Source organism: Mesorhizobium sp. J428 (genome assembly GCF_024699925.1).
In the GTDB taxonomy this organism is placed as follows: Bacteria; Pseudomonadota; Alphaproteobacteria; order Rhizobiales; family Rhizobiaceae; genus Mesorhizobium_A.
In genome coordinates, this window is the sequence record NZ_JAJOMX010000001.1 from 5,151,106 (window position 1) to 5,204,791 (window position 53,686).

The following is a 53,686-nucleotide window of genomic DNA, read 5'->3' on the forward strand; positions in this document are numbered from 1 at the left end:
AGCCCGGTGAGACCGGAAAACGCGTTCGCCAGCTCCTGATGCTGGCCTGCCAGTGTGTTGAGCGCGAAGACGCCATTGTCCCAGAACACGGAGTTCGAGACGTTCTCGCGGTTGATGCAGGCGAGGATCGTCGGCGGGTGATCGGAAACCGAGCAGGTCGCGATGATCGTGGTGCCGCGCCGGCCCGCCGGCCCGTCGGTGGTCAGCACATGCACGGCACCCGCGAAGCGGGCCATGGCATCGCGATAGGTCTGCGGATCGATGTCGCTTTTCTTCAGCACGGCGGGATATCCGGTTTCGCCATCAATATAAGCTCGGGACAGCGTCCCACAAGCGGCCAGCACAGCCCCTGCCATGTTGCCTAGTCCCGGCTGTGCCGCTACGAGATTGCGCGTCACGTGCCGGGCAATGCCGCCGCGGCCATAGTCCCGGGAACGATGCGCCCTGCCCTGATCATCGCCGCCAGCCTTGCCGCAACGCTCGCCCAGGCGTCCGCGGCCGAGGTCGTGATCGGCGTGGCCGCGCCGCTGTCCGGCCCGTCTGCCATGCTCGGCGAACAGGTCCGGCAGGGAGCCGAAGCCGCGGCGGGAGCCGCTGGCGTCACACTCGAGATCGCCGACGACGCCTGCACCTCCGAAGGCGGCAAGACGGCGGCGCAGGCGTTCGTGGCGGCCAAGGCCGTCATCGCCACCGGCTTCCTCTGCACGGAGGCGATCGAGGCGGCGCTGCCGATCCTCAAAGAGGCCGGCATCGCCGTCGTCGCCACCGGCGTGCGCACCAACTCGCTGACCGACCGAAGGGCAAAGACCGGCTGGCCCGTCGTGCGCTTTGCACCGCGCGCCGACGACGAGGTCGAGGCGGCCGCCTCCATCCTGGGCCACGCCTGGCGCGGGGAGCTCTTCGCCATCGTCGACGACGGCACCATCTATTCGCGCGAGCTGGCGGAAGGCCTCCGCCTCTCCTTCGAGCAATCCGGCATCAAGGCGGCCTTCATCGACACCTTGCGTCCGCAGCTCGACAACCAGATCGGCCTTGCCGGGCGGCTGCGGAAGTCGGGCGCCACGCATGTTTTCGTGGCGGGTGACCGGCCCGATGTCGCCATCCTCGGCCGCGACGCGGCCCAGATCGGCTATCAGGTCACCATCGCCGGCGGCGAGGTGTTGCGCGCTGCGTCGGAGGGCATCGACCTCGCTCCCGGCACGCTGATGATCGGCCTGCCGGAATGGTCAGAGATCGCCGATCCCGCCGTGGTTGCGCGCCTGCGCGACGGCAAGGTCGAGCCGGACGGCTATGTCCTGCCTGCTTATGCCAGCGTCGAGATCGCGGCTCAGGCGGCAAAAGCCGTGCTTGCAGGCGGCTCGAATATGCTCTCGGCGCTGGAAGGGCAGGAATTCTCGACCATCTTCGGTCCCGTCGGCTTCGACGATCACGGCGACCGGACCGACAATCCCTACCGCCTCTACAGGTATAACGGCGGCGCATTCATCGAAGTGGACCAGCAATGACCTTCCGCACCGGCCCGGCCAATCTCCTCACCGATGTCGCCGGCTTGCGCGTCGGCAATGCCTCCGATGCGAAGCTGAAATCCGGCGTGACGGCGATCATCTGCGACGAGCCCGCCGTCGCCTCGGTCCAGGTGTTGGGCGGCGCGCCCGGCACGCGCGAGACCGACCTGCTGGAACCGCACAATTCGGTCGAGGCGATCAATGCGCTGGTCCTGTCGGGCGGCTCGGCCTTCGGCCTCGACGCGGCGTCCGGCGTGCAGGCAGCACTTCGCGAGCAGGGCATCGGCTTCCAGGTGCGCGACAATCGCATTCCCATCGTTCCCGCCGCCATCCTGTTCGACCTGCAGAACGGCGGCGACAAGCGCTGGGGCCGCTATCCGCCGTATCGTGAGCTCGGCTACGAGGCCGCCATGTCGGCGGCGACCAGCTTCGACCTGGGCACGGCCGGCGCCGGCGCAGGTGCCCTGTCGGCCGGTCTGAAGGGCGGGCTGGGCTCGGCCTCCACGGTGCTGCCGAACGGGGTGACGGTTGCAGCCCTTGTCGGCGCGAACCCCACCGGTTCCGTGACGGTCGGCGAGACGAAGCACTTCTGGGCCGCGCCCTTCGAGATCGGCGACGAGTTCGGCGGGCTCGGCTATCCCCACCCGCTGCCGGTGGACGCCTCCGACATGCGGATCAAGTTCCGCGAGATGGCCAAAGCCGGGGCCAACACCACCATCGCCGTGATCGCGACGGATGCGGTTCTGTCCAAGGCCGCCGCCAAGCGGCTGGCGATCGCCGCGCATGACGGCTTCGCCCGCGCCATCTGGCCGGTGCACACACCGGTCGACGGCGACCTGATCTTTTCGCTGGCAACCGGCCGCAGCAAGGTGCCGCTCGACCATGACGGGGCGATCGACCTCTACGCCGCCGCCGGCGCTACGATGGCGCGCGCGGTCGCCCGCGCCGTCTACCTTGCGACGCCCGCCGAAAACGACCTGCTGCCGACCTGGCGAGACAAGTTCGCGTGATCGGCGCCTTTCGTTGACGCCGGCGCAAGCTGCCCTGCGCTAGCATCGGCCACCTGAAAATCGCCAAGGAGGAGTCCGATGCAGATGATCCGCCCTGTCCTTCTAGCCGTCTCTCTTCTCGCCTCGGCATCGGCCTTCGCGGGCGATACCGCGACGCCGCAGGTCATCGGCTTCTCCGCGGACGGCAAGGTGTTCGCCTTCGAGGAATACGGAATCCAGGACGGTTCGGGCTTCCCCTATGCCAACCGCTTCTACATCGACACCGCGACCGACAGCTTCGTGTCCGGCAGTCCGATCCGCGTCCGGATCGACGACGAGGCGGCCGACGTTTCCACCGCGCGCGCGCAGGCCAGGGAAAAGGGCGAGGCGATCGTGCCCGAATCGACGCTTGCCGCGAATCCGGGCGTCACCGCCGGCTGGAACGCCGTCACCGAGCTGTCCGCCGACCCGTTCCGCATGACCGCCTATCCGCGCCCGATCTTCCCGCCGATCGATTCGCCGGTGGAGTTCCGGCTGGAGGAGATCCCGATGGTCTCCTCTGGAAGTTGCGAAGGATTGGGTGACGTCGCCGGCTTCCGCCTCCTGCGGATCGATCCGATGCCGGGCGGGCAGACGACGCTCGTTCACGAGGACACCTCGCTCCCCGCCAGCCGCAATTGCCCGCAGGGCTACCGCATCGGCGGTATCCAGACCTTCCACCCACAGAGCGGCGATCCCGTCTTCGCGGTGATGATCGCCGTGCGATCGGTCGGCTTCGAAGGTCCGGACCATCGCTGGATCGCCGTGACGGGCCGGCTCTGAGCATGAATTCGACGCGCCAGGCAGGCATCGCGGCCGATCGGACGAGCCTGCTCGGTCGAACCGGCCGGGCGCTGGCGGGCGCGATGCCTGATTGGCGCACGACTCTTGCCGGAAGCGCGGTGTGGGCCGTCGCGATGGGCCTCATGGCGGTCGCCAAGCTCGCCTGGATGCGCTGGTATGAGCCCGAGCGGATCGCCCTTATCGCATCGTTCTTTGCCGCGGGCGGCCTCGTCGCCTTCCTGCCCGGCATCTATCTCGGCCGTCTCCTCTCGCGCGGCCGTCGCGACGCCGGCTTCGCCGCGACCTTTCTGGCGCTGGGCATCGGCACCATCGCGCTAACAGCGTTCTTCATCGGCCTGCAGTACCGCCAGTATTATGCAGCCTGGCACGACCCGTTCTTGTCGGTGCACTGGATCTTTCAGTTCATCTTCACCGTCGGGGCCGCGGTCTACCAGTTCCTTGTGCTCGGCACGCGCGTCTATTTTCCGCTCGGTTTCCTGCTTCTGGTGGCCGCCTGCCTCTGGAACGTGCGCGGTATGCGTTGAGCATCGCGCCTGCCTCTGTTAGGAGCGGCGGTTCCAAGACAGCCAAGGCAAGGCCCGCCGATGATCCCCCGTTATTCGCGACCCGAAATGGTCGCCATCTGGTCGCCCGAGACCCGTTTCCGCATCTGGTTCGAGATCGAGGCGCATGCCTGCGACGCTCTTGCGGAAATCGGCGTCATCCCGAAGGAAGCGGCGAAGAACATCTGGGAGAAGGGCGGGGCAGCGACCTTCGACGTCGCCCGTATCGATGAGATCGAGCGCGTCACCAAGCATGACGTCATTGCCTTCCTCACCCATCTTGCCGAGTTCATCGGTCCGGATTCGCGCTTCGTCCACCAGGGCATGACCTCGTCGGATGTGCTCGACACCTGTCTCGCCGTGCAGCTGAAGCGCGCGGCCGATATCCTCATCGCGGACGTGGACGCACTGCTCGCAGCGCTGAAAACTCGCGCCTTCGAGCACAAGGAAACAGTCACCATCGGCCGCTCGCACGGCATCCACGCCGAGCCGACCACCTTCGGCATCAAGCTCGCGCAGGCTTATGCGGAGTTCTCGCGCTGTCGCGAACGCCTCGTCGCGGCGCGTGAGGAGATCGCGACCTGCGCCATATCAGGCGCCGTCGGCACCTTCGCCAACATCGATCCGCGCGTCGAGGAACATGTAGCCGAGAAGCTCGGCCTCAAGCCGGAGCCGGTCTCGACCCAGGTCATTCCGCGCGACCGCCATGCGATGTTCTTCGCCACCCTCGGCGTCGTTGCTTCTTCGGTCGAACGGCTCGCGACCGAGATTCGCCATCTCCAGCGCACCGAGGTGCTGGAGGCGGAGGAGTATTTCTCGCCCGGCCAGAAGGGTTCGTCGGCGATGCCGCACAAGCGCAATCCGGTGCTGACCGAAAACCTGACCGGCCTCGCCCGGCTCGTGCGCGGCATGGTCACGCCGGCGCTGGAGAATGTCGCGCTCTGGCACGAGCGCGACATCTCGCACTCCTCGGTCGAGCGCATGATCGGCCCCGACGCGACGGTGACGCTCGACTTCGCGCTCGCCAGGCTCACCGGCGTCATCGAGAAGCTGGTCGTCTATCCCGCGAACATGCTGAAGAACCTCAACAAGTTCTCCGGCCTCGTGCACTCGCAGCGCGTGCTGCTCGCCCTCACGCAGGCCGGCGTTTCCCGCGAGGACGCCTACCGCCTTGTGCAGCGCAACGCGATGAGGGTGTGGGAGGACGGTAAGGACTTCCTTACCGAACTGCTCGCCGACGAAGAGGTGATGGCCGCACTTTCCGAGGAGGAACTGCGCGAGAAGTTCGACCTTGGCTATCACACCAAGCACGCCGACACGATCTTCCGCCGCGTATTCGGAACCGCTTGACGGAACCTTCGTCTCCATCCGCCGTTTCCGCCCCGAACAACAGGCAAGGGCATTCGAAATGGCAGATCAAGACTTTATCGTCCGACAGGGCGGCAACTCCATCGGCTGGTTCGCCGCCGGAGCACTCGTGGTGGCCGCGGCGATTGGGCTGTTCCTGTATGCCGACGGCTACTTCGACAAGGACACTGTCCAGATGAAGATCGACTTGCCGAGGGTTACCATCGAAGGCAACTGACCCGCGCTTCCGCTTCCAGTCGAACGCCCCGCGACCTCCCTGCCGCGGGGCTTTCGTTTGTCAGGCCTCCGACCGCAGGATGATCTCAGTCCCCCACGGATCGAAGAGGCTCCGTTCGGCGACCGGCCCCTTGTTCAGGAGCTCGACCCACTGAAGACCGGTGCGGTCCCTGTCGCGCGGACCCGCACCGCGGCTCTGCCAGCTGTTGGCGCCGATATGGTGATGGTAGCCGCCGGTCGACAGGAACACCGCCTGCCCGCCGTAGTTCAGCACCGTGTCGAAGCCGACGTCCTTGTTCCAGAAGCTTTCAGCGGCGCCCGCGTCGCCCACGCGCAGGTGCACGTGGCCGATGATGCTGTTGCCGGGCGCCCCGTCCCAGTCCGGTGCGCCTGCAGCGGTGGCCAGGATTCCCTCGGCATCGAGCGGATCGGTCGCCATGCGGACAGACTTCCCGTCCCAGTTCCAGCTCTCGGCCGGACGATCGGCATATATCTCGATGCCGTTACCTTCCGGATCCGTCAGGTAGATCGCCTCCGAGACGAGATGGTCGGCCACGCCGTCGATCCGGATGCGGTTTTCGATCGCGTGGCGGATCCACCGGCCGAGGTCCGGACGGGAGGGCAGCAGGAAGGCAGTGTGATAAAGGCCGGCCGAACGCGGATCGTCGGGGCGCACAGCGCTCGACTGCTCAATCTCCATCAGTGGACGGTCGCCGGCGCCGAGCGTGATATGCCCGCCGCTGTTCGCGAGCTCCTTCAGGCCGACGACCTGCTGGTAATATTGCGACATCGCAGCCGCGTCGCGCGCGACGATGCCGATGCGCCCGATATGGGTCGGAGCGTCGGCGGCGAAGGGAAGGTCTGACATTGTGGTCTCCGATCGGGCGGCAATCGTCCCGCCCACAAGCGCGGCTCCGGCGCCGCCGAGAACGGTTCTGCGGTTGATGGTCACAACGCGATCCTCCGGCAAGATGCGATATCTGTCTGAAGATCGTATGGCGTATTGTTCACCGCAAGCGCGCAAATCCCGAACACGCTGTTCAATCGCGCAGCCTCATTGCGCCGGCAGCTCCCCTCGCCTACATGCGCCGCCATGAAAGCCAAAGACGCAGACATCATCATCGTTCCCGGCCTGGGCGGCTCGGGGCCCATGCATTGGCAGACCCGCTGGCAAAAGCGCCTGTCGACGGCGAAGCGCGTGCACCAGAAGGACTGGGACGCGCCGGCGCGAGAGGCCTGGGCCAGCAATGTCGCCGATGTGGTCAATGCCGCCGAACGACCTGTCGTGCTGATCGCGCATTCGCTCGGTATTGCAAGCGTGATCAATGCACTAGGCCTGATGACCAGGCGGCCGCACGGCGCCTTCCTGGTCGCCCCTCCCGATCTCGACGATCCGGAGATCGGCTCGCCGCAGCTCCTCGGCTTCGGGCCCTATCCGCGCACGCGCCTTCCGTTCCCGTCGATGCTGATCGGCAGCCGGAACGATCCGTACTGCAAGCCGGAGATCGCTGAAGAGCTGGCAAACGCCTGGGGCTCGCTCTATCTCGACGCCGGCGAGGCCGGACACCTGAACACCGAGGCCGGCTACGGCCCCTGGCCCGAGGGCTCGATGGCCTTCGCGCAGTTCCTGTCGAACCTGCCCGATCAGGCCTAGCCGATCGCCGCCCGCGCGGCGGCGATCAGGTTCTCCGCGCCGACGCGCATGTAGGTCTGCTCGTTGCCCATGGCGATCATCTGATAGCCCATCGAGGCATAGCGGCCGCAGATCGCCGGGTCGGTCGCGAAGATCGCGGCGAACTTGCCGGCCTTCCGCGCGCGCCCGCCGATATCTGCGACCGCACCCATCATGTCTTCCAGATTGGGATTGAGCGCGGCCCCGTTTGTCCAGGCGATCGAGAAGTCGGACGGGCCGACGAAGATGCCGTCTATGCCCGGAACGTCGAGGATCTCGTTGAGCAGCCCGTAGGCGGAGCGCGTCTCGATCATCGCGAACGAGATCGTGCGCGCATTCTGCGTCGCCAACCATTCGGCGTGGTCCTTCACGCCCGAGCGCGGAAAGCCGAAGGTCGGGCCCCAGGAGCGCTCGCCGACCGGCGGATACTTCATCGCTGCGGCAAAGCGGCGGGCATCCGCGACCGAATTGATCATCGGCGCGATCACGGCCTCGGCGCCGAGGTCGAGCGCCCGGCTCGCCATATCGAAGCGGCCGACGGGAATGCGGATGACGGAATGCTTGCCCGGACCAGTGATGGAGGGGATGCAGCGCGCGACGCTGTCTTCGTGATGCGCGCCGTGCTGCATGTCGAGCGTGACAACCTCGAAGCCAAGCCGCGAGACGCTCTCAACCGTCAGCGTATCCGGAACACCCGACCAGGCGGTGAAAGAGACAGTTCCGGAGTTGAGGCGTTCGGCGAGGGTCATGACGGTTCCTTGGCGGCTTCGCGACGCAATCTGCCGCGACTTTCAGAACCGTGCAAAGGAAAACCGCCCGGCGAGCCGGGCGGTCCGTTGGTCCAGCGGAGATCGCAGCGCGATCAGGCGCCAGCGATCTGCTTCGCGGCGGTCTCGAGCAGTTCCGCCATCGCGTGGCGGATCTGGTGGTCGGACACGGCCACGCCGGCCTTGTCGAAGTCGCCCCGCAGCTTGCGGAACACATCCTCGTCGCCCGCCTCCTCGAAGTCGGCCATCACGACCTCCTTGGCGTAGGCTTCCGCATCCGCGCCAGACTTGCCGAGCTTTTCGGCCGCCCAGGCGCCCAGGAGCTTGTTGCGGCGCGCGGTCGCCTTGAACTTCAGCTCCTCGTCATGGGCGAACTTCTTCTCGAAGCCCTCTTCCCGGTCCTTCATGCTGGTCATCGGAATGCTCCCCGAACTAGGCGTCCAACTAGGCTTATGTCGTTGCCTCCATATGGGGCATCGCCCTTCAATTCAACAGGTATCGGCGTCGCAGGCGCCATCCGCGGGCGGCGCTCGCGCCTCAAAGCCGTTGAAGTTACGGATTGTGATTGAGGAAAGCGGTCGAGTAGGCTAGAGCACCCCTGAAATTCACGGGTGCGGCGCGCCCCGCCGCCGATTCGGACACTGCCGATTCCCGCCGGCCGTCCAGAACAGAGACAAGCGCACATGAATCGTCGCCGACGCATCTACGAAGGCAAGGCAAAGATCCTCTATGAAGGACCCGAGCCGGGCACGCTCATCCAGTTCTTCAAGGACGACGCGACCGCCTTCAACAAGAAGAAGCACGAAGTGGTCGACGGCAAGGGTGTGCTCAATAACCGCATCTCCGAGCATATCTTCACCCATCTCAACCGGATGGGCATCCCGACCCACTTCATCCGCCGTCTCAACATGCGCGAGCAGCTGATCAAGGAAGTCGAGATCATCCCGCTCGAAGTCGTGGTCCGCAACATCGCCGCCGGCTCGCTGGCCAAGCGTCTCGGCATCGAGGAAGGCACCGTCCTGCCGCGCTCGATCATCGAGTTCTACTACAAGGCAGACGCCCTCGACGACCCGATGGTGTCGGAAGAGCACATCACCGCTTTCGGCTGGGCCTCCCCGCAGGAGATCGACGACATCATGGCGCTGGCCATCCGCGTCAACGACTTCCTCTCCGGCCTCTTCCTCGGCGTCGGCATCCAGTTGGTCGACTTCAAGATCGAATGCGGTCGCCTCTACGAGGGCGACATGATGCGCATCGTCGTCGCCGACGAGATCTCGCCGGATTCGTGCCGTCTGTGGGACGTCGCCACCCAGGACAAGCTCGACAAGGACCGCTTCCGTCGCGACATGGGCGGTCTGGTCGAAGCCTATCAGGAAGTGGCCCGCCGCCTCGGCATCATGAACGAGAACGAGCCGCCCCGCCCGTCGGGTCCGGTCCTCGTCGCCTCGACCGACACGCCCAAGGGCACCAAGCACTGACGGCGCGCCCGTCAAGCCAGTAACAGCAGACCGGAGCGACATCGGCGTGATCAAGGCCCGCGTGACCGTCACCCTCAAGAACGGCGTGCTCGACCCGCAAGGTAAGGCGATCGAGGGTGCCCTCGGCACCCTCGGCTTCGGCGGTGTCGGCCAGGTCCGGCAGGGCAAGGTCTTCGACATCGAGCTGGACGGCTCGGACAAGGCCAAGGCCGAGGCCGACCTCAAGGCCATGTGCGAGAAGCTGTTGGCGAATACCGTGATTGAGAACTACCAAATTCACGTTATCTGAGATGGCGCCCGGGTTCGAAACGACCGCTTTTGCTGAACACATGAAGCTGGAGTTTCCCAATGACGATTGGCACCCGGCGCTCGAAGATGTTGTTGTCAACCTTCTGCTTGCCGACAGCACGATTGCCGGGTGGGTGATGCAAGCCTTTGTGCAAGATGAGAACGATCGCGATTTCTTTGCGGCATTAGACACTATCGACGAACTGAACAACAAGATCGCATTGGCCGATACCCAGGTGCCGACCGATCAGGCCGCAACTCTTTATCGATACACCGCATCCCTTCTCGCCATAACATTGGAAGCGAGACGGAACCTCGATTTGGCGACAACAATCCCGGTGTCTTTGCAATGAAATCCGCCGTCGTCCTGCTCCCCGGCCTCAACCGTGACCGCGACATGATCGCGGCGCTGACCAAGATCTCCGGCAAGGCGCCTGTCACCGCCTGGCAGACCGACACGGACATCCCCGATGTCGACCTGATCGTCATCCCCGGCGGCTTCTCCTATGGCGATTATCTGCGTTGCGGCGCCATCGCCGCCCGCACGCCGGTGATGCGCGCGGTCGCCGAGAAGGCGGCGAAGGGCGTCATGGTCATGGGCGTCTGCAACGGCTTCCAGATCCTGCTCGAAACTGGTCTCCTGCCCGGCGCACTCATGCGCAACGCCTCGCTCAAATTCGTCTGCCGCGAGGTGAAACTCGAGGTGGCAAATGCCAACACCGCCTTCACCCGCGGCTATAAGCCGGGTCAGGTGATCCGCTGCCCGGTTGCGCACCACGACGGCAACTACTTCGCCGACGCGGAGACGCTCGCCCGCATCGAAGGCAACGGCCAGGTCGTGTTCCGCTATGCCGAAGGCACCAATCCGAACGGCTCGCTCAACGACATCGCCGGCGTGATGAACGAGGCCGGCAACGTGCTCGGCCTCATGCCGCATCCGGAAAACCTGATCGAAGCGGCGCATGGCGGCTCGGACGGCCGGGCCCTGTTCGAAGGCGTGCTCGGGATCGCCGCGTGAGCGCCACGGTCCGCGACACTCCGGTCCTGCGCCGCTCGCTTCTCGTGCTCGCGGCCGCGATCGGCATCGCCGGCTGCCAGTCGAAGCAGCCGGAGGTGATCCTGACGCCGCCGGGCAAGAGCGCGGCGCTGCGCAAGATGGAGCGCGTGGCACTCGCCGCGCACTCCTGCTGGTTCGCCTCGAAGGACCCCGTTTTCAAGGCATACCGCATGTCGAACGAGCTCGGCTCGTTCTCCGGCCGACCGCGTTTCCTCATCGTGCCTGCGAAGAACATGGAATCGCGCCCGCTGCTCGTTGTCCAGTCGGAAGGTGCAGCGGCGCGCGTGGAAGCCTTCGGGCCGCTGCTCGACGGCGAGCACGGCAAGCGCATTTCCGCCGATTTGAACCGCTGGGCGGCCGGCGATCCGTCCTGCGCCGCCAAGGCCTAGGTCCGTGGCCACCACTTCCGCCCGAACACCGAGCTGACATGACCATCCCGAACTCCGTTCCCATCACCCCAGAGCTCGTGGCCTCCCACGGGCTCAAGCCCGACGAATACCAGCGCATCCTTGACCTGATCGGTCGCGAGCCGACCTTCACCGAACTCGGCATCTTCTCGGCGATGTGGAACGAGCACTGCTCCTACAAATCGTCGAAGAAGTGGCTGCGCACCTTGCCCACCAAGGGCCCGCGCGTCATCCAGGGACCGGGCGAGAACGCCGGCGTGGTCGACATTGGCGACGGCGACGTGGTCGTCTTCAAGATGGAGAGCCACAACCACCCCTCCTACATCGAGCCCTACCAGGGCGCGGCGACCGGCGTCGGCGGCATCCTGCGGGACGTCTTCACCATGGGCGCACGGCCGATCGCAGCGATGAATGCGCTGCGTTTCGGTGCGCCGGACCATCCCAAGACGAAACATCTCGTCGGCGGTGTCGTCGCCGGCATCGGCGGCTATGGCAATGCCTTCGGCGTGCCCACTGTCGGCGGCGAGGTCAATTTCGACGAGCGCTACAACGGCAACTGCCTGGTCAACGCCTTTGCGGCAGGTCTCGCCAAGGCCGACGGCATCTTCCTGTCGCAGGCCAAGGGCGTCGGCCTGCCGGTCGTCTATCTCGGCGCCAAGACCGGACGCGACGGCGTTGGCGGCGCGACGATGGCCTCGGCCGAGTTCGACGACAAGATCGAGGAGAAGCGCCCGACTGTGCAGGTCGGCGACCCGTTCACCGAAAAATGCCTGCTCGAAGCCTGCCTCGAACTGATGGCGTCCGGCGCCGTCATCGCCATCCAGGACATGGGCGCCGCAGGCCTCACCTGCTCCGCCGTCGAGATGGGCGCCAAGGGCGACCTCGGCATCCGGCTCGAGCTCGATAAGGTGCCGGTGCGCGAGGAGCGCATGAGCGCCTACGAGATGATGCTCTCCGAAAGCCAGGAGCGCATGCTCATGGTGCTGCGTCCGGAGAAGGAGGAGGAAGCCGAGGCGATCTTCCGCAAGTGGGGCCTCGACTTCGCCATCGTCGGCTGGACGACGGACGACCTCCGCTTCCGCGTCATCCACCAGGGCGAGGAAGTCGCCAACCTTCCCATCAAGGAGCTGGGCGACGAGGCGCCGGAATACGACCGTCCCTGGATCGAGCCGCAGAAACCCGCCCCTCTCGCTAGCACCGACGTGCCGCAGGCCGACATCGCCGACGCACTGCTGAAAATGCTCGGCTCCGCCGACCTGTCCTCCCGCCGCTGGGTGTGGGAGCAGTACGACACGCTGATCCAGGGCAATTCGCTGCAGATCCCCGGCGGCGACGCCGGCGTGGTTCGCGTCGAGGGCCATCCGACCAAGGCGCTCGCCTTTTCCGCCGACGTCACGCCGCGCTATTGCGAGGCCGATCCATTCGAAGGCGGCAAGCAGGCGATCGCTGAATGCTGGCGCAACCTTACGGCGACAGGCGCCCTGCCGCTGGCCGCCACCGACAACCTCAATTTCGGCAATCCTGAGCGGCCGGAGATCATGGGCCAGCTCGTCGGCGCCATCAAAGGCATCGGCGAGGCCTGCCGGGCGCTCGACTTCCCGATCGTCTCCGGCAACGTCTCGCTCTACAACGAGACCAACGGCCGCGGCATCCTGCCGACGCCGGCGATCGGCGGCGTCGGCCTGATCGACGACTGGTCGAGGATGACCCGCATCCGCTTCGCCGCGTCCGGCGAGCGCATCCTGCTCCTCGGCGCGCCTGAAACGCTCGGCATGCATCTCGGCCAGTCGATCTACCTGCGCGACATTCACGGCCGCAAGGACGGCCCGCCGCCGCCGGTCGACCTTGCGATGGAGCGCCTCGTCGGCGACTTCGTGCGCGAGATGATCCGCGACGGCGTCTTCTCGGCCGTGCACGACGTATCCGACGGCGGCCTCGCCGTGGCGCTGGCCGAGATGGCGATCGCCTCCGGCATCGGCGCCGACGTGCAGCTTCCGGCTTGCGCCGACCCGATCCGCGCCTGGTTCGGCGAGGATCAGGGCCGCTATGTCGTCACGATCTCCCATGCTGATCCAGGCCTTGTGCGCGACGTGCAGGACCAGGCGGCCGCCCGCGGCATCCCGGCGCTCTGGATCGGCGAGACCGGGGGAACGGAGCTGAAGCTCGCCGGTGCCCGCGCCGTTCCCGTCGCCGACCTCAAGGCGGCGCACGAAGGCTGGTTCCCGCGCTTCATGGGCGACTGAGGAGTTCCCACCTCTCAAGACAAGTGCGGTTGCCGGCGGATTCGCTCCACCTTACTGGTTGGGGAAGTTCGATTGACCTCCCCTGCCCCGGCGGGCCATTCTGCCCCTCAACGAACAAGGAGAATCCCCGTGGCGATGGATGCGCGCGAGATCGAACGGCTGATCAGGGAGGGCATCCCCGACGCGAAGGTGTCGATCCGCGACCTTGCCGGCGACGGCGACCACTATGCCGCCGAGGTCGTCTCCGCGAGCTTCAAGGGCAAGAGCCGCGTCCAGCAGCACCAGATGGTCTACAAGGCGCTCCAGGGCCACATGGGCGGTACGCTGCACGCGCTGGCGCTCCAGACCAGCGCGCCGGAGTGAGGCTGTGAGCATCGGTGACTTCGTCAAGGGCGTCGTCACCGACGTGCTCGAGGGCATGCTGAAGAAGGCGACGACGTCCAAACGTCGCCGCCGTCGCAAGACCGCTCCCAGCACCGCCAACCAGACCCTCCGTCAGATCGAGAAGCTGCTGAAGCCGGCAAAGCGGCAGACGAGCCGCAAGAAGACAGTGCGGGCAAGGTCGAAGACGCGGCGGGCTTCTTCGCTGTCCTGACAATCGTGATCGTCAGTCAGCGCCGGCTGCCCTGATGACCGACTCCGCCACGCTTCTCGAAAACTCCGGAGTAAGCGGCTCGCGTGAAAACCAGCGTCGGTAGAACAGAGGTCCGGTCAAACACGCGACCATCAGCTCAATATCGACGTCTGACCTGAGTTCTCCCTTCGCGATGGCGCGTTGGATGACATGTTCAAACGGTCGCGTATGGCCGAGCTGAATTCGGCTGTACACCACAGCAATCTCGGGATCGCGTTCGGCAGCGTCGATGATCGAGGGCAGCACCGACGCCCAACGGGCGGTAAGAAGCCGGTCGACGAGATTCTCGACCAATTCCAAAATGTCGCTCCTGAAGCTTCCCTTGTCCGGCGTGATCAAGGGAGTGCTGAACGTCTCGCAGGTGTCTAGCAAGAGATCGGTTCTTGCCGGCCACTGACGGTAGATCGTGGTCTTCGCCACGCCGGACCGGCGCGAGACTTCGTCGACAGTCACCCCCCCCGAGGCCGCGCTCGTTGAGAAGCTGCGCGGCAGCCGAGAGAACGACCGCGCGGGAACGCTGAACCCGCTTGTCCATCCTGTCATCTGTGAGTTTGACCGATTCTGCAGCTGCGCTTTGCGGCATCATCCTCAATCCGGTTGCGTCAAACGATACGATACAGTATCGTATCGTTTCTATCACGTCGAACAGGAAAATATCATGAAATTCGCGTCCACACGCATTATCGCAGCAGACATCAAGGCCATGGTCTCATTTTACGAACTCGTCACGGGCGCGCGAGCGCAATGGCTCGCACCCGTATTCGCGGAGATTGTCACGCCTGGCGCAACCCTCGCGATCGGGAGCGCGGAGACGGTCGCCCTGTGGAAGGAAGGCAGCGCGGAACCAGGCGCCAATCGCAGCGCAACTATTGAACTCCAGGTGGAGGACATCGATGCGGAATTTGAACGTCTTAAGGACAAGGTCACGCTGGTGCACGACATGAAGACAATGCCATGGGGCAACAAGACCTTTCAGTTTAGAGATCCGGAAGGCACGGCAGTGTCGCTCTACATGCCCGAAACAGAGGCGGCGAAGGCGCGCTTCTCATCGCGTTGATGAATACGTGGCTCCCTCACCACGGCGTCGGGTGATTGTCGATCCGCATCTGGAAGATGAAATAGGTCGGCGAGCAGAAGCCCTTGCCCTTGACCTTCGCGATGCCCGGCGTGTCTGGCGGGAAGGCTTGGCACATATAGTCCTCGCGGCAGAACATGTCGGCCGAGCAGGTCGGCCGGTTGCCGCGCACGACGGCGGCGCCGAGGCAGGACTCGAAATCGTTGGTCGCCACGCACAGATCGAAGGCCTTGCCGCCGGCCAGCCCGCAGATCTCGCGCGGCTCGGGCTTTCCGGGTCGGAAGTCGGCAAAGGTCCGGTCGCGGTCGGTGCAGGCGCGGTAGGCGATGCCGGCCGGCACGCCGATCTTCGGCGGGCGGCAATTGTAGGTCTCGCGGTTGATCGCCGCCGCCTTCGCCGTAAACGGCGCGGAGACCGTCATCCGGTCGTTGAAAGGTTGCGTGGCGTTGGTCGCGATCTCGCCGGTCACGCAAGGATGGCCGGAGAACATGTTCGGCGAGTCCGGCGGCAACAGGCACTGGCCAAGCTTCGCTGGCACGCCTGAGGCGCTTGCGAGCGCCGTGCAGGCCAGCCCCGCCTCGCAGTCCCAGCCGGACGCAAACCCGTCCGCCTCCTCGGGCAGCAGGCATGACATGCCGGCCTTGGCCGGCCGGTAGGCGACCGTATCCGCGAGCCATTCCGCAGGCGGCGCGGACGAAAGCTGGCGAAAGCGGTCGGGCGTGTTCCCGGCCGCCACTGCTGCGAGCCATGCTTCGCGGCGCGGCAGTTCCGCTGCGACATGCGGCGAGAGGCCGACCTCGATCCGGTTGAGCGGCGAGGAATCGGCATCGTCCTTGCCGATGAAGTGGAAGCCCGCCGTCGAGCCCGCCTGGTGACAGCCCTGGCAGGAGCCGTTTTCCAGCCGTGCGAGCAGCGCCTGCGGCGTCTTGAGCAGACGCATCCCGTCGAACGCAACATCCGCGAAATCGGCCGGATCGAACAGCGGTTCGAACGGCCGGTTGGCGAGCCGCACGCTGCCGAAGGTCGAGTAGGACACCACCTTCCGCGCCAGGAATTTCTCCGGGATCTCGTAGACGCCGAGATCGACCGCCGCGACATTGTCGCGAACATAGGCGGCAAGCTCGGCCCTCAAAGCGGCATCGGAGGACAGCAGCGCCGCGTCGGGCGTGTTCTCCAGCGGCCTCTCCGTCACGGTGTCGCCGTCGAGGCCGAAGATGCGCATCAGATAAGCCGCCTGCCCGCCGAACTCGGTCTCCTGGCCGGAGGGAAAGCGCACCACCTGCGCGTTGAGCTCAATCTGCTTCAGGCGCAGCCCTGCCTTGTCCAGCGCCCCGCCGGCGAGCCAGCCGGCATCGAGCGCCTCGTCAAGCCCCGGCGTCCAGCGCGCCGCAGCCGCCTCGCACCCGCCGTCCTCATCCGGCAGCACGGAGTAGACGGCGTTGAAGTTGAACGGCATGCGCGAGGCCATCGTCCGCTTCTTCGCCGTGAACCTGTAGGCGAGCCGGTAGATCAGCCGCACCTCGCCGCAGCCCGCCTCGCCGCGCAGATCGGCGAAGTCACGGCGGTCCATCCGGTTGACCAGCCCGACGAGCCGGAAACGCGCCGCGTCCGTCGCAAGCCAGCGCATGTCCATGACCCGGCCGACATTGCCGTCCGTCACCTCGAACAGCACCCGCCCACCGGCCTTCATCTCCGCACGAAGCTCAGCCACGTCCTGCGAGATGATTGAGACGATCGACCGGTATGCCGGCGACGACGCCTGCAGTGCCGAAAGTCCGGTGCCCGCCTCCGCACCGAACACATCCTCGAAGGCGTAGCCCTTGCTCTCCAACTCGGTAAGCAGCGCGCGGTCGTCGACATAGAGGATCGGCGAAGCGCCGGCTGGCAATACCAGGAACAGCGCGACGACGAAAAAGACGAAGCGGATCATCGGGCAGTTACCCCGGCGAACAGCTCCTTCAAAACCCCTGGCACCATCCCGGGCAGATCCTCCGCGATCAGCCCCGGCCCGAAACGGCTTCCGGCCTCGGCATGGATCCAGACCGCCGCGCATGCCGCCTCGAAGGCGTTCATCTGCTGCGCGGCGAGCCCCGCGACAATCCCCGCCAGCACGTCGCCGGAGCCCGCGGTCGCGAGCCATGGCGAGCCGTTCGAATTGATCACGGCGTGCCCGTCGGGATCTGCGACCACCGTGTCCGGCCCCTTGAGCACCACCACCGCATGCGCGCGGACGGCAGCCTTGCGCACCTTCTCGACCTTGGACAGCGTACCGTCGCGCGCGATGTCAGAAAACAGCCGCGCGAACTCGCCCTCGTGCGGCGTGAGCACGAGGCTAGCCTTCGACGCACCGGCGGAGATGAACAGCGAGGCCGGCGCGTCCTTGAAAGCGGAGAACGCGTCGGCGTCGAGAACCAGGGTGAACGGCGCGGTCGCAGTGTCGAGCAGTGCCAGCGCCGTTTCCCTCAGCCTGTCGAAATCGCCGAAGCCCGGCCCGAGCACTGCCGCGCGGACCTTCCGCTCGCCGACGAACTCCGCAACATCGGAGACGCTCTCGACCCTCCGCACCATGACCGAAGTGAGATGCGCGGCGTTCACCTGCAGCGCCGACGGCGGCGACAGGACCGTCACCGCCCCTGCCCCCGCCCGCGCGGCGGCGAGCGCCGAGAGCCGCGCCGCCCCGGTCGCCGTCGGTGGACCCGAAAACGCGGCGACATGGCCGCGCGCATATTTGTGCGTGTCCGTCGACGGCGTGGGCACTGCCGCGGCCCACAGAGCGGGCAGGTTTTCGTTCAGCGCGCGCGGGCCGATGACGCGCTCGGGAATGCCGATGTCGGCAACGACGAGCTCGCCGCAGAGCGTCCGACCGGGTTCGAGCAGATGTCCCGGCTTCTTGCGCGCGAAGGTGATTGTGAGATCCGCCTTCGGGCACGGCCCGTCAGCACGGCCGGTGAGCCCCGAAAGACCGGAAGGAAGGTCGACCGCCACCACGGGCACGCCTGCCTCCCCGATCGCGCGGAACACCGGTTCGAAGGCCCGGCCGAGCGGCCGCGCGAGGCCCGCGCCATAGAGCGCATCGACCACGACGCTGCCCGAATCGGGACGGTAGTCGCCGAAGGGTTTCGCCTCGACCGGACAGTTCGCCGCCGCCTTCGCCGCGTCGCTTCCGGCCCGTGGCATCCCCTGCGCCCACAGCCCGACCACGCACCCCGCTTCCGCCAGGAGCCGCGCCACGACATAGCCGTCGCCGCCATTGTTGCCGGGGCCGGCGAGCACGTCGAAGCGTGCTGCCCCCGCATAGCGCCGCATAAGCTCGGCCGCGATCGCAGCGCCCGCGTTGCGCATCAGCCCGTAGCCGTCGAACGGGCCCGCTTCGATCGCGGCCCGGTCGACCGCGCCCATTTCGTCCGGCGTCAGGATTTCATGCGGCATGGCGGCGCGGAGCATCCCCTTGTGTCCGGCAGGCTACCGTATCGGCCCGCAAACCGGAATCGGTTTCGGAAAGCATGATGCGGCAAAATAATCCTGGAGCGTCCGATAGGCCCCATGGCGCTCTAGCGTGCTTGCGCCGGTTCTGGCAAAGCGGCAATGTGCTTATGTTTTAGGCGTCCTGCATCGTGTTTGACCAACCTGGAGTGAGATGGTCGTGAATCACCCCGGGTGGGAAGCACGGGAGGTGCGACGCCGCCAATCCAAACTGCGGCGCCTGCCCGTGCGGGCGTCGTTTTTGCGCAGTTGCATAGAGCGGGCCGGGACTGGCATGCTTCGTGCTTAACGTCGTCCGGGACGGGCCGATTGCCCGTTTTCCCCATGCGGAGGCTATGTCCAGATGAAGAAGATCGAAGCGATCATAAAGCCGTTCAAGCTCGATGAGGTGAAAGAGGCGCTGCAGGAAGTCGGCCTGCAGGGCATCACCGTCACCGAGGCGAAGGGTTTCGGTCGCCAGAAGGGTCACACCGAACTCTACCGCGGCGCCGAATACGTGGTGGATTTCCTGCCGAAAGTGAAGGTTGAGATCGTTCTCGGCGACGATGCGGTCGAAGCGGCCATTGACGCCATCCGAAAGGCGGCGCAAACGGGTCGCATCGGCGATGGAAAGATCTTCGTGTCGAACATCGAGGAAGTCATCCGCATCCGCACGGGCGAAACCGGCCTCGACGCCGTCTGATCGACACAACGTCGACGTAAATAACAGCCGTCATCCACACTAGGGAAAACGACCTATGACGACAGCCAAAGACATCATGAAGCAGATCAAGGACAACGACGTGAAATTCGTCGACCTCCGCTTCACCGATCCCAAGGGCAAGATGCAGCACGTGACGATGGACGTCGTCGAGGTGGACGAGGACATGTTCGCCGACGGCGTCATGTTCGACGGCTCCTCCATCGCCGGCTGGAAGGCCATCAACGAGTCCGACATGGTGCTCATGCCCGACACGGACACGGTCCACATGGACCCGTTCTTTGCGCAGTCGACCATGGTCGTCATGTGCGACATCCTCGACCCGATCTCCGGCGAGGCCTACAACCGCGATCCGCGCGGCACGGCCAAGAAGGCCGAGGCCTACATGAAGTCGGAAGGCATCGGCGACACGATTTATGTCGGTCCGGAAGCCGAGTTCTTCGTCTTCGACGACGTCAAGTACAAGGCCGACCCCTACAACACCGGCTTCAAGCTGGACTCGACCGAACTGCCGTCGAACGACGACACCGACTACGAGACCGGCAACCTCGGCCATCGCCCGCGCATCAAGGGCGGCTACTTCCCCGTCCCGCCGATCGATTCGCTTCAGGACATGCGTTCCGAGATGCTCACCGTCATGTCCGAGATGGGCGTGCGCACCGAGAAGCACCACCACGAGGTGGCCGCCGCCCAGCATGAGCTTGGCCTGAAGTTCGACACGCTGGTCCGCAACGCCGACAAGATGCAGATCTACAAGTATGTCGTGCACCAGGTGGCCAACGCCTATGGCAAGACGGCCACCTTCATGCCGAAGCCGGTCTTCGGCGACAACGGCTCGGGCATGCACGTCCACATGTCGATCTGGAAGGGCGGCAAGCCGACCTTCGCCGGCAACGAATATGCCGGCCTGTCGGAGAACTGCCTCTTCTTCATCGGCGGCGTCATCAAGCACGCCAAGGCGGTCAACGCCTTCACCAACCCGCTCACCAACTCCTACAAGCGGCTGGTCCCGGGCTATGAGGCGCCGGTTCTGCTCGCCTATTCGGCGCGCAACCGCTCGGCGTCGTGCCGCATCCCCTTCGGCTCGTCGCCGAAGTCGAAGCGCGTCGAGGTCCGCTTCCCCGATCCGGGCGCGAACGCCTATCTCGGCTTCTCGGCGCTGCTGATGGCCGGCCTCGACGGTATCAAGAACAAGATCCATCCCGGCCAGCCGATGGACAAGGATCTCTACGACCTGCCGCCGAAGGAGCTGAAGAAGATCCCGACCGTCTGCGGCTCGTTGCGCGAAGCGCTCCAGTCGCTCGACAAGGACCGCGGCTTCCTCAAGGCCGGCGGCGTCTTCGACGACGACCAGATCGACGCCTATATCGAACTCAAGATGGCGGAGGTCATGCGCTTCGAAATGACCCCGCACCCGGTCGAATTCGACATGTATTACTCGGTCTGACAACGGCTCAGCTTGGCCTGCAAGCCCTTGGCATCAAGAAAGACTTGACCAGCCAAGGGTTTGCAGACTGAGACATTGCCCCGAAGTCATACTCTTGAAAACATAAGCAGTACAGAGTAAACAACTCCTGCGACGGAGTCAGGAACTCCTGTTTCGCTGAAAACGTCGCGATCTCTAGAATTGCAGGTTAGCTAGGCAACTTTCTTGAAGTCCGCGCTCATTAGACGCGCGACGAAGGGGTTCGTCATGCATCTGTTACATATGTGCGTGCGCGCAGCCGCAGTTGTGTGCTGCATGGTCGCGCTTGACTCACCGTGGCACGCAAACGCCGGCGTGCTCGAGACGAACTACCTCCCCCTGTGGATGCCGATGCCGAGGTTCATACCTGGCCCGCCGCTGTGGCTGCCTCCCGTTCCTCCCAAAGGAGGCGGGGAGATTTACGATCCGTCTCCGACGGCCACGTACGAAATGTCCAACATCGGCGGCTACTCGTTCCCTGCCTGTGAACCCAATCCAAGCGGGCTGATGACGAAGACTCAATGGGGTTCCGCGGCATTCCGGCAGGCGGGGCGTATTGTCGTTCACACCTTCGGCAGCGATTTCGACACCGTGCTTGCCGCCTACCGCGGCTCCTCTTGCGGCGCGCTCACCCTTCTCGGCGTCAACGACAACCGGGTCGTTTCCGGAATCAGCACCAGTCAGAGCCTCCTGCAATTCGACGTCGCCGCCAACACGCAGTATCGCCTGCAGATCGGCGGCCGGAGCGGCGCCGAGGGCGATATCTACGCCAACATCTTCCGCCTGCCTGTCGGGGGCGGCCTTTCGGCCTTCCTGGCAAAATATGGCGGCGCGTCCTTCGAGGGGCGGGACTATGTCTGCGAGCTTGGCTACACGCATGCGTCGACCTGCCCTGCCGCGACGTTCGTCGTCCATAACAGCACGAACCGGACACTGAGCGTCACGCCCTCGGCCAGCCTGGGCGGCGCCTTTGTGATCCCCGCCGTGTTTTCGTTGGCGCCTGGTCAGGCCAAGGCTGTCACCTTCAACTATAATGCGGTGTTCAACAGGACGACGCTCCGAACCGTCGTAGGATACTTCACATTCAGCGGGCGCGTTGGAACCACGCTCATCAGTCGCGCTTACTCCCGCGGCCTGGTCAGCGTGAAGTCGCAAACGGGCTATGGTCCGAATGTGCTGCGCGCCGCCGTGGCAAACCAGGTGCGCACGGCCTATGTCAACGAGGGCGTCTACTTCGACGTGAAGGTGTCGAACATCGGAACGCAGGCCGCCACCGGCTGCCATGCACGTTCCAAGGTCTTTTCCCGCCTCAAGACTTACTGGCAGCCATTCACGCCTCCGTCCACAACGGGAACCCCGAGTGTGCCGATCGCGATCCCGGCCAGCGGCTTCAAATGGCTCCGCGTCTGGATGGCGAGCCAGACAGGCCGGGATGGTGACCCTCTCTCGCTGGGCGACGTCATCATCGACTGCGCGAACACGGCCGAGCTTGCTTTCAACGCAGCCAACCGGTTCGACCTGACGTCGTTCGGATCTTTCAGCCTTCGAAACGTCACCGTCGCCGCGGTCTCGCCGACGACTGGCGTACTCAACGTGCCGGCGACTGGCACTGCCAAGTTCCGCGTGTCGGTCAAGAACACGGGCGCGGCTGCCCAGATGCGCGTCAACGGCTTCTACGAAGGGCCCTATGACGATCCGGCGAATTCGCAGTTCACCGTAACGAGCATTTGCGCCGCAAACGCGGCCGGAGCCTGCATCGGCCCCAACAACGCAACCGCCCTCATCTACAGCGCGCCGCAGAACGTTACCAAATATTTCAACGTGTTCGTGCGGGCACCGGCCGTGAATCCGGGTTACGACGCCTCGAAGCGCCGCATATTCCTGAACGTAAAGCAGGATGCACCTGCCAACGTGGCCACGGACTATGTGCTCGTCGGTACACGCGGCATCGCCGTGAGGAAGAATTAGACGATTCGGCCACCCTTCGCAGGCGACCTGCGACTCAGATTCTCCTCCCGATGGCCGCCCCGCCTTCAAACCCTGCCGAGCAGATCGTCCGCCAGCGCTTGCATATCTGCCGCCTTGAGGAAATCCTCATGCGCCCGCAAAAGGTTCATCCGCAGATTGTTGCGGATGTAATCATAGTCGTGCCCGACGAGGCTTTGGTGGATCGGCAGCGCCTTGTGGATCAGCCGAGCCATTGGCTCGGCCATCAGCCGCACCGGCCGTGGCGCATCCGATTGCGTCGCCTGCAGCCGTTCGCGCACCAGTTCGCGTGCCTTCGTCCAGAAATCGTCGGGCTCCCCGGCTGGAAGCGGATGGCGTTCGAATGCCGCCGCAGCGACCGCCTCGATCGCATCGGGCAGCCGGCGCTGACGCAGCCCCGCGGCCGGACGGATCATTCCCTCCAGCATCTCGGCCAGCATCGCGACGGCAGGCGGGTAGCTCTGCCAGCACGACGCCGTCAACTTCTCGCGGAATTCCTCCTCGGAGAACAGCTTCTGCCAATAGACCCCTGCCCTGACGCGGCAGAACTCCACGACGCACTTCTGGGCCACGAACGCCGCCCGCGCGTCGAGGAAGTCGACAAGGCCGCCAGCTGTTGCGATTGGCGGGTCCTTGCGGAACACCGTTGAAACGAGATTGTCGATCAGGCCCATCACGTCTCCACCCGTTGCCCGGACAGCGTATCCGTATCCAATGCGCGGTGCCAGCCTCGCGGCTCCGCACCGCCCCGACCGATTCTAAAGTTGTATGAGCAACGACCTCCCACAAATGTTACCAAATCCGCAACGTCGTACGAATCCGCAGCAGATGGGATTCGCTGCGGGGTGTGCGGGGCGCGGCCTCGCAGGGGTGGAGAATGAGACGGCGGCACCCGATGCCGCGACAAGAGGAGGAGGGAATGCGAAATGGCCATGCCTGATCGCGTAAGCTACTGGAACAGGACCAGGAACCTCATGATCGTCATGATGGTCCTCTGGGTCTTCTTCGGCTACGTCGTCCACATGTTCGTGGGCGCGCTCAACAATATCGTCATCCTTGGCTTCCCGCTCGGCTACTACATGGCCGCGCAAGGGTCGCTGATCGCCTTTGTCATCATGCTCTTCGTCTTCGCTGGCCGGCAGAACGCCATCGATGAAGAGCATGGCGTCGCTGAAGAATAATCGGAGGCGACCATGGCAAACACAACCGTCTCCGGAGGTGACTTCACCTCCAATCTCGGCCGCATCTACGGCATCTACACGGGCGGCTTCATCGCCTTCATCGTGCTCATGGCGATCCTCAACGCCATCGGCGTTCCCAATGCGATCATCGGTTACCTATTCGTGGGCTTCACGATCGCCATCTACGCCGTCATCGGCATCCTGTCCCGCACCATGCAGGTCGGCGAATACTATGTCGCCGGTCGCCGCGTGCCAGCCGTCTACAACGGCATGGCGACAGGCGCAGACTGGATGTCCGGCGCCTCCTTCGTCGGTATGGCCGGCACCCTCTATGCTCTCGGCTATGACGGCCTCGCCTTCGTGCTGGGTTGGACGGGCGGCTACGTTCTGGTTGCGGTCCTGGTGGCACCGTTCCTGCGCAAGTTCGGCGCCTACACGGTTCCGGACTTCCTGTCGGCCCGTTACGGCGGCAATCTTGCCCGCTTTATCGGCGTGATCGTGCTGTTCTCCTGCTCGTTCACCTACGTCGTCGCGCAGATCTATGCGACCGGCATCATCTCGGCCCGCTTCCTTGGCCTCGATTTCAACGTCGCGGTCTATGTGGGTCTGGCCGGCATCCTGGTCTGCTCGATGCTCGGCGGCATGCGCGCCGTCACCTGGACCCAGGTTGCGCAGTATATCGTGCTCATCATCGCCTACCTGATTCCGGCGATCTGGATGTCGACGGTCAAGACCGGCGTGCCGATCCCGCAGCTGATGCAGGGCCAGGCCCTTCAGAGCATCGCCGCGCTGGAACAGGCACAGGGCATCGCGGTCGGCCATGCGACTCCGTTCGCACATGGCGGCTACAATGCCCTGAACTACTTCCTGCTCATCCTCTGCCTGATGGTCGGAACGGCCTCGTTGCCGCACGTTCTGATGCGCTATTTCACGACACCATCGGTGCGTGAGGCGCGCGTCTCGGTCGCCTGGTCGCTGCTGTTCATCTTCATCCTCTACTTCACGGCGCCGGCCTATGCCGCCTTCGCGAAGTGGACGATGCTCGATCTGGTGGCCTCCGGCCTCACGCCGGACAACATCGCGGAGAAGGCAGGCTGGATGTTCCGCTGGGCGGCAGCCGACAACGCGCTGGTGCAGATCTGCGGCAAGGCTGCAATTGACGCGGCAGCCGTCGCGGCGGCGTGCGGAGAGCAGGGCGTGACCAACATTGCCTTCTCCAACATCAACCTGAACGCCGACATGATCGTCCTGGCGACCCCGGAAATGGCAGGCATGCCCTATGTCATCTCCGGTCTCGTCGCCGCCGGTGGTCTCGCCGCCGCTCTGTCCACCGCGGACGGACTGCTGCTGGCCATCGCCAATGCGCTCAGCCACGACATCTACTACAAGATGATCGACCAGAACGCGCCGACCGCGCGCCGTCTCATCGTCTCCCGCATCCTGCTGGTGCTGGTGGCGATCGCGGCAGCCTATGTGGCGTCGACCAAGCCGGCCGACATCCTCGCGATGGTGTCCTGGGCATTTTCGCTCGCGGCGGCGGGCCTCTTCCCGGCGCTGGTGCTCGGCGTCTGGTGGAAGCGCACCAACTCCGCCGGCGCGATCGCGGGCATGATCGCGGGCTTCGGCATCTGCCTCTACTACCTGCTCGGCACCCGCTACGGCGCAGTTTCCTTCTATGAGATGTGGAGCGGGCTCTCGACGGCCTCGGCCGAGGCAGTTGCGAAGTATCAGGAGCTCAAGGCGGCCTATGCCGCGGCGGCCCCTGACGCGCAGGCGGCAGCCTGGGCGGCACTCGACAAGCATGCGCAGACGATCGCCAGCTGGTGGGGCGTCAAGAACCTGTCGGCGGCTGCCTTCGGCCTCCCGGTCGGCTTCGTCGTCATGATCGTCGTCAGCATGCTGACCAAGGCGCCGTCGCAGCAGATGCAGGATTTCATCGAGGAAATCCGCGTCCCGCGCGGCAAGACGCTGATGGAAGAAAAGACGGCCTGATTTCGGCCGTCGCGACGGAGGCGGGGTCCGGCCACGGGCCCCGCCTTCTTGTCGCAGGTTGCTCTCCCCCCCGAATGTCCGCTTCAAGTAGCCGAGCATGAGCGATTTCTGGACTTACTGGTACATCCACATTCCCAACTTCGTGCTGGCGGCGATCGCCTACACGCTGGCCGGACGTTTCCTGCTCGGCCTCTTCGTGCCGCAGGACTGGGACAACTACATTTGGCGCTTCTTTCGCCTGATCACGGATCCGGTCGTGAGAGTGGTGAGGACGATCACGCCGAGCGCCATCGCGGACCCGGCTCTGGTGCCGCTCGCCTTCCTCTGGGTCATGGCCTTGAGGTTCGTCTTCCTCGCCACCCTGATCAGTCTCGGCGTCGCGCCGGCCGCTTCATCGGGAGCATGAGATGGATCGAAACGTGCTCGTGCCGGTGATGGGGCTGTCGATCCTGAACGGCATCTTCTCGCCCTATATGCTGATCGTCTACCTGGCGAACTGGTTCTGGTGCCCCGTCCACGATCCTGCCCGCCTCGCCCCAGATCGTCGTGATGCTGAGCGCGATCATCTTCGCCACGCTGACGCTGATGGTCGCCGGAATCCCCGCCGCGTTCTACGAGCGGGTGAGAGGACCGCAGGGCGGCGCTGTCGCCGGGATCATCTGGATCGCGGCCGCCGCCGTGCTGACCCTGCCTGCCGTTCCGAACGTCCTTCGGGCGCTCGGCGTCTCAGCCTAGCGCCGCGATCAGCCGCGCGGCGGCGAGCATGTCAGCCTTACGGAAGGCACGGCGATGCTCGGCCTCCGCGTCGGTGCCCCACTGCTCGATGTTCCAGTCCTCGTCGACATGGGCGGCCATCCAGGCAGTCTCCACGTCCCAGGCGCCGGCTTCGACCGCCAGCGCCAGCAGCGCCGAGCCGGTCAGCGTCGTCATCACGTGCATCGCCGCGAGCCGGAACGGCTCGGTCCGCGCCGCGACGTGCTGGCGCACCGCCTCGATCGCGTCTTTCGGCTGCTCGACATGCATAACGCCCTCGGCGAGGAAGAACCGCGCGCCCAGTTCCTTGCGGAACCAGTCGAGCACGGGGTCCCACGCGGCCGCCTGCCGCTCGACGAGCGCCTGCGGCGCGGCAGCGCGATAGAACAGCAGGTCCGTGCCGGCATATTTGACGATCTCGTCCGCCACCGGTTGCGGTTCCTTCGCGACGCCGTCCACTGTCGAGTTGGCGATGCGCGTCACCGGCATCGTCACGGGATTGATCTCCTCGCCCTGCGCGGCGAATTCGTGGGCGACGAGCGTCGCCGCCTGCCGTGTCGGCAGGGTTAGGATCGCGCGCCCGGGCGTGCGCACCGGTCTGCCGTCGAGCAGCACAGCAAAGCCGCCGTCGCGCTCGCCGACCGTCACCTCGGCGTAAAAGCGCTTCGGCAGCGGGATCTTCGACTGGATCTGCGCCCGGCGCACCGGATCGGGATCCGAGAAATGCTTCCCCGCTTCGAGGTCTTCGAGAAGGTCGCGCATGAGATACTCTTCCGTCAGGCTGTGGGTGGAAGGGCCTGGCGCGGCCGATTGACGATGAGGAGCCCGGCCGCGATCAGGCCCAGCGACAATAACAACCACCACGACAGGGGTTCGTCCAGAAGGACACCGCCCTGTATCACTCCAAACGCTGGTGTCAGAAATATGAAGCTGGAGAGCGACGACGCCGGATAGCGCCTTATCATCCAGAACCAGGCGATGAAGGCGACCGTGGTGATGAAGCAGGCCTGGAACAGGATTGCGCCGATCGGCAGCAGGCCAGGGTCGCGCAGGATGGGGCCGGCGAAGGGCAGAAGCAGCGCCGAAAACGGGATCGAGACACCGAGCTGGTACGACAGCACCTTTTCAGCGCTGACGTCGGACAGGCTGGACTTCTTGATGACCAGGATGATCGCGGCCCAGATCGCGCTTGCCGCTAGGTTCATTAGATCCCCGATCCACGCGTCCGGGCCTGGCAGGCTCAGACGATCGCCGAAGATCACCGCCACGCCCGCGAATGCCAGGACGAGCCCGAGCACCTTTGTCGTGTCCATGCGTTCGCCAAGCAGATAGTGCGCCCCGATCAACATGAAGAACGGCATCATGTTGGCGAGCAGCACCGCGCGCGCCACGCTGGTGAATTCCAGCCCGACGAACATGAGGACGAACTGGAGGCCGAAGAGCACGCCGACGAGCAGGCCGGCCCTTAATGTGCCGTCGCTGAGGAAGAGCGGGATTTGCCGCCAGCGACACCACAGCAATATGAGAATGATGGCGATCGTCGAGCGCGCTGTCACGACGAAGATCGGGTTGAAGCCCACGTTCGCGACCTTGGTCGCGATGTTGCTGAGGCCGAAGGTGAAGGTAAGCCCCACCATCGTCACGATGGCAAAGGTGTCGAGCGCGTCGCGCCGCTCGAAGGAAAGCGTTGCGGTCATCCTTCGGCGCTTGCCTCGTCGAACCCAAGCAGGTTCCAGGCCTGCACCATATGCGGCGGCATCGGCGCCGTGACATCAATCTTACCGCGTTCCGGATGCGGGATCACGATCCGCCGCGCATGCAGATGCAACCTGTTCTGTAGTCCGCCGGGGAACTCCCAGTTGGTGTCCGCCTCGAAATACTTCGGATCGCCGATGATCGGACAGCCGATCGCGGCGGCGTGGACGCGAAGCTGGTGGGTGCGGCCCGTATAGGGCTCCATCTCCAGCCATGTCAGCGCCTGCGCCGCCTGTTCCACGATGCGGTAGTAGGAGACGGCGTGATCCGCGCCCTTCTCTCCATGCTTGGCGACGCGCATGCGGTCGCCGTCCGGTGTCTGTTCCTTCACCAGCCAGGACGAGATCTTGTCCTCGCGCTTCGGCGGCACGCCCTTCACCAGCGCCCAGTAGGTCTTCTTGGTCTCGCGGGCGCGGAAAGCCTCGGCAAGCTTCATCGCCGCCAGTCGCGTGCGCGCCACAACGAGCACGCCCGACGTGTCGCGGTCTAACCGATGGACGAGCCGCGGCTTCTCGCCCTTCTTGCTGCGCCATGCCTCCAGCATGGAATCGACGTGCCGGTTGACGCCCGAGCCGCCCTGCACCGCCAGGCCGGCCGGCTTGTTGAAGACGAACACCTTGTCGTCCTCGTAGAGCAGCATCTTGGCGAGCACGTCGCCGTCGTGCTGGTCGCGGATGGTGCGGGCAGTCAGCGCTCCCCCGCCCTTCTTGTCGATGTCGAGCGGCGGAACGCGGACCAGCTGGCCCGGCTCCACCCGCGTGTCTGTCTTGGCGCGGCCGCCATCGACCCGGATCTGGCCCGAGCGCAGCAGTTTCTGGAGATGGCCGAAGCCGAGCCCCGGATAGTGGCTCTTGAACCAGCGGTCGAGCCGCATGCCCGCTTCGCCGGCCTCCACCGTGATCTGTTCGACGCCTGCCATGGATTTCACTTCCTTCAGAGGCGGCGCAATAGCATCAGGCAAGGCTTCTTGCGAGCCACAATCCGGCGAAGATGGCGGCGAGCGTCCCAGCCAGCGTCGCGCCGACATAAAGTGCTGCAAGCGAATGCGCACCGCGCTCCCATAGCACGGCCGCGTCGAGTGAGAAGGCCGAGAAGGTGGTGAAACCGCCGAGGACGCCAGTCGCGACGAACAGGCGCACGTCCTGCGTCGCGCCGAACCTGCGCGCAATCAGCTCGATCAGCACCCCCATGGCAAAGCAGCCGGCAAGATTGACGAACAGCGTGCCCCACGGAAAGGCCGGGCCGAACCATCGCAGCGACGCCATGTTGACGAGATGGCGCAGCGACGACCCGATCGCGCCGCCGGCGGCGACAAGGAGGAGGTGTTTCATAAGAACGTTCTCGCGGGAGGCAGCGACGGCGTCAATCGTTTCGCGTGTTTGCCCGACGGGTCACGGCTTCCGTTCCGCCCTCAGCTTCGCCCAGAATTCCAGCCGCTTCCTGATCTCGCGCTCGAAGCCGCGCTCTGGCGGATCGTAGAACGTCTGCCGGCCCATCCTCTCCGGGAAATAGTCCTGCCCCGAGAACGCGTCCGGCTCGTCATGATCGTAGCGATAACCGGCGCCGTAGCTCTCGTCCTTCATCAGCTTGGTCGGCGCGTTGAGGATGTGCTTGGGCGGCAGCAGCGATCCATATTGCTTCGCCGCCGCCGTGGCCCCTTTGAAGGCGGTGTAGACGGCGTTCGATTTCGGCGCGGTGGCGAGATAGACGCAGGCTTGCGCAAAGGCGAGTTCGCCCTCTGGCGAGCCCAGATAGTCGTAGGCGTCCTTCGCGGCGAGCGCCACTTGAAGGGCCTGCGGATCGGCGAGCCCGATGTCCTCCACCGCCATGCGCACCAGCCGGCGGCCAAGATAGAGCGGGTCCTCGCCCGCGTCGAACATGCGCGAGAGATAGTAAAGCGCCGCGTCCGGGTCCGAGCCGCGCACGGATTTGTGCAGCGCCGAGATCAGGTTGTAGTGGCCGTCCTGCCCTTTGTCGTAGATCGGCGCACGGCGCTGGACGATGCGCTGCAGGCCGGCCGCATCGAACACTTCGCCCGGCTTCGCCGCCCGCCACACCTCCTCGGCCAGCGTCAGCGCCGCGCGGCCGTCGCCGTCGCTCATGCCCACCAGCATTTCGCGTGCCTGGGCGTCGAGCGGCAACGCCCTGCCCTCCTCGGCCTCCGCCTTGGCGAGCAGCTTGCCTATGCTCTCCGCGGAATGCGACTGGAACGTCAGCACGCGGGCCCGCGACAAGAGCGCGGCGTTAAGCTCGAAGGACGGGTTCTCCGTCGTCGCGCCGACCAGCACCACGGTGCCGTCCTCCATCACCGGCAGGAAGGAATCCTGCTGTGCCCGGTTGAAGCGGTGGATCTCGTCGACGAACAGCAGCGTCTGCCGCCCGTTCGCGCGTCTGAGACGGGCCGCGTCGAACACCTTCTTCAGGTCCGCCACGCCTGAAAACACCGCCGAGATCTGCTCGAAGGCAAGCTTCGTCTCGCCCGCGAGAAGGCGCGCCACCGTCGTCTTGCCGGTGCCGGGCGGCCCCCAGAAGATCATCGAGCCCAGCGTGCCGGAGCGGATCATCCGCGTCAGCACCCCGTCCTCGCCGGTCAGGTGCTCTTGGCCCACCACCTCGTCGAGCCTGGTCGGCCGCAGCCGGTCAGCCAGCGGCCGGCCGGGCTCAGCCGGTCTCGATGTCGGATCGTCGAACAGGTCGGCCATTCAGTACCTGAGCACTTGCGTCATCAGCCGGCCGTTGCGTTCGATGGTGAAGCGCCACAGCCGCGTCTCCTGCGAAGCGGCGACCTGCATCTGCTCGACCGTATCGATCTGGCGGCCGTTGACGGCGCGGACGATGTCGCGCGGCTGCAGGCCGACGCGCGCCGCCGTCGAGTTGCGCGCCGTGTCGACGATCACCACGCCGCGCAGGTTGGTCGGCAGGCCGAGCCGGTCCGCGCTGCGCGGCGACAGGTCCGTCACCTTCGCCCCGCCGAACGGGCTGTTGCCGTCGATCGTGATCTCGCGACTGGACTTGCCCTCCGGCGCGCGCTCAAGCCTCACCTTGACCTCCGTCTCCTTGCCCTGGCGGAGGATCTTCAGTGCGACCTCGGCATCTATGTTCTGCGTCGCGAGCCGATAGCCCAGCGCGTCGACATGCTCGATCGCCGAACCGTTCATCGCCAGCACCACGTCGCCGGGCTTGAGGCCGGCGCGGCTCGCAGGGCTGTCTTCGTCGACGGATGAGATCAGCGCGCCCGAAGGCCTCGGCAGGCCGAGCGCCTCGGCCACCTGCGGCGTCACCGCCTCGAAGCCGGCGCCGACATAGGGCCGCTCGAACACGTCGCTGCCGTTTTCGGCCGCGGTAACCACGGCGCGCACCATGTTGGACGGAATGGCAAAGCCGATCCCGTTCGAGCCGCCGCCGCGCGAATAGATTGCCGTATTGATGCCGATCAGCCGACCCGACATGTCGAGCAGCGCGCCGCCCGAATTGCCCGGATTGATCGCCGCGTCCGTCTGGATGAAGAAGCCGAAATCCGAGATGCCGACCCGGTTTCGCGCCAGCGCCGAAACGATGCCGCTGGTCGTCGTCTGGCCGACGCCGAACGGATTGCCCATCGCCAGCACCAGGTCGCCGACCTCGAGCGCGTCGCTGTCGCCGATCGGAATCGTCGGGAACGGTTGGTCGGACTTGATCCTGAGCACCGCAAGATCGACCCGCTCGTCCTTCAGGATCACCGTGCTCTCGAACTCGCGCCCGTCCGAGAGCGCCACCTTTACCTCGTCTGCGTCGCGGATAACGTGGTAGTTGGTCACGACGATGCCGGACTTGTCGACAATGACGCCGGACCCCAGCGAGGACTGTTCGCGCGGCGGCATCGCGCCCCCGCCGCCGAAGAACCGCTCGAAAAAGGGATCGCCCATGAAGGGCGAATTCTGCTGTACCATCTGGGAGGCGTAGACGTTGACGACGGCGGGCGCGGTCTGCTTGACCAGCGGCGCAAAGGAAAGCTGCATCTCCTCGCGCCCGAACGGCACCCGCTTGTCGATGACGCCCGGCTGCGCGCTCTCGGTGCCCCGCAGCATGTTGCCGAACAGGTCGCGGATCGATCCGTTCTCTTGCGCCAGTGTCGGCCCCGCCGCGAGCGAGGTGCAGAGAACGAGCGTGGTGATCAGCAGGCGTGTGTTCAAACCGAATCTCCCTTTCCGGGCCATGTGCGGACGCGCGCCATTGTCACCGCGATTGTACAGATTGAAAGGCTGCCGCGCCATGCAATCCCGTCTCCGCGCTCACATCCGCCGGTTCTATTTCCCTGCCTTCGCTTCGATCAGCCCGGCGATGGCATCCTGGCTCATGCGTCTCGCATGCTCCAGCGGCGTCACACCGTCCCTGTCGGCGATCGCGGCGTCCGCGCCGCCGTCGAGCAGCACGCCGACGATCTCCTGATAGGTCGGGCCACCATCGCCAAGGATCACCGCCTCCAGCAGTGCCGTCCAGCCGAGATTGTTGACGTGATCAACGTTGAGATCGGCCTCGATGAGAATCCGGACGGTGTCGGGATGACCGTGATGCGCGGCCGGGATCAGCGCGATCCCGCCATAGCGGTTGGTGTCGTCGAGCTTCGCCTTGCCCGTTGCCAGGATCATCCGCAGGATCTCGTTGCGGCCCTCCGCCCCGGCATACAGGAAGGGCGTGTCGCGGATGTTGTCCTTGGCGTTCACGTCCGAGCCCGCTTCGATCAGCAGCCGGGCGATCTCGACATGGTTAGCGCGCGTCGCCAGAAGCAACGGCGTCCGTTTCGCCGCATCGCGCCGTTCCAGGGCAGCCCCTTTGGCGATCTCGGCCGAAACGCGCGCCACGTCGCCGGAATTGACCGCCTCGATCAACGCGCTTGCCACCTCGTCCTCCTGCGCCCTCGCCACGTCCATCAGGATGTGGCCCGCGGCCACGCCCGTCAACGCGGCCATAGCCTGGCGGCGCGTCAGGGGCATGGGTTGCCGGTGCGCTGGTGGATCGCGTCGACCGCCTCCTGCATCTCCGTCGTCCATGTGACGCTGGCCGACGACAGCGCCATGTCGAGCTGGGCGATCGATGTCGCGCCGATGATGTTCGACGTCACGAAGGGCCGGCTGCACACGAACGCATTGGCGAACAGCGCCGGCTCCATGCCGAAGGAACGCGCCAGTTCGTTGTATTCGAGCTGCACCTCGGCAGCGTTCGGCGTCTCGTAGCGCTGGCCGCGGTTGAAAAGCTGCGAGCGCGATCCCTGCGGCCGCGCGCCATGATCATGCTTGCCCGTGAGATAACCCTGTGCCAGCGGCGAATAGGCGAGCAGGCTCACCTCCTCGCGGTCGGACACTTCGGCAAGGTTCACCTCGAAGGTGCGGTTGACGAGATTGTAGGCGTTCTGCAGCGAGGCCGGCCTCGGCCCGTTGCCCTTCTCGCTTTCGAAGATGAAGCGCATCACGCCCCACGCGCTTTCATTGGACAGGCCAAGGTGCCGGATCTTGCCTGCCTTCACCAGGTCTTCGAACACCGCGATCGTCTCGGCGATCGGCGTCTCGTCCGCGTCGCGCGGCGCCGGCCAGTTGCCAACACGGTTCGGGTTCGAGCCCCACGGCACCCTCCGCTCCGGGAAATGGATCTGGTACAGGTCGATATGATCGGTCTGCAGCTTCTGCAGCGATCCCTCTACCGCGTGCAGGATATCCTCGCGCACCAGCTTCGAAGGGCGGCCGCCGCGAAACCAGTCGTTCGTCGTCCGGCCGACCACCTTGCTCGCCAGCACCACCTTGTCGCGGTTGCCGCGCGCCTTCATCCAGTTGCCGATGTAGCGCTCGGTGCGCCCCTGCGTCTCCGCTTTCGGCGGGATCGGGTAGAGTTCGGCCGTGTCGAGGAAATTCACGCCCCGCTCGAAGGCGTAGTCCATCTGCGCATGCCCCTCGGCTTCGGTGTTCTGCTGGCCCCAGGTCATGGTGCCGAGGCAGATTTTCGAAACGACGAGATCGGTGCGACCGATGCGGCGCATGTCCATGGATGTCACTCCGGTAGTTTAGGCCGGCGGATCGCCGGAGGCGGGGTGGAGCGCTTATATCCAAACGACCCGTCGCATCCAAGGCTGGCGGACGATTGACAGCATGCCCCGTTCGGGTGTCCGCTGGCCCTGTTCTCCCGGCGAGGCGCCCATGACGCTCATCCAGAAGCAGACGGCCGATCCCTACAACGGGCTTCGCAGCGCGGAGCCGACCCTTCCTTCAGCAGACTACTACGAACCCGAGCGCTTTCGCGCCGAGATGGACACGATCTGGGCGCGCAACTGGATCAACGTCTGTCGCTCGAGCGAACTTTCCGGCCCGCGGACATTCCGCACCTTGCGGATCGGCACCCAGGAGATCGTGCTCCTGCGCGACGAGGCCGGCGTCCTGCGCAGCTTCCACAACACGTGCCGCCACCGCGGCTCCGCGCTCTACCGAGAGCGAGGGCAAGCTGAAGGGTCGCCTCCTCGTCTGCCCGTACCATTCATGGTCCTACGCCACGGACGGGCGGTTGATCGGCGTGCCGTCGAAATCGCTCCCGCCCGGTTTCGACAAGGCGGATCACGGCCTCTACCGGGTTGCGGTCGAGGAGTGGCGCGGCTTCGTTTTCGTGAACCTCGACGAACAGCCGCAGCGATCGGTCGCCGAGACCTTCGACGCCGGCACGGTCAGCCTCGCCAACTGGCCGCTGGAGGACCTCGCCGTCGGCCATCGCTACGTCAAGCGCATGCAGTGCAACTGGAAGATCTTCTGGGAAAACTTCAACGAGTGCCTGCACTGCCCGAACGTCCATCCCGAACTGTCGAACCTCGTGCCGATCTACGGCCGCGGCCTGATGGCCCGGCATGACGATCCACACTGGGAGAAACACGCCGACGATCATTCGCCCGAATATTCCGGCGGGCTGCGCCAGGGCGCCGAAACCTGGTCGATCGACGGCAAGACGCACGGTCCGATCTTCCCTCGCCTCTCTGACGCCGAACGCGAGGCGGGGCAGAGCTATGCGACTCACCTGCCGTCTGTGTTCGTCGTCGGTCATGTCGACTATGTCCGCAGCGTCCGCCTGATGCCGGTTGGCCCCGAGGAGACGGAGTTGACGGCTGAGTGGCTCTTTCCAGCGGAACCGCTCGCCGGCGGCGAGATCGACGTCGATCGGATCGTCGCCTTCGGCCGGCTGGTCCTCGATCAGGATGCCGCGATCTGCGAGATCAACCAGCGCGGCCTGCGCTCCCGCCGTCATCGCGAAGGCGTGCTGATGCCCGAGGAATACGACGTGTACCGCTTCCAGCAATGGGTCCGCGACGAGATGCGTACCGCTGACATATCGAAGGCGTGATTGCTGCAGTATTGGGTTTCCCGGCATTGTCGTGCTAGGGGAAGCCTATGCTCTACGTCGAATTGCTGCTTGTCCTCGTTCTGACCTTGTTGAACGGGTTGCTGGCGATGTCCGAACTGGCGGTGGTTTCCTCACGCCCCGCTCGCCTCAAAGGAATGGCCGACCGTGGCGTCAGCGGTGCCAGACGCGCGCTGGCGCTCGCCGCCGACCCCGGAAAATTCCTCTCCTCCGTCCAGATCGGCATCACGCTGGTCGGCATCCTGTCGGGTGCAATTTCCGGCGCCACGCTCGGCGACCGGCTGAGCGAATGGCTGATCACGCAGGGCGTGCCGGCGCGCTGGGCCTATGTCGCCGGCGTCGGTCTCGTAGTGACCGGAATCACCTATCTGTCGCTGATCGTCGGCGAACTTGTCCCCAAGCAGCTTGCCCTCAAGAATCCCGAGCGCATCGCCTCGACCGTCGCGCCGCTGATGTCGCTCATCGCCACCGTCGCCGCCCCCATCGTCTGGGTGCTCGACAGGTCGGGCAAGCTCGTGCTCGCGCTGCTCGGCCAGGCGAGCGAGAGCGAGCAGCGCGTTACCGACGAGGAAATCCGCACCATCGTGGCGGAGGCCGAAAGCGCCGGCGTGCTGGAACCCGGGGAGCGCGAAATGATCGCGGGCGTCATGCGGCTCGGCGACCGGCCGGTGCGGCAAGTGATGACGCCGCGCTTCGAGGTCGACGAGATCGACCTGTCGGAGAGCCCGAACGAGATCATTGCCAAGATGAAGGAAAGCCAGCATTCGCGCTTCCCCGTCCATGAGGGCAATCCCGACGAGGTGATCGGCATTCTGTGGGTCAAGGACGTGCTCGACGCAGGGCGCAGCCTCAAGACCGCCGATCTCAGGGCGCTGGTGCGCGAGGCGGCGATCATCCCCGAGACGATGGACGCGCTCGACGTGGTCGAGATCCTGAAGAAGTCGGCCGTCCACATGGGCCTGGTCCACGACGAATACGGCCACTTCCAGGGCGTCGTCACCTCGTCCGACATCCTTGAGGCGATCGTCGGCAGCTTCGCAACCGACGAAGGCGCACCTGAGCCGGCAATCGTCAAGCGCGACGACGGATCGCTCCTCGTCGCCGGCTGGATGCAGGCGGACGAATTCGCCGAGGAACTCGGCCTCATCATCCCGGAGAACCGCGGCTACGACACGGTCGCCGGCTTCCTCATCGAATCCTTCGGCCGCCTCCCCGCTGTCGGAGACCATGTCTTGGTCCAGAACTGGAAGTTCGAGATCATGGACCTCGACGGCCGCCGCATCGACAAGGTGCTCGCCAGCCGGCCGCCGGTCACCGCGCGCGGCAAGAAGGCGGTCTGAGCCTCAGATCCCGGCGAACCAGTCATAGCCATTGTCCTCCCAATAGCCGCCCTTGCCGTCGCCATAGCCGTCCAGTCGATCCGTCAGCTCGATCGTATGGACGTATTTCGCCATCTTGTAGCCCAGCTGCCGCTCGACGCGGACGCGCAGCGGCGCGCCGTTGGCGACCGGCAATGATTGCCCGTTGAGCCCATAGGCGAGGATCGTCTGCGGGTGGCGCGCGTCGATCAGGTCAATCGATTCGTAATACTTGATGTCGCCCGCCAGGCTGCGGTCGATCGTGTCGAAGCACTGGAATACGGCAAAGCGCGCATTCGCCTTCGGCCTCGCCTGGTCGAGCACGAAGGCCAGCGGCACCCCCGTCCATTTGGCGATGCAGCTCCAGCCCTCGACGCAGTCATGCCGGGTGATCTGCGTGCGCGCCGGCATCGCCTGCAGTTCCGCGAGGCTCAGCGAGAGCGGCCTGTCGACCAGCCCCTTCACCGTCAGCCGATACCCAGCGAAGCCGCCCTCCTCCATCGACCGGTAAATTGCGTCATCCGGCTGCGTCACGCCGTTCGGGCGCTGCGGCTGTCGAATCTCGCTTTCGGAAAACTCCTGCGCGAGAGCGTCGCTGGACAACAGCATCCGCTGCACGCGGTAGGTCAGGCTGTTCGCCTGCTCGAGCACCGAACGCACGCTGCTGCCGTTGCGGGTGAGGTTGTCGAAGGCATCACAGCCGGACAGCGCCAGCGAAGAGCCGGCCGCTGTTGCACCGGTGATGAAGCCGCGACGGGAAAGCCTGAGGGCCATGATCATTCCTCCCCTTCGCCGTGTCCGGCCGCAGGGTCGGTCCTGTACCACCCTGTGATGATCGAGCGCATCTCGTTCAGCGGGCCGGCCGCCAGGATCATCAGCATGTGGACGACGAAGAATCCGACCAGCAGCACCATTACGGCGAAATGGATGGTGCGCGCCGTCTGCCGCCCACCGAAGAGTTCCGGAAGCCAGGGCAGCGCCGCGTTCATGCCGGGCGACATGGCAAGGCCGGTCAGGATCATCAACGGCAGCATGATCACCAGCACCGACGCATAGGCGAGTTTCTGCAGCATGTTGTAGTCGCGCGTGTGATGGAAGCGCAGGCGTGCATGGTCGGCGATGTCCCTGCCGAGATTGCGCACATCGCGCCCCTTCGGCACGATGTCGCGCTTGAAATGCCCGTTGGCGAGACTTGCCGCGAGCCAAACCAGCAGCGTGCCGACCAGCAGCCACGCGAAAAAGAAGTGGATGACACGGCCGGTCGCGAGATCGCCATAGGAGGGGATCGTCGCCCACTCGGGAAAGCCGCGTTGATAAAGCTGCCCGTTCCACTCGCTCAAGCCTAGAACGCCCGTGGTGTCAAAGTGGTGGCCGAGGATGGTCGTGTATCCGGCCGGACCGTCTGGCGTATTCTCCGTGCTCATCGACAGCACGGCATTGTCGAACGAGAAGCCCGACTGGTCGCCGATATAGAGCGTCGGATGCGCGTTGAAGATCTGCAGGCCGGTCAGAAGCAGGAAGAACAGGCTGATCGCCCACAGCCAGTGCGTCAGCCGGGTCCATGCCGACTGCCGGTAGACGAGCTCACCCCGTATGTGTCCCCTGTCGTCGCCGGTCGCTGCCACGTTCCCCTCCTCTTGCCTTAACGTCATGTGCCACAAGCTACGGCGATCCGCCCTTCAAGGTTTCACACGTCCGCGCACGTCTTGGCGAAACGTCCGTGTACGGCGATTTACGATAGCCGGCAGCGATGTTAGCGTTCGCGAAACTGCGACGTTTGAGGGGCATCGATGCGCGCGGTACTGGCACTCCTGGCGGCGCTCTTCGCGGGCGCGGCACATGCAGCCTGTTTCGAGGATCTCGGCGAATCCGGCTGCACCGACGAAGAGACGTTTCCGCTGTCGGACCTGCGGCATTTGTCGTGCGAGAATCTCTGGCTCGTCCGCAACGCGATTTACGACGACAACGGTCTGTGCTTCCGCACCGCGCGCGGCCAAGACTACTTCGACAATTCCGACTGCTATGTCGACGATCCCGGTGCGGTCCGCCTGAATTCCCATGAACGCGGCAACGTCAACCGCATCGTCCAGGTGGAGAGCGAGAACGGCTGCCGCTGACCCGGCGGGGCTTGCCCTTCGCTGCGCCTCGGCTCACATGGTCGCATGAGTTCCGTTTCGCCCCGCTCCCGCATCGAATGGATCGACCTCGCCCGCGGCGTCGCGCTGGTCGCGATGGCGATCTACCACTTCACCTGGGACCTCGAATTCTTCGGCTACACCGAGCCGGGCATGACCGCGGTCGGCGGCTGGAAGCTCTTCGCGCGCGGCATCGCCTCCACCTTCCTTGTCCTCGTCGGCGTCAGTCTCTATCTCGCCCATGCCAAGGGCATCCGCTGGCCGGGCTTCTGGCGCCGATTCGCCATGATCGTCGCCGCCGCCCTCGCCATCACGATCGCTACCTGGTTCGCGACGCCGGATTTCTTCATCTTCTTCGGCATCCTGCACCAGATCGCATTCGCCAGCGTCGCCGGCCTGCTCTTCCTCCGGTTTCCCGCGATCGTGACGCTCGTCGTCGCCGTTCTGGTGATCGCGCTGCCGAATCTCTATGCGACCACGCTCCTTGACGGTCCCTGGGGCTGGTGGACCGGCCTCTCGGAAACGCGGCCGCGATCGAGCGACTTCGTGCCCGTCTTCCCCTGGTTCGGTGCCGTGCTGATCGGCCTGGCGCTGGCCAGGTTCGCCTCCGCCGCCGGCCTGTTCGAACGCCTTGCCGCTGTAAGCCCCGGTGCACGGTCGCGGCCGTTGCGCTTCATCGGCCGGCACAGCCTCGCCTTCTACCTGATCCACCAGCCGGTGCTGATCTCCTGCATCTGGCTGTTCTCGCAGGTCGTGCCGCCGGTCATCGACCACGCCGCCCGATTCCGTCCCGCTTGCGAGCGCAGCTGCACCGAAAGCCGGTCGGCAACCTTCTGCACCGCCTACTGCACCTGCATGCTCGACGGGCTTCGCGCCGACAATCTGCTCGAGCAGGCGTTTTCGCGCACGCCGTCCGACGAATTCCGTGGCAGACTGCGCGACATGGCCGAGATGTGCACGGCCGTGACCGAAGGCTCGGTTCAAGGGGAGGACGAGCAATGAGCGATGCAAGCGATCGCCCGAACAGTATTCCCTGGCCACCGCTGATCTACTGCGCGGCGATCGCTGTTGCGATCATCCTCGGCTATCTGGCGCCGCTGCCCTGGCTGCCGCCGCCGTCCTCCGACATCCTGTTCGCCATCGGCTGGCTCCTGGTCGCTGGTGCGATCGCAATCGACGTCGCTGCCATGCGCACCATGGCGACGCACCGCACCACGATCATGCCGCACCGCAGGTCGGACCATCTCGTGACGGACGGTCCGTTCTCCTTCACCCGCAACCCGATCTATCTCGGCAACACGATGCTGACCATCGGCATCGGGCTGATCAGCGGCATCGTCTGGTTCCTGCCGCTGGCGCTGGTCGCAGCCTTCGCGACGCAGAAGCTCGCCATCGAGCGGGAGGAGAAGCACCTGTACGCGCTTCGGCAAGCGTTTCCGCGATTATGCCAAGCGGGTCAGGCGCTGGATCTGAAAGCAGTATCCTGTCAGGCCGTTCCGGCCCGATCTTCAAGCAGCATCTCAGCCGAGGTCGACGTCCAGGATCGCCATCGAGAAATTGTGCGACTGGTCGCCGTCGTCGTCATCCTTGTAGATGATGCCGAGGAACTCGTCGTCGAGATAGAGCTCGCACGAATCGTCCTTGCGCGGCCGCGCCTTGACCTGGAGGCTCGGATTGCGGAACGTCTTCTTGAAATAGGCGTCCAGCTTGCGGATTTCTTCGGGCTTCACGGGCAAACTCCTCGTCGCGGAACGCAGCAGTGCCGCGCAGTGGTTCGCGCTTCTGCCATGTCCGCGAAGCTGATGTAAAGGCTGCGGGGAAGAGATTGCCCCTACCCCGCGTCAGCTTCAGATGTCGAACGAGACGACGTGGTCCATCGACTGCGACGGCAGGAGCTGGTCCATCTGCCGCGCCGGCTGCTCGCAGCCGCTCTCGCCCACGACGCGGGCCGGCACCCCGGCGACGGTCTTGTTGTTCGGCACGGAACTCAGCACCACCGAGCCGGCCGCAACCTTGGTGCAATGGCCGATCTCGATATTACCGAGGATCTTGGCGCCGGCGCCGATCAGCACGCCGTAGCGGATCTTGGGGTGGCGATCGCCGCCGGCCTTGCCGGTGCCGCCCAGCGTCACGCCGTGCAGTATCGACACGTTGTCCTCGATCACCGCCGTCTCGCCGACGACCAGGCCGGTCGCATGGTCGATGAAGATGCCCTTGCCCATCTTCGCAGCCGGGTTGATGTCGGTCTGGAACACGGCCGACGAACGGCTCTGCAGGTAGAGCGCGAAGTCGCGCCGGCCGCTGTTCCACAGCCAGTGCGCCAGCCTGTGCGTCTGGATGGCGTGGAAGCCCTTGAAGTAGAGCACCGGCATGATGAAACGGTCGCAGGCCGGGTCGCGGTCGTAATAGGCCTGGATGTCGGTCCGCACCACGTTCGACCAGTCCGGCTGGTCGTCATGCATCGCCTTGAAGCTCTGCTCGATCGCCGTGGCCGAGATGTCGGCATGATCGAGACGCGAGGCGATGCGATGGATGACCGCATCCTCGAGCGTGCGGTGGTTGAGAATAGTCGAATAGAGGAAGGCTGCGAGCAGCGGATCGCGCTCAACCGCCTCGTGGGCCTCGTCGCGGACGGCGGTCCAGATCGGATCGACCGGCTGGAGGTGCGAACGGGCAACCTTCGTGGTCATGTCTTTCCCCTTGTCGGAAACGGATGCGCATCCTATGCGATCCGATAGCGCGAAGGAATTCAATTTTCCTTAGCGCAGAGTCAATTGGACTTTCAGCATGACGTTTCAAGCCCCCTCGGGCACCAATTCCCTCAATGTCGCGATCTCGGAGCACGTTGCCCGCATCGTGATCGACAATCCTCAGCGCAAGAACGCCGTCGACCTTGCAGGCTGGCGTGCGCTCGCCGCGCTCGTCCCCGAACTCGCGGCCCGGCCCGACGTGCGGGTGATCGTGCTGTCAGGCGCCGGCCCCGATTTCTGCGCCGGTGCCGACATATCCGAATTCGACGCCGTGCGAAGGGATGCGGCCACCGCGCGCGTCTACGAGGCTGCCAATTCGGCTGCCTTCGCAGCGATCCGCACCAGCGCCGTGCCGGTCATCGCGGCGATCCGCGGCATATGCTTCGGCGGCGGCTTCGGGCTCGCCGCCTCCTGCGATCTCAGGATCGCGACCGAGGATGCCCGCTTCGCGGTGCCCGCCGCGCGGCTCGGCCTCGCCTATCCGCTCGATGCGATGATCGACATCGTCACCGCGGCGGGGGCGCAGATGGCTCGCTATCTTACACTCACCGCCCAGCCGATCGACGCCAGGCAGGCGCTGGCCGGCGGCTTCCTGCTCGAGATCGTCGCGCCCGGGAGCTTCGAGGAGCGCGTCGGCAAGATCGCCGCCGCGATCGCAGCCAGCGCGCCGCTCTCCGTCAGGGCGTCACGCCTGTCGATCATGTCCGTCGTGACCAAGGATCCGCTGGTCGCCCGCATGGCGCAGGAGGCCGGCGATGCGACTTTCGACAGCGCCGACTATGCCGAGGGCCGCGCCGCCTTCAAGGAGCGGCGCCAGCCGAACTTCCAGGGAAAATAGCCGCTACAGCGGATGTTCCCGTAGGAACTCGATCGCCTTCTTCTTGAAAGTCCGGTCGCCGACCGCCAGCATGTGGTCGCGCCCATCGACGTCGAACGCCTCCGCGTCAGGCATCAGGTCGGCGAGTTCATGCGGCGAACCAGCAATGTCGTCCTTCGTGCCGACCGCCACCAGCGTCGGCTGCGTCACGCGCGCCATCTCGGCCGCGCCCACCAGCTCGCGCGAGGTCTCGATGCAGGCGGCGAGCGCCAGCCGGTCGCTCCTCGTCTGGTCGGCGAAGCCGCGGAACATCTTTCCGCGCGGGTGGGTAATCGTCGCGGCGTCCTCGACCCTCAGCGCGAGCGCGATCGGGTCCCAGTCGCCGACACCCTCGATCATGCCGATGCCGAGCCCTCCCAGGATCAGTGTCGCCACGCGCTCGGGATGCTCCAGCGCCATGAAGGTCGAGACCCGCGCGCCCATCGAATAGCCCATCACATGCGCGCGCCGGATACCGAGATGGTCGAGCAGGGCCGCCGCGTCGCCCGCCATGAGCGATGGCGTATAGTCCGCCGGATCATAGCTCGACGACGACTTGCCATGGCCGCGATGGTCGAACGCGACGACGCGGTAGCCGGCACGTCGCAGGTCGTGCACCCAGCCCGGATTGACCCAGTTTACCGCCACGTTCGAGGCGAAGCCGTGGATGAGCAGGATCGGTTCGCCGCTCCCCTCCTCCGGCTGCTGGTCGATATAGGCGAGGCGAAAACCCTGATGTTCGAAATAATGCATGACCTGACCGTGCCTGCCCGGACTAGTTCGACCCCGCCACGGCGTCGATCACCGGATGGCGGAGCCGGTCGCCGGGCGCGATCCCGTTCTTGGCCGACGTGCCTTCCTTGAGCTCCAGCACGAAGCGCACGGGAACGCCGGGCGAGATCGGCGCGCGCGAATAGGGTTGCCCCGGCAGGATGGCGCGCACGCGCCCGTCCTCGCCGATGAACAGGAGGTCGAGCGGCATCGGCGTGTTCTCCATCCAGAACGACGCCTGCCGCGTCCGTCCCAGGTCGAACAGCATGCCGCGGTCGTCCGGCATCTCGTCGCGGAACATCAAGCCGCGCTCCTGCTCGGAGGGCTCGTCTGCGACCTCGATCGAGAAGAACTTCTGCCCGGACGCCGTGTCGGCGGCGAGCTTGACCATGTGCACCGGCAGCCGCATCGCGCGTGAATCCGCCCCGGCGGGAGAAAGTGCTGCCGCGAACGCGATCAGCGCGAGCGACAACGCGACGAGCGCGGCCCGGACGTGAAGACCCATCATTCCCTGCCTTTCAGTGCGAAGAGGGCAAGGTTCCCTTGTCCGGGTGAATTTCGGCGGCCATAAGGCCCTTGTCGCCGTGGCCGTAGCGCACCAGCACCACCTGGCCCGGCCGCAGCTCCGTCACGCCGAAGCGGCGCAGCGTCTCCATGTGGATGAAGATGTCCTCGGTCCCCTCGCCGCGCGTCAGGAAGCCGAAACCCTTGGTGCGGTTGAACCACTTCACCAGCGCGCGCTCGATGCCGCTCTCGGGAACCACATGCACATGCGTGCGGTCGCCCGGCTGTTCCAGCGGATGCACGGCCGTGGACGTGTCCATCGACAGGATGCGGAAAGCCTGCATGCCGCGGTCGCCGCGCTTGACGAGGCAGACGACGCGCGCACCTTCGAGAGCGGTCTGGAAGCCGTCGCGGCGCAGGCAGGTCACGTGCAGCAGCACGTCCCCCAGGGCGGATTCGTCCGGCAGGATGAAGCCATAGCCCTTGGCGACGTCGAACCACTTGATGGCTCCGGAAACCTCGATGAGGCCCTCGTTCTCGCCCATCCCCGCCGAGCCGCTCCAGCCAGCCTTCTGGCCTTCCGAAGAGGTTTTATCCCCCATCCGAACGCACCCTTCCTTCGAGCCAACGCAACTGATTCTTGCTGCAGGATAACATGTCACTTCTTCCTGTCAGCATGAGCCAGAATAGATTTCGCCACATTTCAACCAAATATTAACCTGTCAGCTTTCGCGAGGCTGGAGCCGGAAAACGGCTTGCCCGAGCGCGATCCCTGCCCCATATCGGCATCGAACGCCCCCACACAGGATCCCTTCCGATGCGCTATCTCCACACCATGATCCGCGTCTCCGACGTTGAGAAATCGCTCGACTTCTTCTGCAACAAGCTCGGCATGGTTGAGGTTCGCCGCCATGAGAACGAGCAGGGCCGCTTCACGCTGATCTTCCTTGCCGCGAACGAGGACAAGCAGGCCGGCATCGACCACAAGGCACCGCTTGTCGAGCTGACCTACAACTGGGATCCGGAGACCTACACCGGCGGCCGCAACTTCGGCCACCTCGCCTACGAGGTCGACGATATCTACGAGACCTGCCAGTCGCTGATGGACAAGGGCGTCACCATCAACCGCCCGCCGCGCGACGGCAACATGGCGTTCATCAGGACGCCGGACGGCATCTCGATCGAGCTGCTCCAGAAGGGCCCTGCGCTTCCGAAAGCCGAGCCTTGGGCGTCGATGCAGAACACGGGAAGCTGGTAGCGCCAGCATCGCGGAAAGCGCGGTTTCTCGGCAGCAGCAGAGCCGCTTTGTGCGAGCGCCGCACTTGCGCCCGCGCGTCGGCGTGATAACAGCACTCACCGATCAGCTGCGGAGGGGTCCATGAAGGATGTGCTCGTCGAACTCGAACGCCGGCGCGAGATCGCCCGACAGGGCGGCGGCAAGGCCCGCATCGAGGCGCAGCACGCCCGCGGCAAGCTGACGGCCCGCGAAAGGCTCGAGATCTTCCTCGATGAAGGCTCCTTCGAGGAGTTCGACATGTTCGTCGAACACCGCTCGACCGATTTCGGCATGGAGAAGACCAAGATCGCCGGCGACGGCGTCGTCACCGGCTGGGGCACGGTCAACGGCCGCACCGTCTTCGTCTTCGCCAAGGATTTCACCGTCTTCGGCGGCTCGCTCTCCGAGGCGCATGCCGAGAAGGTGGTGAAGATCCAGGACATGGCGCTGCGCAACCGTGCCCCGATCATCGGCTTCTACGACGCCGGCGGCGCGCGCATCCAGGAAGGCGTGGCGGCACTCGGCGGCTATGCCGAGATCTTCCAGCGCAACGTGCTCTCCTCCGGCGTCATCCCGCAGATCTCCGTCATCATGGGCCCCTGCGCCGGCGGTGACGTCTATTCGCCGGCGATGACCGACTTCATCTTCATGGTCCGCGATACGTCCTACATGTTCGTCACCGGCCCGGACGTCGTGAAGACCGTCACCAACGAAGTGGTGACCGCCGAACAGCTCGGCGGCGCCTCGATCCACACGACGAAGTCCTCCATCGCCGACGGCGCCTATGACAACGACGTCGAGGCGCTTTTGCAGATGCGCCGGCTGATCGACTACCTGCCGCAGTCAAACACCTCCGAGATCCCGGAGATAGAGTGCTACCAGTCGGTCACCGATTCCGACATGTCGCTCGACCGCCTGGTGCCGGACAACGCCAACAAGCCCTACGACATCAAGGAACTGATCCTGAAGACCGCCGACGAGGGCGAGTTCTTCGAGATCCAGGCGTCCTTCGCCAAAAACATCGTCACCGGTTTCGGCCGCGTCGACGGCCGCACCGTCGGCTTCGTCGCCAACCAGCCGATGGTGCTGGCCGGCGTGCTCGACTCGGACGCCAGCCGCAAGGCCGCGCGTTTCATCCGCTTCTGCGACTGCTTCAACATCCCGATCGTCACCTTCGTCGACGTGCCGGGCTTCCTGCCGGGCACCGCGCAGGAATATGGCGGCCTGATCAAGCACGGCGCCAAGCTGCTCTTCGCCTACGCCGAAGCCACCGTGCCGAAGATCACCATCATCACGCGCAAGGCCTACGGCGGCGCCTATGACGTCATGGCCTCGAAGCACCTGCGCGGCGACATCAACTACGCCTGGCCGTCGGCGCAGATCGCGGTGATGGGCGCCAAGGGTGCGGTCGAGATCATCTACCGCAAGGACATTGGCGACGCCGACAAGATCGCGGCACACACCAAGGCCTACGAGGACCGCTTCCTGTCGCCCTTCGTCGCTGCCGAGCGCGGCTATGTCGACGAGGTGATCATGCCGCACTCGACCCGCCGCCGCATCGCCCGCGGCCTCAAGATGCTGCGCAACAAGGACCTCCAGAACCCCTGGAAGAAGCACGACAACATTCCGCTCTGAGGCTCACGCCACCGGAACGTTCTCCGCAACCTTGTCGCCCATCAGCGCGGCGGCCTTCGCAGCACCCGCGCTGCTCGGATGGATTTCGTCCGTGTTCCAGTCCGCCGCTGCCGTGAAGGCCGGCCGCAGGTTGACGTAGACGACCTCGTAGTCCGGGTGCGCCGCGTTCTGCGCGTTAGCAAACGCCTTCAGCCTGACATTGAACCGGTCGACCATCGCCGCCACGATCTTTCGTGCCAGGCTGCTTGCGGCATCGAAGCCGAGCGCCTCGAACTTCGAGCCGAGATAGCCGCCGCCCGGCCGCGGCCGCGCGTGCGCGTAGCCGTGCACATAGAGCGTCGGCTTCGGATTGCTCACCGAACGCACATGCCCCGCCAGCGTGCCGTAATGGCCGATGACCGTATCGAGCGCGGTCCCGAAGGACGTCTTGATATAGCTCTCCGCATCCGCTGGAACGGTCCCCGCCGCGCCGAAGCGCTTCACATGGGTTCCGACCGACGCGAGGACGTCGTTGCCGCCGCCGGAGAACATGAAATGCCGGTAGAGGCCCGAGCGCAGCGGCACGAGGTAGTTGTTCTTCTTGGTCGTGACCATCTTGCCTATCTCGTCGCCCCACATGGCGAGCTTCGGGATGTCGTAGGTCCTGCGCAGCACGTCGACCATGTCGTCGGGATAGAAGAAGTCGGGCAGCCGGAACCAGGAATCGCCCTCGGCGAGCGCCTTCATCTTCGCCGCCGCGATCGTCGTGCGTGTGCGGCCCGAGCGCGGGACATCCGTTCCGGCCAGCTTTGCCTCGGCATCGAAATAGAGCGCCGTGACGCCGCGCGCGCCGGGCCGCCTGCCCTCCTTGTCGATGCGCTTCGTCAGCTTCAGCGCCGGTGCGAACGGCTTCGACTTCTTCTCGTCGGGCTCGAAGTAGAGCGGGATTTCGTCCCGCGTCAGCGCGCCCGCCTCAATGCGGCGGCGCAGTTCGGACAGAGTGATGCGTTCCCCGCGCGGCGGCATGGCGAGCCCTCCCCTCAGCGATCGGCGCGCCAATCTGCCACGATCGGCGCCCGCACGCTGTGAAATCGCTCACGCCTGCCGCTACGGCGCCTCGAAGCCGACCGCCTTGTGCGTGCCGTCGCAATAGGGCTTCTTCGATGACTGGCCGCAGCGGCAGAACCAGGCCTTCTCCACCCGGTCGACATTGCGGCCCGTGCCGGATTCCACTTCCAGCCTGCCGGCCATCATCAGCGGGCCGTTCATCACCGGCTTCACCGTCACCTTGCCGGTGAGCTCAGGTATCTTGAGCTCGCTCTCGCGTGACATGGGCTCGCCGGTCGCCACGAAGCCGCCGGCGATGTGGGAATTGTCGCAGAACGGCTTGTTGCGCGAGAGGCCGCAACGGCAGAGCGTGGCGCGCAGCATCTCGCCATGCCCTTCGATCTCCATGTCGGCATTGACCGCGAGCGGCCCGTTCTCGCGCAGCACCACAATGTTCGCCCGCGGCGGATGCTCGCCCGGCTCGCCGTCCTTGCGCGTTACGGAAATCGCACCGGATGGGCAGGCATAGGCTATGCGCAATACGTCGTCCGCGGCCGCGTCGTCGGGGTGGATCCAGGGCCCCTCGACATTTGCCCGGAACACGCCGGGCTCTCCCATCACGCAACGCCTGGCGTGTATGCACCGCTTCCCGTCGAAGCGGATCGTGACGTCCCGCCCCTCTACGATCTCGACACTCATGGCTGGCTCCTCTGGCTGGCTCGTGATGAGAAGCGGAAGCTACACGGAGCGCGAATGTCGTCAAAGCACGCGATGGTGATCGGTCCGTTCAACCGCAGTCGCCGTGTGAGCCTCCCCACAGACAGAGCCCCATGCCGGTGATCGCATAGGCGCCTGACCGTCAGGAGGCCACCATGCCCACGATCATTCACAATCAGGTCCAGCAGCCGCAACCCTTCGACCTCGTCGGCGATCCAGTCCGCATCTCCGGCCTCGGCCAGGGGTTCGAGGCCGTGCTCAACTGGCGCATCCATGACGGCCATGACGAGCGCACCGGGTTCTTCACTGTCGGCGGCGGCACCGGCGAACACGGCCAGTTCCAAGTGGCAGCCGCTATCGGGGCCGCCGCCTTCCAGTTGGACCGGCTGTTCGTCGAGGTGTTCGAGGAAAGTGCCGCCGACGGATCGGAGCTGAACAAGGTCATCGTGCCGGTGATCTATGGTCCGCGCATCGTCGCCAACTATGTCGGCTTCCGCCTGCACCGCGTCGTCGCCGGCGACACGCTGTCGAAGATCGCCGCCGCGAACTACGGCGATCCTGGCCTGTTCGGCCTCATCCAGCGGGCGAACCCGCACATCATCACCGATCCGAACCGGATCTTCGTTGGCCAGGAGCTGAAGGTACCGATCGGCGTATGAAGGCGCCTATCGCGCGGCGGCGATCTTCGCGCGACGCTCCTTGGCGTCGTCGATCATCCGGTTGGCGATCTGCATCCTCACGATCGCCCGGTCGCGCAGGTCCTCCGACACCCGGTCGGGATGATTCGCAAAGGCGAATTCGCGCCGGATACGGTCCAGCACCTCGGGCGTCTCCCGCCCGGTCAGCCGCAGCTCCTGCGCGATGTCGAACGGATCGATCGACGGCAGCGCGAGGATTTGCGGCAGGTCCGGCTCGATGCTGAAATTATCCGCGGCCGCAAAGAGATACTCCGCCGCCGCCTCCGGGTCGCTCACGGTCGCCGTGCGGTCGGCCTCGCGGCGGCCGAGGATCTCGAACGGGATCGTCGGGCGCACGGCTGCCTTCGGCGCCTCCGCCCCGTCGGAAGCGAGCACCTCGTCCAGCAGCGACGCAAAATCCCTCGTCGTGAACCCAGCCAACACAGCCTCCTCGCCGATACTCGCGAGCCGTCGAACCGGCGGTCATCCTAGCCGGCCGGCGTTAACAAGATCGGTTGGAATTCCGATGGATTTTCTTCAATGACAGGGAGGCTTCCGTCCCGGAAACGCATGGCAGCCATGAGTTTTGCTGCACTGCAACATAACGGTCATTGGACTATCTTAAGCGCATCGGGAGGAACAACACGGAGCCGAATCGATGGCGTTCTTCACCGAACTGTTTTCGCGACCCCGCCCGCAGGAAACGGCGCGCTATCGCGCCGCGCTCGCGGTCCTCAATGCCATGAGCAACGCCGACAGGGCCGACATCAACATCAAGCCGGCCGACTTCCCGCGCATCGCGCGCGAGATGTCGATGCGCTGACGGACAAGCTTTGCGGCCGCGGGATCAGCCGCGGCCGAAGAAATCCGCCTTGCCCAGCGGCACGCCCCCGTGCCGCAGGATGTCGTAGGCGGTCACGACGTGAAAGTAGAAGTTCCCCATCGCATAGGCGAGCAGATACTGCTGGCCGGTGAAGGACATCTCCAGCTTGCCCGTCTTGATCGTGATCGGACGACCCTCCGAGCCGTCGATCTCCTCCGGCCGGTAGGACTTGAGATGGTCGCGCACCCTGTCGATCCGCGCCCTGAGTTCGGCGAAGCTCGTCTCCACATCTTCGATCCTCAGGATATCTCGTCCGGCCAGCCGAGCCGGCGCGCCCTTGGCATGGTCGGTCGCGATCTGCACCTGCGCCTTCAGCGGAAGCATGTCGGGCGCAAGCCGCGTGGCAAGCAGTTCGGCGGGGTCGATCCCGTTTGCCGCGGCATGCGCCTCGCCCTTGGACAGGACATGCGACAGGTTCTTCAGCACACCCGAAAAGACAGGCACCGACGCCTGGTACATCGAAATGGTCATGGGATCTCCGCCTCTGGCGCCCGCGTCGCAGGCCACCGCAGCGATAGACACCGGCCCTTGCCGGCGCAAGCGCCGCGAGGCCGTCGCAATCGGTGGTATCATGCAGGCACACGGGATGGAGAAGACAGATGCGATTCGTTGCCGCGACCCTCGCCCTTGCCGCCTGCACGCTGAGCGCGGGTATCTCGTTTGCCCAGGAAGAACCCTATCTTGACGACCGCTCCAGCCCACAGGCGCTGGTCAAGTCGCTCTACAACGCCATCAACCGCAAGGAATATGCCCGCGCCTACAGCTATTTCTCGAACCCGCCCGCGCCGACGCTCGACGAATACGCCAGGGGCTACGCCGACACCGAAGGCGTGACGCTGGTGATTGGAACGCCTGGAGTGGAAGGCGCCGCCGGCAGCACCTTCTACTCCCTCCCAGTCGCGATTTCGGCCGCCGGCGCCAACGAGCAGGTGTTCGCCGGCTGCTACACGCTCAGGCTCGCCAACCCGCAGATCCAGGGCGATCCCTACAAGCCGCTGTCGATCGAAAAAGGCGCGCTGTCGCCGGTCTCCGGGCCGATCGAGACCGCGCTGCCCGCCTCTTGCCCGGACGGCCCGCCTCTACCCCTCCAGAACGCGGTTCTCGAGCGCGCAAAAGCGAAATTCGTCGGGTCGCGCCTGGATTCCTGCCAGATCGAGGAAGGCAACGAGCCGCAGGCTTGGGACATTGAGTTCCACTACACCTATGACAGCCAGGACGAGCCCGCGCGCAAGTTCAAGCTGATGCGCTTCTACTGCGCGCGCGGCGCCTACAACGAGGTCCACGTCTACTACCTCGCCGACGACACGGGCGAACTGAACGAATTGCACTTTGCCCAGCCGGAACTCGACATCCGCTACGAGAATGACGATCACGAAGGCAAGGTAGAGAGCGTCAACGTGATCGGTTTCACCTCGGCCGGCAGCCTCGTCAACTCGGAGTTTGATCCGGACACAAAGACCATCTCCTCGTGGGCGAAATGGCGCGGCGTGGGCGACGCCTCTTCCGTCGGCAAGTGGATCTTCCGCAATGGCACGTTCACTCTCGTGCGGTTCGAGGTCGACGCCTCCTACGACGGCGAGGTCGAGCACCAGACGGTCGTCGACTACGACTCTGGCCCCTGACTACTCGCCGAAGCCCGCGCCCGCGGGTTTCGGCGCAGTGCGGATCAGTCGCGAATCCTCCACCGCCGCCTGACGGTGGACAACGGCCTTCTGGTAGTCCGGATCCTTGACCATCTCGACGAAGGCCGCCGCCGACGGATATTCCGCGATGAAGCAGATGTCCCAGCGCTCCTCCTCCGGTCCGATCAGCATCAGCCGGATATCGCCGCTCCAGGCGATACGGCCGCCGACGCGGCGGAAGATCGGCCCGCTCTCGCGCCCATAGGCGGCATAGGCCTCGCGGCCGCTCGCCTCGCGCCCGTCCGGATAGGCGGCGCGCTCGCGCAGCCGCACCAGGTTCAGCATATGCACCGGGCCGTCGTCCGGCAGCCGGCGGAATTCGCCGAACCTTTCGCGCGTCGGGTCTATATGGCCGCTCATCTCTTCTCCTATCGCGCCAGCATCCAGTTGAGCACGTCACGCCAGTCCGTCATGCGGATCGGCGTCCCGTGGGTGCCCGTCTCGAAGCGCACGAGACGGACGGGATAGTTCGCGCCTTTGAGGCGCTTGTACATCGCCTCCTGCGTGTCGACCGGAAACACGGCGTCCTTGCTGCCCTGCCCAAAATACAGCGGTACCTTGCGCTTGTAGGCGGCACTCCTGGCGAAATCGTCGGAGGTGAACGAACCGAGCATCATCAATCCGGCAAGCCTGCCGGCGATCGCCGGATCGTCCGCGAGCCCCCAGCAGATCGCGCCACCCATCGACCCGCAGGCGACGACGATCGGCGCCCCGGGCGAGCGGCCCGCATAATGGTCGAGCAGCGCCGCCATCTCCTTCACCCCCTTCGGGCCGAACTCCGAGAAGTCCGGCGAGAGATAGAGCCCGCCATTCTCCCACATCAGGTTCTTGATGCGGTTGAAATTGCCGCCGAAGGTGAAGTCGTCCACGCCCTGCTTTCGGCTGCCACCCTGCCCATGGACGTAGACGACGATCGCCGACGCTCCCTCCGCATTGCCGACCGCGAAATGGCGGATGTCACCCTGCGCGGTCTTCAGCGACAGGTCCTTCTGCGCACTGCGCACCGACAGGCGCACATATTTCCCCTTCACCCGCCGCTCCGGCACCTCGTCGCGTTCATTGATGTCGCGCAGTTCGCGGTAGTCGACCACCAGCCGGCTCCCGCCGTCCTCCCGTGCAATCAGTCCGGGATAGGCAAACAGCTCGTCCTTGAACGGCTTCAGCGTCAGGGCTGTCGCACCTGGAACAAACGAAAAGACAAGGGTGGCAGTCAGCGCCGCGACGAAAGGAATCCGCATGCGGCGAGCCTAAAGCCTTTCCCCACTGGAAGAAATCGTCTTCGGGCCGGAAAGTGCGGCCAGGCTTTCCCCAGGACAAGTCCGGCCCTCTCTCGACTCGGTCGCACCTTTCTGTTTCGCTCGCGACTCCCAGTGGAGGGAAATGACATGGGTATCGAAAGTCTTCTCGTCTTCATCATCGTGGGTGCGATCGCAGGCTGGCTCGCCGGCCTGATCGTCAAGGGCTACGGCTTCGGCCTGCTCGGCAACATCGTGGTCGGCATCGTCGGCGCGCTGGTCGCCGGCTTCATCCTGCCGCGCCTCGGGCTTGCCATCGGCGGGGGAATCCTTGCCGCCATCATCAACGCCACCATCGGCGCGGTGATCCTCCTCGTCCTGATCCGGCTCATCAAGAGCGCCTGACCTGGA

Annotated in this window: 63 protein-coding genes and 2 pseudogenes (1 of these 65 cut by a window edge); 36 read left to right on the top strand and 29 right to left on the bottom strand. The window is 65.3% G+C overall.

Going from position 1 to position 53,686, the window contains the following annotated elements; genetic code table 11:
* Positions 1–281: the 5' portion of a flavin reductase gene (locus LRS09_RS25965; protein ID WP_257809937.1), read on the bottom strand. It extends 214 nt beyond the left edge of the window; only the first 281 of its 495 coding nucleotides appear in the window; it begins with the start codon at positions 279–281; its stop codon lies off the left edge, out of view.
* Positions 282–437: 156 nt separating this feature from the next.
* Between LRS09_RS25965 and LRS09_RS25970 the strand changes: the two genes are divergently transcribed.
* The 6 genes from LRS09_RS25970 to LRS09_RS25995 all read left to right on the top strand — a co-directional run bounded on the left by LRS09_RS25970 (position 438) and on the right by LRS09_RS25995 (position 5,464).
* On the top strand, positions 438–1,505 hold the full coding sequence (locus LRS09_RS25970) for an ABC transporter substrate-binding protein (RefSeq protein WP_257809938.1): 1,068 nt from the start codon (positions 438–440) through the stop codon (positions 1,503–1,505).
* Positions 1,502–2,515 (top strand): P1 family peptidase, encoded by a 1,014-nt coding sequence (locus LRS09_RS25975; RefSeq protein WP_257809939.1) that lies wholly within the window; start codon positions 1,502–1,504, stop codon positions 2,513–2,515. The genes LRS09_RS25970 and LRS09_RS25975 overlap by 4 nt, the downstream gene beginning before the upstream one ends.
* Positions 2,516–2,593: 78 nt before the next feature.
* Complete coding sequence (locus tag LRS09_RS25980; protein ID WP_257809940.1) at positions 2,594–3,316, top strand: DUF2259 domain-containing protein; 723 nt, start codon at positions 2,594–2,596, stop codon at positions 3,314–3,316.
* 2 nt (positions 3,317–3,318) lie between these two features.
* Positions 3,319–3,861 carry a hypothetical protein gene (locus LRS09_RS25985; protein WP_257809941.1) on the top strand — a complete coding sequence of 181 codons (543 nt, stop codon included), beginning with the start codon at positions 3,319–3,321 and terminating at the stop codon, positions 3,859–3,861.
* 60 nt (positions 3,862–3,921) lie between these two features.
* Complete coding sequence (gene purB / locus LRS09_RS25990; protein WP_257809942.1) at positions 3,922–5,229, top strand: adenylosuccinate lyase; 1,308 nt, start codon at positions 3,922–3,924, stop codon at positions 5,227–5,229.
* Positions 5,230–5,287: 58 nt separating this feature from the next.
* Positions 5,288–5,464 carry a hypothetical protein gene (locus LRS09_RS25995; RefSeq protein ID WP_257809943.1) on the top strand — a complete coding sequence of 59 codons (177 nt, stop codon included), beginning with the start codon at positions 5,288–5,290 and terminating at the stop codon, positions 5,462–5,464.
* Positions 5,465–5,524: 60 nt separating this feature from the next.
* Here LRS09_RS25995 and LRS09_RS26000 read toward each other — a convergent pair whose 3' ends face one another.
* Positions 5,525–6,415 (bottom strand): VOC family protein, encoded by an 891-nt coding sequence (locus tag LRS09_RS26000; RefSeq protein WP_257809944.1) that lies wholly within the window; start codon positions 6,413–6,415, stop codon positions 5,525–5,527.
* A 141-nt stretch (positions 6,416–6,556) separates the two neighbouring features.
* On the opposite strand from LRS09_RS26000, the gene LRS09_RS26005 reads away from it, so the two are divergent.
* The gene (locus tag LRS09_RS26005) at positions 6,557–7,117 is read left to right on the top strand and encodes an alpha/beta hydrolase (RefSeq protein ID WP_257809945.1); all 561 of its coding nucleotides are present in this window, start codon (positions 6,557–6,559) and stop codon (positions 7,115–7,117) included.
* Here the strand turns inward: LRS09_RS26005 and LRS09_RS26010 are convergent.
* Positions 7,114–7,884 carry an HpcH/HpaI aldolase/citrate lyase family protein gene (locus tag LRS09_RS26010; RefSeq protein WP_257809946.1) on the bottom strand — a complete coding sequence of 257 codons (771 nt, stop codon included), beginning with the start codon at positions 7,882–7,884 and terminating at the stop codon, positions 7,114–7,116. The genes LRS09_RS26005 and LRS09_RS26010 overlap by 4 nt on opposite strands.
* A 113-nt stretch (positions 7,885–7,997) precedes the next feature.
* Positions 7,998–8,318, bottom strand: coding sequence for a DUF1476 domain-containing protein (locus LRS09_RS26015; protein ID WP_257809947.1), 321 nt, complete (start codon positions 8,316–8,318; stop codon positions 7,998–8,000).
* Between the two features lie 267 nt (positions 8,319–8,585).
* Between LRS09_RS26015 and purC the strand changes: the two genes are divergently transcribed.
* The 8 genes from purC to LRS09_RS26055 all read left to right on the top strand — a co-directional run bounded on the left by purC (position 8,586) and on the right by LRS09_RS26055 (position 13,970).
* Positions 8,586–9,380, top strand: coding sequence for a phosphoribosylaminoimidazolesuccinocarboxamide synthase (gene purC, locus LRS09_RS26020; RefSeq protein ID WP_257809948.1), 795 nt, complete (start codon positions 8,586–8,588; stop codon positions 9,378–9,380).
* Between the two features lie 46 nt (positions 9,381–9,426).
* The gene (gene purS / locus LRS09_RS26025) at positions 9,427–9,669 is read left to right on the top strand and encodes a phosphoribosylformylglycinamidine synthase subunit PurS (RefSeq protein WP_257809949.1); all 243 of its coding nucleotides are present in this window, start codon (positions 9,427–9,429) and stop codon (positions 9,667–9,669) included.
* Between the two features lies 1 nt (position 9,670).
* On the top strand, positions 9,671–10,021 hold the full coding sequence (locus tag LRS09_RS26030) for a hypothetical protein (RefSeq protein WP_257809950.1): 351 nt from the start codon (positions 9,671–9,673) through the stop codon (positions 10,019–10,021).
* Positions 10,018–10,686 carry a phosphoribosylformylglycinamidine synthase subunit PurQ gene (gene purQ, locus LRS09_RS26035; RefSeq protein ID WP_257809951.1) on the top strand — a complete coding sequence of 223 codons (669 nt, stop codon included), beginning with the start codon at positions 10,018–10,020 and terminating at the stop codon, positions 10,684–10,686. Before LRS09_RS26030 ends, purQ begins: the two co-directional genes overlap by 4 nt.
* Positions 10,683–11,114 (top strand): hypothetical protein, encoded by a 432-nt coding sequence (locus LRS09_RS26040; RefSeq protein WP_257809952.1) that lies wholly within the window; start codon positions 10,683–10,685, stop codon positions 11,112–11,114. The genes purQ and LRS09_RS26040 overlap by 4 nt, the downstream gene beginning before the upstream one ends.
* Positions 11,115–11,152: 38 nt before the next feature.
* Positions 11,153–13,375 carry a phosphoribosylformylglycinamidine synthase subunit PurL gene (gene purL, locus LRS09_RS26045; protein WP_257809954.1) on the top strand — a complete coding sequence of 741 codons (2,223 nt, stop codon included), beginning with the start codon at positions 11,153–11,155 and terminating at the stop codon, positions 13,373–13,375.
* A gap of 129 nt (positions 13,376–13,504) precedes the next feature.
* On the top strand, positions 13,505–13,738 hold the full coding sequence (locus tag LRS09_RS26050) for a BolA family protein (RefSeq protein ID WP_257809955.1): 234 nt from the start codon (positions 13,505–13,507) through the stop codon (positions 13,736–13,738).
* Positions 13,739–13,742: 4 nt separating this feature from the next.
* Positions 13,743–13,970, top strand: a complete 228-nt coding sequence (locus tag LRS09_RS26055) for a hypothetical protein (RefSeq protein ID WP_257809956.1) — start codon at positions 13,743–13,745, stop codon at positions 13,968–13,970.
* A 12-nt stretch (positions 13,971–13,982) separates the two neighbouring features.
* Here the strand turns inward: LRS09_RS26055 and LRS09_RS26060 are convergent, their stop codons facing one another.
* A complete protein-coding gene (locus LRS09_RS26060; RefSeq protein WP_257809958.1) occupies positions 13,983–14,429 on the bottom strand; it encodes a TetR-like C-terminal domain-containing protein in 447 nt (148 codons plus the stop codon).
* Between the two features lie 238 nt (positions 14,430–14,667).
* Here LRS09_RS26060 and LRS09_RS26065 point away from each other — a divergent pair, with 238 nt between their 5' ends.
* Complete coding sequence (locus tag LRS09_RS26065; protein ID WP_257810319.1) at positions 14,668–15,066, top strand: glyoxalase/bleomycin resistance/extradiol dioxygenase family protein; 399 nt, start codon at positions 14,668–14,670, stop codon at positions 15,064–15,066.
* A gap of 16 nt (positions 15,067–15,082) precedes the next feature.
* Here the strand turns inward: LRS09_RS26065 and LRS09_RS26070 are convergent, their stop codons facing one another.
* Complete coding sequence (locus LRS09_RS26070) at positions 15,083–17,014, bottom strand: hypothetical protein (protein ID WP_257809959.1); 1,932 nt, start codon at positions 17,012–17,014, stop codon at positions 15,083–15,085.
* Positions 17,011–18,513: an NAD(P)H-hydrate dehydratase gene (locus LRS09_RS26075; protein ID WP_257810320.1), complete on the bottom strand. Its 1,503-nt coding sequence runs from the start codon at positions 18,511–18,513 to the stop codon at positions 17,011–17,013. The genes LRS09_RS26070 and LRS09_RS26075 overlap by 4 nt, the downstream gene beginning before the upstream one ends.
* A gap of 397 nt (positions 18,514–18,910) precedes the next feature.
* Here LRS09_RS26075 and LRS09_RS26080 point away from each other — a divergent pair, with 397 nt between their 5' ends.
* The 3 genes from LRS09_RS26080 to LRS09_RS26090 all read left to right on the top strand — a co-directional run bounded on the left by LRS09_RS26080 (position 18,911) and on the right by LRS09_RS26090 (position 22,700).
* Positions 18,911–19,249: a P-II family nitrogen regulator gene (locus LRS09_RS26080; RefSeq protein WP_085465636.1), complete on the top strand. Its 339-nt coding sequence runs from the start codon at positions 18,911–18,913 to the stop codon at positions 19,247–19,249.
* A 55-nt stretch (positions 19,250–19,304) separates the two neighbouring features.
* Positions 19,305–20,714: a type I glutamate--ammonia ligase gene (gene glnA / locus LRS09_RS26085; RefSeq protein ID WP_257809960.1), complete on the top strand. Its 1,410-nt coding sequence runs from the start codon at positions 19,305–19,307 to the stop codon at positions 20,712–20,714.
* A gap of 204 nt (positions 20,715–20,918) precedes the next feature.
* Complete coding sequence (locus LRS09_RS26090; protein WP_257809961.1) at positions 20,919–22,700, top strand: hypothetical protein; 1,782 nt, start codon at positions 20,919–20,921, stop codon at positions 22,698–22,700.
* A gap of 65 nt (positions 22,701–22,765) precedes the next feature.
* On the opposite strand, the gene LRS09_RS26095 is transcribed toward LRS09_RS26090, so the two are convergent.
* A complete protein-coding gene (locus tag LRS09_RS26095) occupies positions 22,766–23,392 on the bottom strand; it encodes a hypothetical protein (RefSeq protein WP_257809962.1) in 627 nt (208 codons plus the stop codon).
* A 258-nt stretch (positions 23,393–23,650) separates the two neighbouring features.
* On the opposite strand from LRS09_RS26095, the gene LRS09_RS26100 reads away from it, so the two are divergent.
* The 4 genes from LRS09_RS26100 (at position 23,651) to LRS09_RS26115 (ending at position 26,626) form a co-directional block, all read left to right on the top strand.
* On the top strand, positions 23,651–23,899 hold the full coding sequence (locus LRS09_RS26100) for a DUF4212 domain-containing protein (RefSeq protein ID WP_257809963.1): 249 nt from the start codon (positions 23,651–23,653) through the stop codon (positions 23,897–23,899).
* A 12-nt stretch (positions 23,900–23,911) separates the two neighbouring features.
* Entirely contained in the window at positions 23,912–25,891 is a 1,980-nt protein-coding gene (locus LRS09_RS26105) for a sodium:solute symporter family protein (RefSeq protein ID WP_257809964.1), read from the top strand.
* 97 nt (positions 25,892–25,988) lie between these two features.
* The gene (locus LRS09_RS26110; RefSeq protein WP_257809965.1) at positions 25,989–26,297 is read left to right on the top strand and encodes a YggT family protein; all 309 of its coding nucleotides are present in this window, start codon (positions 25,989–25,991) and stop codon (positions 26,295–26,297) included.
* 143 nt (positions 26,298–26,440) lie between these two features.
* On the top strand, positions 26,441–26,626 hold the full coding sequence (locus LRS09_RS26115; RefSeq protein WP_257809966.1) for a hypothetical protein: 186 nt from the start codon (positions 26,441–26,443) through the stop codon (positions 26,624–26,626).
* Here the strand turns inward: LRS09_RS26115 and LRS09_RS26120 are convergent.
* From LRS09_RS26120 to LRS09_RS26155, 8 genes are all read right to left on the bottom strand, one after another.
* Complete coding sequence (locus LRS09_RS26120; RefSeq protein ID WP_257809967.1) at positions 26,618–27,406, bottom strand: ATP12 family chaperone protein; 789 nt, start codon at positions 27,404–27,406, stop codon at positions 26,618–26,620. The genes LRS09_RS26115 and LRS09_RS26120 overlap by 9 nt on opposite strands.
* Positions 27,407–27,420: 14 nt before the next feature.
* Positions 27,421–28,341 (bottom strand): DMT family transporter, encoded by a 921-nt coding sequence (locus LRS09_RS26125; protein WP_257809968.1) that lies wholly within the window; start codon positions 28,339–28,341, stop codon positions 27,421–27,423.
* Positions 28,338–29,318 (bottom strand): RluA family pseudouridine synthase, encoded by a 981-nt coding sequence (locus LRS09_RS26130; RefSeq protein WP_257809969.1) that lies wholly within the window; start codon positions 29,316–29,318, stop codon positions 28,338–28,340. Before LRS09_RS26130 ends, LRS09_RS26125 begins: the two co-directional genes overlap by 4 nt.
* 34 nt (positions 29,319–29,352) lie before the next feature.
* Positions 29,353–29,730, bottom strand: a complete 378-nt coding sequence (gene crcB / locus LRS09_RS26135; RefSeq protein WP_257809970.1) for a fluoride efflux transporter CrcB — start codon at positions 29,728–29,730, stop codon at positions 29,353–29,355.
* A gap of 60 nt (positions 29,731–29,790) precedes the next feature.
* The gene (locus LRS09_RS26140) at positions 29,791–31,101 is read right to left on the bottom strand and encodes a replication-associated recombination protein A (RefSeq protein ID WP_257809971.1); all 1,311 of its coding nucleotides are present in this window, start codon (positions 31,099–31,101) and stop codon (positions 29,791–29,793) included.
* Positions 31,102–32,595: a DegQ family serine endoprotease gene (locus LRS09_RS26145; protein WP_374684937.1), complete on the bottom strand. Its 1,494-nt coding sequence runs from the start codon at positions 32,593–32,595 to the stop codon at positions 31,102–31,104.
* A 90-nt stretch (positions 32,596–32,685) separates the two neighbouring features.
* Complete coding sequence (locus tag LRS09_RS26150) at positions 32,686–33,372, bottom strand: ankyrin repeat domain-containing protein (protein ID WP_257809973.1); 687 nt, start codon at positions 33,370–33,372, stop codon at positions 32,686–32,688.
* Positions 33,363–34,415: an aldo/keto reductase gene (locus LRS09_RS26155; protein ID WP_257809974.1), complete on the bottom strand. Its 1,053-nt coding sequence runs from the start codon at positions 34,413–34,415 to the stop codon at positions 33,363–33,365. Before LRS09_RS26155 ends, LRS09_RS26150 begins: the two co-directional genes overlap by 10 nt.
* Positions 34,416–34,674: 259 nt before the next feature.
* Here LRS09_RS26155 and LRS09_RS26160 point away from each other — a divergent pair.
* The 3 genes and pseudogenes from LRS09_RS26160 to LRS09_RS26170 form a co-directional block, all read left to right on the top strand.
* Positions 34,675–34,788: pseudogene (locus LRS09_RS26160) on the top strand (hypothetical protein); the annotation flags it as partial.
* A 148-nt stretch (positions 34,789–34,936) separates the two neighbouring features.
* Positions 34,937–35,752, top strand: coding sequence for an SRPBCC family protein (locus LRS09_RS26165; RefSeq protein ID WP_257809975.1), 816 nt, complete (start codon positions 34,937–34,939; stop codon positions 35,750–35,752).
* A 47-nt stretch (positions 35,753–35,799) separates the two neighbouring features.
* Positions 35,800–37,110 carry a hemolysin family protein gene (locus LRS09_RS26170; RefSeq protein ID WP_257809976.1) on the top strand — a complete coding sequence of 437 codons (1,311 nt, stop codon included), beginning with the start codon at positions 35,800–35,802 and terminating at the stop codon, positions 37,108–37,110.
* Positions 37,111–37,113: 3 nt separating this feature from the next.
* Here the strand turns inward: LRS09_RS26170 and LRS09_RS26175 are convergent, their stop codons facing one another.
* Together LRS09_RS26175 and LRS09_RS26180 are read right to left on the bottom strand one after the other, a co-directional pair.
* Positions 37,114–37,905 carry a molybdopterin-binding protein gene (locus tag LRS09_RS26175; protein WP_374684938.1) on the bottom strand — a complete coding sequence of 264 codons (792 nt, stop codon included), beginning with the start codon at positions 37,903–37,905 and terminating at the stop codon, positions 37,114–37,116.
* Entirely contained in the window at positions 37,905–38,753 is an 849-nt protein-coding gene (locus LRS09_RS26180; RefSeq protein ID WP_257809978.1) for a cytochrome b/b6 domain-containing protein, read from the bottom strand. Before LRS09_RS26180 ends, LRS09_RS26175 begins: the two co-directional genes overlap by 1 nt.
* 165 nt (positions 38,754–38,918) lie before the next feature.
* On the opposite strand from LRS09_RS26180, the gene LRS09_RS26185 reads away from it, so the two are divergent.
* The 3 genes and pseudogenes from LRS09_RS26185 (at position 38,919) to LRS09_RS26195 (ending at position 40,736) form a co-directional block, all read left to right on the top strand.
* Positions 38,919–39,245, top strand: coding sequence for a YARHG domain-containing protein (locus LRS09_RS26185; RefSeq protein WP_257809979.1), 327 nt, complete (start codon positions 38,919–38,921; stop codon positions 39,243–39,245).
* 45 nt (positions 39,246–39,290) lie between these two features.
* A complete protein-coding gene (locus LRS09_RS26190; RefSeq protein WP_257809980.1) occupies positions 39,291–40,265 on the top strand; it encodes a DUF1624 domain-containing protein in 975 nt (324 codons plus the stop codon).
* Positions 40,262–40,736 (top strand): annotated as a pseudogene (locus LRS09_RS26195) (isoprenylcysteine carboxylmethyltransferase family protein). Before LRS09_RS26190 ends, LRS09_RS26195 begins: the two are co-directional and overlap by 4 nt.
* A 47-nt stretch (positions 40,737–40,783) precedes the next feature.
* On the opposite strand, the gene LRS09_RS26200 reads toward LRS09_RS26195, so the two are convergent.
* Both LRS09_RS26200 and cysE read right to left on the bottom strand, forming a co-directional pair.
* A complete protein-coding gene (locus tag LRS09_RS26200) occupies positions 40,784–40,993 on the bottom strand; it encodes a DUF3126 family protein (protein WP_257809981.1) in 210 nt (69 codons plus the stop codon).
* 117 nt (positions 40,994–41,110) lie between these two features.
* Positions 41,111–41,953 (bottom strand): serine O-acetyltransferase, encoded by an 843-nt coding sequence (cysE, locus tag LRS09_RS26205; RefSeq protein ID WP_257809982.1) that lies wholly within the window; start codon positions 41,951–41,953, stop codon positions 41,111–41,113.
* A gap of 97 nt (positions 41,954–42,050) precedes the next feature.
* Here cysE and LRS09_RS26210 point away from each other — a divergent pair, with 97 nt between their 5' ends.
* The gene (locus LRS09_RS26210) at positions 42,051–42,851 is read left to right on the top strand and encodes an enoyl-CoA hydratase-related protein (protein ID WP_257809983.1); all 801 of its coding nucleotides are present in this window, start codon (positions 42,051–42,053) and stop codon (positions 42,849–42,851) included.
* Positions 42,852–42,854: 3 nt separating this feature from the next.
* On the opposite strand, the gene LRS09_RS26215 is transcribed toward LRS09_RS26210, so the two are convergent.
* The 3 genes from LRS09_RS26215 to LRS09_RS26225 are packed head-to-tail and all read right to left on the bottom strand — an operon-like array spanning position 42,855 to position 44,746.
* Positions 42,855–43,622, bottom strand: a complete 768-nt coding sequence (locus LRS09_RS26215) for an alpha/beta fold hydrolase (RefSeq protein WP_257809984.1) — start codon at positions 43,620–43,622, stop codon at positions 42,855–42,857.
* Between the two features lie 22 nt (positions 43,623–43,644).
* Entirely contained in the window at positions 43,645–44,145 is a 501-nt protein-coding gene (locus LRS09_RS26220) for a DUF192 domain-containing protein (RefSeq protein WP_257809985.1), read from the bottom strand.
* A 13-nt stretch (positions 44,146–44,158) separates the two neighbouring features.
* The gene (locus tag LRS09_RS26225; RefSeq protein WP_257809986.1) at positions 44,159–44,746 is read right to left on the bottom strand and encodes a cold-shock protein; all 588 of its coding nucleotides are present in this window, start codon (positions 44,744–44,746) and stop codon (positions 44,159–44,161) included.
* A gap of 215 nt (positions 44,747–44,961) precedes the next feature.
* Between LRS09_RS26225 and LRS09_RS26230 the strand changes: the two genes are divergently transcribed.
* A complete protein-coding gene (locus LRS09_RS26230) occupies positions 44,962–45,402 on the top strand; it encodes a VOC family protein (RefSeq protein WP_257809987.1) in 441 nt (146 codons plus the stop codon).
* 120 nt (positions 45,403–45,522) lie between these two features.
* Complete coding sequence (locus tag LRS09_RS26235; protein ID WP_257809988.1) at positions 45,523–47,055, top strand: acyl-CoA carboxylase subunit beta; 1,533 nt, start codon at positions 45,523–45,525, stop codon at positions 47,053–47,055.
* A gap of 3 nt (positions 47,056–47,058) precedes the next feature.
* Here the strand turns inward: LRS09_RS26235 and LRS09_RS26240 are convergent, their stop codons facing one another.
* Both LRS09_RS26240 and LRS09_RS26245 read right to left on the bottom strand, forming a co-directional pair.
* A complete protein-coding gene (locus tag LRS09_RS26240) occupies positions 47,059–48,060 on the bottom strand; it encodes an SGNH/GDSL hydrolase family protein (RefSeq protein ID WP_257809990.1) in 1,002 nt (333 codons plus the stop codon).
* Positions 48,061–48,141: 81 nt separating this feature from the next.
* Positions 48,142–48,780 (bottom strand): CDGSH iron-sulfur domain-containing protein, encoded by a 639-nt coding sequence (locus LRS09_RS26245; protein WP_257809991.1) that lies wholly within the window; start codon positions 48,778–48,780, stop codon positions 48,142–48,144.
* Positions 48,781–48,953: 173 nt separating this feature from the next.
* Between LRS09_RS26245 and LRS09_RS26250 the strand changes: the two genes are divergently transcribed.
* Positions 48,954–49,457: a Gmad2 immunoglobulin-like domain-containing protein gene (locus tag LRS09_RS26250; RefSeq protein WP_257809992.1), complete on the top strand. Its 504-nt coding sequence runs from the start codon at positions 48,954–48,956 to the stop codon at positions 49,455–49,457.
* A gap of 6 nt (positions 49,458–49,463) precedes the next feature.
* Here the strand turns inward: LRS09_RS26250 and LRS09_RS26255 are convergent, their stop codons facing one another.
* Entirely contained in the window at positions 49,464–49,916 is a 453-nt protein-coding gene (locus LRS09_RS26255) for a hypothetical protein (protein WP_257809993.1), read from the bottom strand.
* A 217-nt stretch (positions 49,917–50,133) separates the two neighbouring features.
* Here LRS09_RS26255 and LRS09_RS26260 point away from each other — a divergent pair, with 217 nt between their 5' ends.
* Entirely contained in the window at positions 50,134–50,298 is a 165-nt protein-coding gene (locus LRS09_RS26260) for a hypothetical protein (protein WP_257809994.1), read from the top strand.
* Between the two features lie 24 nt (positions 50,299–50,322).
* Here LRS09_RS26260 and LRS09_RS26265 read toward each other — a convergent pair whose 3' ends face one another.
* Positions 50,323–50,829, bottom strand: coding sequence for a DUF1993 family protein (locus LRS09_RS26265; protein ID WP_257809995.1), 507 nt, complete (start codon positions 50,827–50,829; stop codon positions 50,323–50,325).
* Positions 50,830–50,957: 128 nt separating this feature from the next.
* Between LRS09_RS26265 and LRS09_RS26270 the strand changes: the two genes are divergently transcribed.
* On the top strand, positions 50,958–51,980 hold the full coding sequence (locus LRS09_RS26270; RefSeq protein ID WP_257809996.1) for a DUF1176 domain-containing protein: 1,023 nt from the start codon (positions 50,958–50,960) through the stop codon (positions 51,978–51,980).
* Here LRS09_RS26270 and LRS09_RS26275 read toward each other — a convergent pair whose 3' ends face one another.
* Together LRS09_RS26275 and LRS09_RS26280 are read right to left on the bottom strand one after the other, a co-directional pair.
* Positions 51,981–52,400: a DUF1330 domain-containing protein gene (locus tag LRS09_RS26275; RefSeq protein ID WP_257809997.1), complete on the bottom strand. Its 420-nt coding sequence runs from the start codon at positions 52,398–52,400 to the stop codon at positions 51,981–51,983.
* Positions 52,401–52,408: 8 nt separating this feature from the next.
* On the bottom strand, positions 52,409–53,278 hold the full coding sequence (locus tag LRS09_RS26280; protein WP_257809998.1) for a S9 family peptidase: 870 nt from the start codon (positions 53,276–53,278) through the stop codon (positions 52,409–52,411).
* A gap of 147 nt (positions 53,279–53,425) precedes the next feature.
* Here LRS09_RS26280 and LRS09_RS26285 point away from each other — a divergent pair, with 147 nt between their 5' ends.
* Complete coding sequence (locus tag LRS09_RS26285; RefSeq protein WP_257809999.1) at positions 53,426–53,680, top strand: GlsB/YeaQ/YmgE family stress response membrane protein; 255 nt, start codon at positions 53,426–53,428, stop codon at positions 53,678–53,680.
* Positions 53,681–53,686 lie beyond the last annotated feature (6 nt).

Coding starts and splice junctions, on each gene's coding strand:
- LRS09_RS25970 (WP_257809938.1), top strand. CDS start 438: ATGCGCCCTGCCCTGATCATCGCCGCCAGCCTTGCCGCAACGCTCGCC.
- LRS09_RS25975 (WP_257809939.1), top strand. CDS start 1,502: ATGACCTTCCGCACCGGCCCGGCCAATCTCCTCACCGATGTCGCCGGC.
- LRS09_RS25980 (WP_257809940.1), top strand. CDS start 2,594: ATGCAGATGATCCGCCCTGTCCTTCTAGCCGTCTCTCTTCTCGCCTCG.
- LRS09_RS25985 (WP_257809941.1), top strand. CDS start 3,319: ATGAATTCGACGCGCCAGGCAGGCATCGCGGCCGATCGGACGAGCCTG.
- purB (WP_257809942.1), top strand. CDS start 3,922: ATGATCCCCCGTTATTCGCGACCCGAAATGGTCGCCATCTGGTCGCCC.
- LRS09_RS25995 (WP_257809943.1), top strand. CDS start 5,288: ATGGCAGATCAAGACTTTATCGTCCGACAGGGCGGCAACTCCATCGGC.
- LRS09_RS26005 (WP_257809945.1), top strand. CDS start 6,557: ATGAAAGCCAAAGACGCAGACATCATCATCGTTCCCGGCCTGGGCGGC.
- LRS09_RS26010 (WP_257809946.1), bottom strand. CDS start 7,884: ATGACCCTCGCCGAACGCCTCAACTCCGGAACTGTCTCTTTCACCGCC.
- LRS09_RS26015 (WP_257809947.1), bottom strand. CDS start 8,318: ATGACCAGCATGAAGGACCGGGAAGAGGGCTTCGAGAAGAAGTTCGCC.
- purC (WP_257809948.1), top strand. CDS start 8,586: ATGAATCGTCGCCGACGCATCTACGAAGGCAAGGCAAAGATCCTCTAT.
- LRS09_RS26030 (WP_257809950.1), top strand. CDS start 9,671: ATGGCGCCCGGGTTCGAAACGACCGCTTTTGCTGAACACATGAAGCTG.
- purQ (WP_257809951.1), top strand. CDS start 10,018: ATGAAATCCGCCGTCGTCCTGCTCCCCGGCCTCAACCGTGACCGCGAC.
- purL (WP_257809954.1), top strand. CDS start 11,153: ATGACCATCCCGAACTCCGTTCCCATCACCCCAGAGCTCGTGGCCTCC.
- LRS09_RS26065 (WP_257810319.1), top strand. CDS start 14,668: ATGAAATTCGCGTCCACACGCATTATCGCAGCAGACATCAAGGCCATG.
- LRS09_RS26070 (WP_257809959.1), bottom strand. CDS start 17,014: ATGATCCGCTTCGTCTTTTTCGTCGTCGCGCTGTTCCTGGTATTGCCA.
- LRS09_RS26075 (WP_257810320.1), bottom strand. CDS start 18,513: ATGCCGCATGAAATCCTGACGCCGGACGAAATGGGCGCGGTCGACCGG.
- LRS09_RS26080 (WP_085465636.1), top strand. CDS start 18,911: ATGAAGAAGATCGAAGCGATCATAAAGCCGTTCAAGCTCGATGAGGTG.
- glnA (WP_257809960.1), top strand. CDS start 19,305: ATGACGACAGCCAAAGACATCATGAAGCAGATCAAGGACAACGACGTG.
- LRS09_RS26095 (WP_257809962.1), bottom strand. CDS start 23,392: ATGGGCCTGATCGACAATCTCGTTTCAACGGTGTTCCGCAAGGACCCG.
- LRS09_RS26100 (WP_257809963.1), top strand. CDS start 23,651: ATGCCTGATCGCGTAAGCTACTGGAACAGGACCAGGAACCTCATGATC.
- LRS09_RS26105 (WP_257809964.1), top strand. CDS start 23,912: ATGGCAAACACAACCGTCTCCGGAGGTGACTTCACCTCCAATCTCGGC.
- LRS09_RS26110 (WP_257809965.1), top strand. CDS start 25,989: ATGAGCGATTTCTGGACTTACTGGTACATCCACATTCCCAACTTCGTG.
- LRS09_RS26115 (WP_257809966.1), top strand. CDS start 26,441: ATGCTGAGCGCGATCATCTTCGCCACGCTGACGCTGATGGTCGCCGGA.
- LRS09_RS26120 (WP_257809967.1), bottom strand. CDS start 27,406: ATGCGCGACCTTCTCGAAGACCTCGAAGCGGGGAAGCATTTCTCGGAT.
- LRS09_RS26125 (WP_257809968.1), bottom strand. CDS start 28,341: ATGACCGCAACGCTTTCCTTCGAGCGGCGCGACGCGCTCGACACCTTT.
- LRS09_RS26130 (WP_257809969.1), bottom strand. CDS start 29,318: ATGGCAGGCGTCGAACAGATCACGGTGGAGGCCGGCGAAGCGGGCATG.
- crcB (WP_257809970.1), bottom strand. CDS start 29,730: ATGAAACACCTCCTCCTTGTCGCCGCCGGCGGCGCGATCGGGTCGTCG.
- LRS09_RS26140 (WP_257809971.1), bottom strand. CDS start 31,101: ATGGCCGACCTGTTCGACGATCCGACATCGAGACCGGCTGAGCCCGGC.
- LRS09_RS26145 (WP_374684937.1), bottom strand. CDS start 32,595: ATGGCCCGGAAAGGGAGATTCGGTTTGAACACACGCCTGCTGATCACC.
- LRS09_RS26150 (WP_257809973.1), bottom strand. CDS start 33,372: ATGCCCCTGACGCGCCGCCAGGCTATGGCCGCGTTGACGGGCGTGGCC.
- LRS09_RS26155 (WP_257809974.1), bottom strand. CDS start 34,415: ATGGACATGCGCCGCATCGGTCGCACCGATCTCGTCGTTTCGAAAATC.
- LRS09_RS26170 (WP_257809976.1), top strand. CDS start 35,800: ATGCTCTACGTCGAATTGCTGCTTGTCCTCGTTCTGACCTTGTTGAAC.
- LRS09_RS26185 (WP_257809979.1), top strand. CDS start 38,919: ATGCGCGCGGTACTGGCACTCCTGGCGGCGCTCTTCGCGGGCGCGGCA.
- LRS09_RS26190 (WP_257809980.1), top strand. CDS start 39,291: ATGAGTTCCGTTTCGCCCCGCTCCCGCATCGAATGGATCGACCTCGCC.
- cysE (WP_257809982.1), bottom strand. CDS start 41,953: ATGACCACGAAGGTTGCCCGTTCGCACCTCCAGCCGGTCGATCCGATC.
- LRS09_RS26210 (WP_257809983.1), top strand. CDS start 42,051: ATGACGTTTCAAGCCCCCTCGGGCACCAATTCCCTCAATGTCGCGATC.
- LRS09_RS26215 (WP_257809984.1), bottom strand. CDS start 43,622: ATGCATTATTTCGAACATCAGGGTTTTCGCCTCGCCTATATCGACCAG.
- LRS09_RS26220 (WP_257809985.1), bottom strand. CDS start 44,145: ATGGGTCTTCACGTCCGGGCCGCGCTCGTCGCGTTGTCGCTCGCGCTG.
- LRS09_RS26225 (WP_257809986.1), bottom strand. CDS start 44,746: ATGGGGGATAAAACCTCTTCGGAAGGCCAGAAGGCTGGCTGGAGCGGC.
- LRS09_RS26230 (WP_257809987.1), top strand. CDS start 44,962: ATGCGCTATCTCCACACCATGATCCGCGTCTCCGACGTTGAGAAATCG.
- LRS09_RS26235 (WP_257809988.1), top strand. CDS start 45,523: ATGAAGGATGTGCTCGTCGAACTCGAACGCCGGCGCGAGATCGCCCGA.
- LRS09_RS26240 (WP_257809990.1), bottom strand. CDS start 48,060: ATGCCGCCGCGCGGGGAACGCATCACTCTGTCCGAACTGCGCCGCCGC.
- LRS09_RS26245 (WP_257809991.1), bottom strand. CDS start 48,780: ATGAGTGTCGAGATCGTAGAGGGGCGGGACGTCACGATCCGCTTCGAC.
- LRS09_RS26250 (WP_257809992.1), top strand. CDS start 48,954: ATGCCCACGATCATTCACAATCAGGTCCAGCAGCCGCAACCCTTCGAC.
- LRS09_RS26260 (WP_257809994.1), top strand. CDS start 50,134: ATGGCGTTCTTCACCGAACTGTTTTCGCGACCCCGCCCGCAGGAAACG.
- LRS09_RS26265 (WP_257809995.1), bottom strand. CDS start 50,829: ATGACCATTTCGATGTACCAGGCGTCGGTGCCTGTCTTTTCGGGTGTG.
- LRS09_RS26270 (WP_257809996.1), top strand. CDS start 50,958: ATGCGATTCGTTGCCGCGACCCTCGCCCTTGCCGCCTGCACGCTGAGC.
- LRS09_RS26275 (WP_257809997.1), bottom strand. CDS start 52,400: ATGAGCGGCCATATAGACCCGACGCGCGAAAGGTTCGGCGAATTCCGC.
- LRS09_RS26280 (WP_257809998.1), bottom strand. CDS start 53,278: ATGCGGATTCCTTTCGTCGCGGCGCTGACTGCCACCCTTGTCTTTTCG.
- LRS09_RS26285 (WP_257809999.1), top strand. CDS start 53,426: ATGGGTATCGAAAGTCTTCTCGTCTTCATCATCGTGGGTGCGATCGCA.